This is a genomic window from Azospirillum sp. NS33 (assembly GCF_059703765.1).
In genome coordinates, this window is sequence record NZ_BAAKJB010000022.1 from 54113 (window position 1) to 109810 (window position 55698).

The window sequence follows — 55698 nt, forward strand, 5'->3', positions numbered from 1 at the left end:
GGTTCCACAGGGTGCCGGCGGTCGTCCGTGCGGAGGGCGTCGCGGTGGCGACCGCGGCCGGGCCGCCGGCCGTCGGGGCGCCCGCGTCCGGCGCGCGGCCGACCCGGGCCCCGAACCGGGTGAAGAACTCGCCGGCCAGCTTGCGCGCGGTGGAGTCGATCAGCCGCCCGCCGAGCTGCGCCAGCTTGCCGCCGACATCCGCCTTGACCGCGTAGCGCAGCACGGTGGCGGCGCCGCCGTCCGCCTCCTCCAGGGTGACCGCCGCGCTGCCCTTGGCGAAGCCGGCCGGCCCGCCCTTGCCCTCGCCGCGGATGGTGTAGCCGCGCGGCGGATCGCGGTCGGACAGGGTCACCGCGCCCTGGAACGTCGCCTTCACCGGGCCGACGGCGAGCTGGACGGTGGCCGTCATCGCGTCGTCGGCGGTCTTCTCCAGGCTGCGGCAGCCAGGGATGCAATCGCGCAGGATCTCCGGGTCGTTCAGCGCGGCGTACACCGCGTCGCGCGGTGCGGCGATCCGCTCGTCACCGGTCATCTCCATGGGGGGCTCCTCGGGTCGGGGGATCAGGCGGCGGCCGACGGGCACGCCGCCGCCCGGGCGTCCGTGCGGCGGCGGTCCTGGACGATCTCGGCCAGGATCGACAGGGCGATCTCGTCCGGGGTGATGGCGCCAAGGTCGAGTCCGGCCGGTGCCTTGACCCGGTCCAGCGCCTCCGCCGGAACGCCGTCCTCGGCCAGCCAGCCGCGCAGGGCGGCCCACTTGGCGCGGCTGGCGACGAAGGCGACGCGCCGCTCGCCGGCCTCCAGCGCCTCCTTCAGCCGCTCCTGGTCGCCGCGGCCCTGGGTGGCGACCACCACCCAGCGCTCGGCGTTGGCGGGCAGGGCGGCGAACCCGGTGGCGTGGCGCAGGCCGGCGGGCAGCGCCGCGGCCTCGGCCTGGTCGGCCACCACGGCCACCGCGAAGCCGGTGCGCCGGCCGAGGTCGGCCACCGCCAGCCCGACCGGCGACAGCCCGGCCACCACCAGCATCGGCCGTGGCAGCATGGGCTCCAGGAAGATGTCCAGTGTGCCCCCGGACGGGCAGTGGCTGCGGTGGTACTCGCGCCCGGGCTGCAGCAGCCCGCCCTGGCGGCGGGCCTCCTCGATCTCGTCGGACGGCACCACCGAGATCAGGCGGGCCTGGCCGTCGCCCAGGCACTGCGCGGCGGCGCGGCGCACCGCGCCCTGGGCGCAGCCGCCGCCGACCCAGCCGTGGATCGCCCCGTCGCCGGTGACCACCGCCTTGGCCCCGGCCTTGGCGGCGGTGGCGGCGACGGTGCGCACCACGGTGGCCACCACGAAGGGCGTGCCGGCGTCGGTCAGGGCGGCGATCCAGGCGTGGGGGTCGTGGGGCGCTGCGGCGGTGTGGCTTCCGCTCATGGCTCAGATCCTCGCGAGGTACGGTTCCAGCGCGCACAGGCTGTCCAGGGAATGGGCCGGTGCGAACAGGTCGACGTGGGGCAGGGCGGCCCGCATGCCGGCGGCGTCGGGCGTGTAGCCGCGCCGGCCGGCCATGGGGTTGAGCCAGGCGATGCGCCGGGTGCGGCGGCGCAGGGCGGCCATCTCCCGCCCCAGCCGCGCCGGGTCGCCGGTGTCGTAGCCGTCGGAGAACACGATCACCGCGGTGCGCCCGTCGACCACCCGGGCGGCGTGCTCCCGGTTGAAGGTGGCGAGGCAGTCGCCGATGCGCGTGCCGCCGGACCAGCCCCGGGCGATCAGCGCCAGCCGGTCCACGGCGCGTCCCGGGTCGCGGTCGGCGAGCGCCGGCGACACGTGGATCAGCCGGGTGTGGAAGACGAAGGCCTCGGCCCGGCGCAGGTGGCACAGCACGGCGTGCATGAAGCGCACGAAGAAGGCGGTGTAGGGCTCCATCGAGCCGGACACGTCGAGGATCAGCACCACCCCCAGGGGCTGCGGCCGGGGGCGGCGGAACAGCCGGTCGAGGGGCTCGCCGCCGCGGCCGATCGAGCGGCGGATGGTCGCCCGCAGGTCGAGGACGCGGCCCTCCCTGGCCTTGCGCATGCGGCGGGTCACGGTCGCGAGCATGCGCCGGGCCAGCCGCTCGGCCAGGGCGTGGGCGCGGGCCAGCTCCTCCGGGTCGCGCAGGGTGCGCAGGTCGCGCCGCTCCACCGAGTCCGCCTCCGCCGCCCCGCCGCGCCGGCCGCCTTCGGCCGGGGTTCCCGTGTCGCGCCCGCGCTCGACCCGGTCGGGCAGGCCGTTGGGGGCGCCGGCCGGCGCGGCCAGGTCCATGAGCGTGCGGGTGCCGCGGCTGGACGGCGGCGGCGCGCCCGCCACCCGGACGGCCTGGCGCACGCCGTGGCCCAGCCAGTGGGCGTCGAACAGGGCGTCGAAACGCTGCCACTCCGTGCGCCGCCCGCACAGCAGGTGGCGCAGCGCTTGGCGCAGCGGGGCCGGGCGCCCCAGGTCGAGGGCGGCCATGGCGCGCAGCGCGTCCGCCGCTTCCGCCGGGCCGACGGGGAAGCCGTTGCGGCGCAGCACGGCGAGGAAGCCGGCGAGACGGCGGCGCGGGGCGTCCATCGGTCTCACCCCGCCCGCGCGGCGATCTTGGCCGCCAGCTCCGGCGCCACGGCGGCGCGGTCCTCCCGGGTCTTCAGCAGGCAGAGCAGGGTGGCGTGCAGCGCCTCCGGCGCGGCGCGAAGATCGGCGATGCCGAGCCCCATCAGGGCGCCGGCCCAGTCCAGCGTCTCGGCCACGCCCGGCACCTTGCGCAGGTCCTCGCGGCGGATGCGGGCCACGAAGCGGGCGACGGCGTGGGCGAGCGCCCCGTCGATCCCGGGCAGGCGGGCCAGCAGGATCTGCGCCTCGCGCCCCTCGTCGGGGTAGTCGATCCAGTGGTAGAGGCAGCGCCGGCGCAAGGCGTCCGACAGCTCGCGCGTGCCGTTGGAGGTCAGCACCACCCGGGGCACGGTGCGCGCGGTGATGGTGCCCAGCTCCGGCACGGTGACCTGGAACTCCGACAGCACCTCCAGCAGAAAGGCCTCGAAGGCCTCGTCGGCGCGGTCCACCTCGTCGATCAGCAGCACCGCGGGAACCGGCGAGCGGATCGCCGCCAGCAGCGGCCGCTCCAGCAGGAAGGCCTCGGAGAAGACGTGGCGTTCCACCGCGTCGGCGTCGGCGCCGCGCCCCTCATGGGCGCGGATGGCGATGAGCTGGCGCTGGTAGTTCCATTCGTAGAGGGCGCCGGAGGCGTCCAGCCCCTCGTAGCACTGGAGGCGGATCAGCGGCGCCTGGTGGACCGCCGCCAGCGCCTTGGCGACCTCGGTCTTGCCGACCCCCGCCTCGCCCTCCAGCAGCAGGGGGCGGCTCAGGTGGTCCATCAGCGCCAGCGCCAGGGCCAGCGAGTCGTCGGCGATGTAGCCGGCGCCGCGCAGTCCCTGGGCGATGGCGTCGGTGGCGATGCTCATGGGGGGTCCGGGACGGGGCAGGGCGGTGCCGCTCCGGCCGCCCTCTCCCATCCCGGGAGAGGGCGCGCCGGGACTAGCCATGCAGCCCCGCCCGTTCCGCCGCGGCCCAGATCCGCCACGCGTCATGGGGCATCTGGATGTGGCCCAGCGCGAAGGGGGCGAAGGCGTCGTTCACCGCGTTGGAGAAGCAGGGCACGCTGCCGACGTTGGGGCTTTCGCCCACCCCCTTGGCGCCGATCGGGTGGTGGGGCGAGGGGGTGACGGTGAAGTCGGTCTCCCATTCCGGCGTCTCGACCGCGGTGGGGATGAAGAAGTCCAGGAAGCTGGCGTTCTTCACGTTGCCGGTCTCGTCGTAGGCGATCTCCTGGCCCATGGCGATGGCGTAGCCCTCGGTCAGGCCGCCGTGCACCTGGCCCTCGATGATCATCGGGTTGATCCGGGTGCCGCAGTCGTCCAGCGCGTAGAAGCGGCGCACGACGGCCACCCCGGTGTCGACGTCGATGTCCATCACGCAGACATAGGCGCCGAACGGATAGGTCATGTTGGGCGGGTCGTAGTAGCTGGTCGCCTCCAGCCCCGGCTCCAGGTTGGGTGGCGGCGCGTTGTAGGCGGCCCAGGCGATCTCCTTCATGGTCTTGAACGTCTCGGGCAGGCCCTTGACGCGGAAGCGGTCGACGTCCCACTCCAGGTCGTTGTCGTGGACCTCCAGCAGGTGGGCGGCGATCATCTGGGCCTTGGCGCGGATCTTGCGTGCCGCCACCGCCGTGGCCGCGCCGGCCACCGGTGTGGAGCGCGAGCCGTAGGTGCCGAGCCCGTAGGGGGCGGTGGAGGTGTCGCCCTCCTCGATGGCGATGAGGTCGGCGTCGATGCCCAACTCCGTGGCGATGATCTGGGCGTAGGTGGTCTCGTGGCCCTGGCCCTGGCTCTTGGTGCCCATGCGGGCGATCACCGACCCGGTGGGGTGGATGCGGATCTCGGCGCTGTCGAACATGCCGACGCCCAGGATGTCGCAGTTGCGGCTTGGCCCGGCCCCGACGATCTCGGTGAAGAACGACACGCCGATGCCCATCAGCGTGCGCGTCTCGCCGCGCCGGAAGGCCTCCAGCCGGACCGCCTGCTCGGCGCGCAGGGCGCCGTAGTCGACCGCCGCCACCGCCTTGGCCATGGCGGCGGGGTAGTTGCCGCTGTCGTACTCCCAGCCCAGCGCCGACCGGTAGGGAAACTGGTCCGGCTGGATGAAGTTCTTCAGGCGCAGCGCCACCGGGTCCATGCCGAGACGCCGGGCCAGGATGTCCATCGCCCGCTCGATCATGTACGCCGCTTCGGTGACGCGGAAGGAGCAGCGGTAGGCGACGCCGCCCGGCGCCTTGTTGGTGTAGACGCCGTCGACCGTCAGATGGGCGACGGGAATGTCGTAGCTGCCGGTGCAGATGTTGAAGAACCCGGCGGGGAACTTGGTGGGGTCGGCGCAGGCGTCGAAGGCGCCGTGATCGGCCAGCACGTGGGCGCGCAGGCCGAGCAGCCGGCCGTCCTCGGTCGCCGCCAGCTCGCAGGTCATGTGGTAGTCGCGGGCGAAGGAGGTGGTGGAGAGGTTCTCGATGCGGTCCTCCACCCATTTCACCGGCACCCCCAGCACGATCGAGGCGACGACGGCGCAGATGTAGCCGGGGTAGGCGCCGACCTTGTTGCCGAAGCCGCCGCCGATGTCGGGGGCGATGACCCGCACCTTGTGCTCGGGGATGCCGGACAGGATGGAGGCGACGGTGCGGATGACGTGGGGCGCCTGGAAGGTGCCCCACAGGGTCAGCTCGCCGCGGATCTTGTCCATCGAGGCGACAGCGGCGCAGGTCTCCAGCGGGCTCGGGTGGGTGCGGTGGTAGGAGATCAGCTCCTTCACCGTCACCGGTGCGGCGGCGAAGACGTCGTCGGTGCCGGCCCGGTCGCCGACGTCCCAGGTGAAGATGTGGTTGTGGTGGCGCCGCGCCCCATGCGCCCCCTCGGTCTTGCCGGCGAGGTCCTCGCGCAGCACCGGGGCGTCTTCGGCCATGGCCTGGAAGGGATCGACCAGGACCGGCAGGTCCTCGTACTCGACCTCCACCAGTTCGACCGCGTCGGCCGCGATGTAGCGGTCCTCGGCGATGACGAAGGCGACCTCCTGGTTCTGGTAGAGCACCTTCTCGTCGGCCAGCACCGCCTGGACGTCGCCGGCCAGGGTCGGCATGTAGTGGAGGCCGAGCGGCTTCAGGTCGGCCGCCGTCAGCACCGCCTTGACGCCGGGCAGGGCCAGCGCCGCCGTGGCGTCGATGGATCTGATGCGGGCGTGGGCGTAGGGGCTGCGCACGAAGTCGCCGTGCAGCATGCCCGGCAGCTTGACGTCGTCGACGTAGGTGCCCTTGCCCTGGATGAACCGGGCGTCCTCGGTGCGGCGCCGCGCGCAGCCGATGCCCTTCAGGTTGGCCTCGCGCTCCTCGCGCGGCACGGTCATGTCGTTCATTACTCTGCGGCCTCCAGTTGCTGGGCGGCGGTGAGGGCGTCGGCCGCCTGGCGGATCGCCTTGACGATGTTCTGGTAGCCGGTGCAGCGGCACAGGTTGCCGGCGATGCCCATGCGGATCTCGGCGTCCGTCGGGTCCGGGTTCTCCTGGAGCAGCCGGTACGCCCGGGTGATCATCCCCGGGGTGCAGAACCCGCATTGCAGGCCGTGGGCGTCGCGGAACGCGGTCTGCAGCGCGTGCAGCGTGCCGTCGGCCGCCGCCATGCCTTCGATGGTCAGCACCGCGCCACCGTCGGCCTGGACGGCGAACACGGTGCAGGCCTTCACCGAGCGGCCGTCGAGGTCGACGGTGCAGGCGCCGCAGTGGCCGGTGTCGCAGCCCACGTGCGGGCCGGTGAGGTTCAGGGTTTCGCGCAGCAGGTGGACGAGGAGGAGGCGGTCCTCGACCTCGGCGGTGACCGGCGTGCGGTTCACGGTCAGGGACACGGTGCGTCGGGCCATGGGGAACCTCTCAGGCGGCGCGGGCCAGCGCGGTGGCGATGGCGCGGCGGACGATGACGGCGCCGGCGGCGGTGCGGTAGGCGGCCGGACCCCGGCCGTCGCTGGCCGGCTGCATCACGGCGCCGGCGATCTCGGCGGCCCGTGCCGCCGCCGCGGCGTCGCCGCTGGTGCCCAGCAGGGCGTCCCCGGCGGCCGCGACGAAGAGCGGCGTGTCGCCGAGGTTGGTCAGCGCCACCGCGGCGCTGGCGATGGTGCCGCCGGGGCGCGTCAGCACCACCGCGGCCGCCGCCGTGGCGTAGTCGCCGACCTTGCGTTTCAGCTTTTCGTACGCCCAGCCGTGGCCGGCCGGCGGCACGGCGATGCGCACCTCGGTGACGATCTCGCCGGGGTGCAGCGCGGTCACGTAGGCGCCCTCGTAGAAGGTGCGGGCGGACAGGGTGCGGGTGCCGGCCGGCCCGGCCGCGGTGTAGGCCGCGTCCAGGCACTGCATCAGGGCGGGCAGGTCGTTGCCGGGGTCACCGTTGGCGACGTTGCCGCCGACGGTGCCGCAGGCGCGCACCTGGGGATCGGCGATCGTCCGCGCCGCCTCGGCCAGGATGGGGCAGGCGGAGCCCAGCAGATCGGAGGCGATCAGCTCCTGCTGGGTGACGGCGGCGCCGATCACCAGCGTGTCGCCGTCGCGCCGGATCGCCTTGAGGTCGGGGATGCGGGCGATGTCGACCAGCGCCGAGGGCTGGGCGAGGCGCAGCTTCATCATGGGGATCAGGCTGTGGCCGCCGGCCAGGACCCGCGCGTCCTCGCCCAGCGTGGCCAGCAGGGCCACCGCCTCGGCCACGCTGGACGGCCGGTGGTAGTCGTAGCGTCCGGGAATCACCTGTCGCCTCCTCCTCCTGGCGCCGACGTTGTTGGGTCGACGCATTGCTTGTTGCGCCGATCATCGCGCCGGAAGGGGGAGGCGGGGACGGCCGCTGCACGAACGGGCAGGCCGGCTGCACGAACGAACGAACGGCGCCCGGGGTGTACGTGTACGTCAGACGAGCCAGGCGGCGTTGAAGGCGCCGGGGGGACCCCCGGTGAGCTCGATGGTGCCGCCGCCGTGGGTCAGCGTCAGGCCCGGACATGGTCGGCGCCGTCGCTGGCCTCGATGCAGGTCGCGGGTGCCCGTGCCCGGCCAGAGCGGGCCGGGGCGGACCTCCACGTCGACCCCGCCCCGATCAACGTTGCGTTGCCACAATCGGATGCGCACGGATGTCTGCGCTGTCAGACGCCGAGCGCCTGCTGCACCGAGAGGATGCGGCCGCGACTGACCGGCACCTCGCGCGGCGGCGAACAGGAGAGGCGCACCAGACCGTGGCTTCCGTGCCGGCGGAAGCCGGCGACGGCCGCCTTGCTGACGATGTGGCTGCGGTGCACGCGCAGGAAGCGCGCGGGGTCGAGGCGACGCTCCAGGTCGGAGATGGACAGGCCGCAGAAATAGGTGTCGGTGCCGTCGTAGAGATGGGTGTAGTGGGCATCGGCCGTGACGTAGAGGATGTCGGCGGGCCGCAGCAGAACGGTGACGCCGTTGCGCAGGGCGGGAATCCGGTCGTCGCCGGCGGCGGCACCGGCCGGCGCGACCGAGCCCGGTTCCGAGTCGCCCGGCGCCGGGTCGCCCGGTGCCAGGCCCGAGGATGGGGGCATCGCCGCCCGGTCGGGGACCAGCGCCAGCAGGAAGGCGGAGGAGATGAGGAACGCCACCACGGCGACGACGATGGCCAGCGCCTCCGCGGGGAGAACCGGCGAGTCGGCGGGCGATGCCGCCGCCAGGGCGGCGTGGCCGGCCGGGCCGAAGGTCACCGCCCACATCGCCGTGTAGTGCATGCCCGAGATGGCCAGCGCCATCGCCACGGCGGCCAGCACCAGCGGCGGCTTGCGGCCGCGTCCGAACGCCAGCCACAGAGACAGGAAGGCGGCGGCGACCGCGATCGCCACCGACGCCGCGACGACGGCCGGGGCGTGCCGCATGGCGCCGTGGACGCTGATCGCCGCCATGCCGAGGTAGTGCATGGTGGCGATCCCCAGACCCATGGCCAGGGAGGCGAGCGCCAGCCGCCCCAGCCCGGCCGGACCGGAGGCGGCGAGCACCACCGACACGCCGACCGCCAGGATCGCCGCCAAGGCCGACACCAGGGTGAGCAGCAGGTCGTACTGGATCTCGACCGGCAGCCTGAGGGCCAGCATGCCGACGAAATGCATGGTCCAGATGCCGGTGCCGAGGACGAACGCCGCCGCCGCCAGCGTCAGCCGGCGCCGGAACCCCGTCTCCACGGCGATGCTGCGGGCGAGCACGAGGCTGACATAGGCCCCCTGGACCGCCAGCAAGACCGACAACAGGACGAGCGTCGGATCGTAGCGCCCGATCAGCCCGGTCTCCTCCCATGGCGCCGTTGTGCCGTGTCACCGGGACCCGGGAGTCCCGGCGGGAGCGGGGTGGCGCCAACAATCCCGCAGGCCAATCAATAAATGGCGCATTTGCCTGGGGGTGCCAAGGGCGATGTGCCGACCGCGGCGCGCGGAAGGGCAGCGACGTCCGGCGGCCGAAGCCGGACCGGCACAACGAAACAGGGCGGCCGAAGCCGCCCTGCGCGTCACCGGAGGCCCGGTGAACCGATGGTCGCGATCATGCTCGTGCGATCGTGCGCACCCAATCCGGCCCGGAACGGCCCGCGTTGCGGGCGTCCCTCGACCCATGGGCTGTGGCGCCGATCAGGCGAGCTCGACGCGCTCCGCCTCGGGGCCCTTCATGCCCTGGCGCACCGTGATGCGGACGCGCTCGCCGTCCGCCAGGCCGCTCAGGCCGGACCGCTCGATGGCCTTGACGTGCACGAACACGTCCTTGCCGCCGCTGTCCGGGGCGATGAAGCCGAAGCCCTTGGTGGCGTTGAACCACTTGACGGTGCCGTCGACGACCTCGCCGCTGGATTCCCCACCGCCGCCGCCGCCGCCGCCGCCGTAGCCGCCGCCGTCATCCCAGCCGCCGCGGCGCTGGCCGCCGAAGGAGCCGCCGCTGCGCGCGGGGCGCGGACGATCACCCGTGGCGGTCGAGGTGTCGACCGAATGGAGAGCGGCCACCTGCGGGCCCTTCGGACCGCGCGACAGGTCGCACACGACAGTCGTGCCCTCGGGGAGCGCATCATGGCCGGAGAACTGGACGGCGGACGCATGCAGGAACGCGTCGGCGGACCCGTCTTCCGGGGTGACGAAGCCAAACCCCTTGTCGGGGTTGTACCACTTCACCGTGGCCGTGATGTTGCGCTGGGTGATCTCGGGGGCAGAGGCGCGGAAACCGCCGCGCGGCGAGCGATCGTACATCGAAGATCCATGAAAGCACTGACGTCGCCGCCCCACACCGGAACGGCTATGCAGACGATGCATGTAAAACCGGCCGGAAGCAATCGCGAATTCTCCGTTAACCCCGATGATTCGTCCGCGGAGGGCGGCCGCGGCCGGCCGGCGGGGGCGGGAAGCGACGGGAATCAAGAACTTGCGGGGAATCGGGCCGACCTATGGAATTTTTGTGACCCGTTCCCCATATCAGGCGCGTATGATGGATGGCGAAGAGGTGGGGTGTCGGTGCGCGAGACAGCCGGGGTTCCGGACTGCGAGGCGTGCGGCGCCTGCTGCGCGTTCTCCTGGGAGTGGCCGGCGTTCATCGGCCCGTTCGACGGCGACGGCATTCCCCGGCACCTCGTCGAGGGCGGCCGCATGCGGTGTGACGGTGATCGCTGCTCCGCGTTGTCCGGTACCATCGGCGAGTCCGTGTGGTGCCGGGTCTACGACGAGCGACCCCTGGTGTGCCGCGAGTTCGCCGCTGGCAGCGAGGCCTGCCACGCGGTGCGCCGCCATTTCGATCTGGACCAAGTTTTCGATCTGGACCAAGTGACGAAACCGATAGAAGGAGGGTGACATAGCCAAGCTCTACGACAAGGACCCGGTTCGCGAGGGACCGCGTCTCAACCGCGAGATCACGGCCCGCACCGTGCGCCTGGTCGGCGCCGACGGGGAGATGGTGGGCATCGTGTCGCTGCGCGACGCCTTCGACGCCGCCGCGGACGCCGAACTCGACCTGGTCGAGGTGGCCCCCCAGGCGGAACCGCCTGTCTGCAAGATCCTCGACTATGGCAAGTTCAAGTTCGAGGAGCAGAAGAAGGCCAACGAGGCGCGCAAGCGGCAGAAGACCATCGACCTCAAGGAGGTCAAGATGCGCCCGAACATCGACGATCACGACTACGACGTGAAGATGCGGGCGGCGTCGCGATTCCTCGAAGAGGGCGACAAGGTCAAGGTGACCATGCGCTTCCGCGGACGCGAGATGGCGCACCAGGACCTCGGCATGAAGGTGCTGATGCGGGTGCGCGACGGCCTCGACGACAAGGCCAAGGTCGAGCAGATGCCCAAGCTCGAGGGTCGGCAGATGATCATGGTGCTGGGGCCGCGCTGACGCGCGCTCCGGCCGGGCCGTGGGGGCGCCGCGACGGCGCCCCCACGGGCATGGTCCGGCCCGGCCCTCTCTCGGGCCCGGCGGCCGGTGCCCCACCGGGGCTCGGCGGTCGGTGCCCCACCGGGGCTCGGCGGTCGGTGCCCCACCGGGGCTCGGCGGTCGGCGATTGGCGGTCGGTGGTTGGCTGCCGGCGTTTTGGCAGGTGACGGGTGCGGCGGTTACGCCGCGGCGCCGCAGCATTTCTTGTACTTCTTTCCGCTGCCGCAGGGGCAGGGGTCGTTGCGGCCGACCTTCGGCGCGCTGCGCGGGCGCTGTCCCATGACCCCGTCGACGTACCACCAGCGGCCGTCGCGCCGGGCGAAGCGGCCGGTTTCGTGGTGGACGCAGTCCTTGCCCTGCATGCGGAACCGGGCGACGAACTCGACCTCGCCCGCGTCGTCCGTCTCGCCACCCGCGCTGACGGAGCGGACCTCCAGCCCGGTCCATTCGCTGTCCGCCGCCCACTGCGCGATCTCCGCGCGGTTGAAATCGGCGCGGGTCTCCGGCAGCAGGGTCTCCTCGATGTAGTCGATGTTCCCGGTGGCGAAGGCCGCGTAGCGCGAGCGCATCAGCGCCTCCGCCGTGGGGGCCGGAGTGGCGCCCGCGAGATAGGGTCCGCAGCAGGCGTCGAGGGCGCGGCCGGACCCGCAGGGGCAGTCGGTCATGGATTCAACACACCTCCGTGATGGAAGCGCCTGCATAGCGCAAGCGCGGGTCCGGGGCAAACCCCCCGGGGCGGCGGCGCGTCGCGTTTGACGCCTCCGCCGGAAGCGGGTAGGCCTGCCGTCGACGAAGCGACCACACCGGTCACGACGACCACTTCGGACAAGGGGTCCCCATGAACGCCCGCGACCGGGTGCTGGACGTGCACGAGCGTCCGGCACCGGCGACCCTGTTGCTGCTCAGCGTGCAGCACCTCTTCGCCATGTTCGGCGCCACCGTGCTGGTGCCGCTGCTCACCGGACTCAACCCGGCGGTGGCGCTGGTGACCAGCGGCGTCGGCACGCTGCTCTATCTGGCGTGCACCGGCTTCACCGTGCCGGCCTATCTCGGCTCCTCCTTCGCCTTCATCGGACCGCTGGTGGCCGCCGCCGCGGTCGGCGGCCCCGGCGGCGCGCTGCTCGGCGCCTTCGTCGCCGGCCTGGTCTACCTGGCCGTGGCCGCGCTGATCCGGGTGTTCGGGGTGCGCTGGCTGCTCAACCTGCTGCCGCCGGTCGTGGTCGGCCCGGTCATCGTGGTGATCGGCCTGGGGCTGGCCGGGGTGGCGGTCAAGATGGCCACCGGCACCGCGGCGGGCGGCCCCTACAGCCTGGCCCAGTTCCTGGTGGCGCTGTTCACGCTGGGCGCCATCTTCTTCTATTCCCTGGTGCTGCGGGGCTTCTTCACGGTGGTGCCGATCCTGCTCGGCATCCTCACCGGCTACGCCGCCGCCGCCGCCGCCGGCATGGTCGATCTCACGCCGCTCCAGGCGGCGCCGCTGCTGCGGGTGCCGGACTTCGCCCTGGCGTTCTCCGGCATGACCGAGGGGGTGGCGCCGCTGGCGGTTATCGTGATCGTCGCCCCGGTGGCGCTGGTCACCATGGCGGAGCACATCGGCGACCAGATCGTGCTGAGCCGGGTGGTCGGCCGCAACTTCCTGGCGGCGCCCGGGCTGCACCGCACCCTGCTCGGCGACGGGCTGGCGACCAGCGTCGCCGCGCTGCTGGGCGGCCCGCCCAACACCACCTATGGCGAGAACATCGGCGTCATGGCCATCACCCGGGTGTTCAGCACCTGGGTCATCGCCGGCGCCGCGGTGTGCGCCATCGTGCTGGGCTTCGTCGGCACGCTGAGCGCGTTCCTGCAGACCATCCCGACCGCGGTCATGGGGGGCGTGTCCATCGCCCTGTTCGGGGTCATCGCGTCGTCGGGCATCCGCACCCTGATCGAGGGCAAGGTCGACCTGGGCAACAAGCGCAACCTGCTGATCGCCTCGACCATCCTGGTGATCGGCATCGGCGGGGCCGAACTGCGGTTCTCCGAGGGCTTCACCATCTCGTCGATGGCGCTGTCGGCGCTGATCGGCGTGGTCCTCAACGCCGTCCTGCCCGGCCGCGGCAGCGGCGGCGACGTGGAGACGGTGCTGGCCAGCCACGGCTGACGCCGCCCCGCCGCCCCGGCCCGGCCCGGCCTGCGCGGACCGGTTCAGTCGAACAGCAGGCCCTGGCCGCGCTCCTTCAGGGGCGTGGCCCCGGCCACCGAGGCGATGAGATCGCCTGCCCCGGCGAACCGCCGGTTGGTGCGCGCCATCAGGACGCCGCCGGTGCGGGCCGTCAGCGCGGTGCGGGCCGCCGCCGGATCGCCGGCCACGGGGTCGACGATCTCCGCCACCACCTCGCCGGCGCGGACCGCGTCGCCCGGCGCCTTGCGGAAGCTCACCACCCCGGCGACCGGCGCCACGATGCGGTCGAGCCCGCTCAACGGCGTGGGCGAGCACCGCGGCGCGGGGGCCGGCCCGGGGTCGCCGGCGACCACGCCGTGGCGCATCAGAACCCGCAGCAGCGCCTCGGCGTCGCGTTCGGCCAGCGTGTCGCCGACGTCGGCCTGGCCGCGCAACTCGACCGTCACCGCCAGACAGGCCGGCGGGACCGGGCCCTCGCCGCCCAGCCGTTCCGCCAGGGTCCACCAGGGGGCCGAGCACGCCTCGTCGAACGGCCCGCCGCCGGACTCGCGGGCCAGCAGCACCACCTCGGCGCCGAAATCGGCGGCGAGACCGGCGGCGGCCGGCCACAACGCCTCGCCGGTGTAGATGTGGGGCACCGCCTCCAGGTCGCAGTGCAGGTCGAGCACCAGGTCGGCGTCCAGCGCCAGGCCGAGCAGGGCGTGGCGCAACGCCGCCACCTCGCCGCTGCCGGACGCGTCGTCCGCGGCGGCGTGGGCCTCGGCCAGGGCGGCGCGGATCGCCGCGACGTTGGCCGCGGGGTCGCCGCCCAGCCGGCCGCGGACCGTCTCCTCCACCGCGTCGGCCAGGCTGGCGAAGCCGCGGTTGAAGTTGCCTTCGCCGTCGAGGGCGTAGCGGCCGACCGGCGATCCCGCCACCACCTGGGACAGCCCCACCGGGTTCGCCACCGGCACCACCACGACCTCGCCGCACAGCGTGCCCGCGGCGGCGGCGGCGTCGAGCCGGCGCATCAGGTGATGGGCGACCAGCATGCCGGGGATCTCGTCGGCGTGCAGCGCCGCCTGGATGTAGGCCTTGGGGCGTGCGCCGGGGGTGCCGAAGCGGTGCACCGCCAGCACCCGGCGGGTGCCCGGCCGGCTGCCCGCCAGCACGATCTCGTCGACCTTCCGTTCCATCGCCGCCCTCCCACCCGTCCTGTGTTGAATAGCGTGTGCGAAGGTCCGTTCCAAGCGATTGCGGCGCCTGCTACGCTGCGCGCCCGCCTTCGCCCGCCAGGAGACGCCGGTGCGCGCCATCGCCCTCGCCGCGGCGCTGCTCGTCTACGGCCTGTTCAGCGCGCCGGCGCCGGCGGCGCTCGGAGCGGCCGAGGCGACGGTGGCGCTGGGGCTGGCGCTCGCCGCCGGCTGGGCGCAGCCGTTGGCGGTGGCGACCGGCCACACCCTGAGGCGGCCCGCCTGCGCGCCGTGGGAGGCGGTGGCCGTGGTGGCCCTGGCGGCGCTGCTGTGGCCGCCGCTGCTGCGCGGCGCCGCACTGGGATGGGACCTGCGGCAGATGGCCCGCGACGTCGTGCCGTTGCTGTTCCTGTTCCTCCCCGCCGTGCTGGTGCCGCTGCTGCGGCCGCTGGCGGGGCGGGCCGTGGTGGTCCTGGCCGGCGGCCTGGCGGCGGCCGGACTCGCCTTCGCCGTCCGCTGGTGGCACGCGATGGACTGGGGATTCGGGGCGGTCGGCGTCCGCGCGATGCCGGAAGGGGCCGGCTATCTGCTCAACGCCCCGTCCGTTCTGTTCGCCGCGGTGGCGCTGCCGGCGGCGGCGCTGCACGGGCTGGCCCGGGGCGGCTGGTGCCGGATGGCCGCGGCGGCGGCGCTGTTCGTGGCCGGCGGCCTGTGCCTGGCGGCGCTGGCGGGCGCCGTGCACCGCATGGGGCTGGTGTCGGCGGGGGTGGCGCTGGCCGTGGTCGCGGTGTGGTGGGCGCGCCGCGATCCCCGCCTGGTGGCGGTGCTGCTGGTTGCCGCCGCGGCCACCCTGTGGGCCTTCGCCGACCTCGTCCAGGGCGCCGTCGCCCAGGCCGTCGCGAAGAGCCGCGCCGCAGGCGTCAACGCCCGCGGCGCCGAGGCGCTGGCCGCGCTGGCGACGGTCGCCGCCGATCCGGTGTCGCTGCTCGTCGGCGAGGGCTGGGGGGCCCGGCTGGCCAACCCGGCGGTGGGCGGCTGGCGGGTGCCCTACACCCACACCCTGGCGAGCTACATCCTCTTCAAGGCCGGGCTGGCCGGGGTGCTGGCGGCCTCGGCCTGGCTGGCCAGCCTCGCTCCGGCCGCGGTGCGGCTGGCGCGCCGCGACCCCGTGCTGGCCGCGGCCGTGCTGCCGCCGCTGGCCGCCGCCCTCGGCGTCCACACCTCGTTCAAATACCTCGATTGCGGCCTGCTGATCACGCTGATGGTCCTTGCCGCCGACCAGGACCCGCGAACCGGGCGTGCGCTATGACTGGCCATCGTGCGGCGGGTTGTGCATACTTTCGTGTGCTACCGCCAGTGCATGGGGCCGTTCCGTGCCGTCCACCCCGTCCATCCTGTTCATCAACCGCGTCTTCCCGCCCGACCGCGGAGCCACCGGCCGGTGTCTGGCCGATCTCGCCGGGCGCCTGGCGGCGGCCGGCTGGCGGGTCTGCGTGCTGGCCGATGGCTGCGGCCCCGCCGAGGCGCCGCCGGGCGTGACGGTGGTGCGCACCGGCTGGGGCGGCGCCGCGGCGCGGGGAATGGGCGGTTATGCCGCCGCCCTGGCCCGGCTGGTGGCGCGGGGGCTGACGCTGCCGCGCCACGACGTGATCGTCACCATGACCGATCCGCCGTTGCTCGCCCTCGCCGGGCCGCTGCTCGCGGTGCGCCACGGCGCGGCCGCGCTGCACTGGTGCCACGACCTGTTCCCCGCCCTGTTCCCGGCGCTCGGCGTGGCGCTGCCGGCGCCGGTGCTGGCGGCGGCCGCGGCGGCGGCGGCACGGGCGATGCGGCGCCACGACGCGGTCGTCGCCATCGGCCGCTGCATGGCGGCGCGGCTGGAGGGGATGGGGGTCGCGCCGGGGCGCGTGGCGGTGCTGCCGAACTGGGCCGATCCGCGCATCCATCCGCTGCCCCGGGCCGGCAACCCGGTGCGCGCCTCGCTCGGCCTCGGCGAGCGGTTCACGGTCGCCTACTGCGGCAACCTCGGCCTGGCCCATCCGCTGGGGTCCCTGCTCGACGCCGCGGGGCGGACGCCGGAGGTCGAGTTCCTGGTGGTCGGCGACGGGCGCGGCCGGCCCGCGCTGGACGCGGCGGCGCGTGGTCTCGCCAATCTGCGCCTCGTGCCGTTCCAGCCGGCGGCGCGGCTGGCCGAAACCCTGGCCGCCGCCGACCTCCATCTGGCGGCGATGGCGCCCGCCGCGTCGGGGTGCCTGGTCCCCTGCAAGGTGGCGGGGGTGCTCGCCGCGGCGCGGCCCTGCGTGTTCCTCGGGCCGCCCGACAGCGAGGCGGCATGGGCCGTCCGTGCCGCCGGGTGCGGCACCGTGCTGGACCCGGCGGACGGCGCCGGCTTGGCCGCGGCGGTGCGGCGCTACGCCGGCGACCCGGCGCTCACGGCACGGCACGGGGAGCGGGCGCGCGCCGCCGCCGCCGCCTGGGACGCCGACCGCGCCGCCGTGCGGTTCCAGGCGCTGGCGGCGGCGCGGCTCCGGCCCGGCCGGGGCGGGCCGGCCGCGGCGGGCGTCTCCGGCGGGGTGCGCCATGCCGGCGGAGCGGGGCATGGTTGACTGGGCCGAGAGCCTGCCGCGGCGCGCTGGCGCCGCCGCCGATGACGGCGCCGCCGCCGGGGCCCCGGCGTCCGAGATCCGGGCGCTGTTGGGCGCCCTGCTCGCGGGCTGGCGGCTCGTCGCGGCCACCACCCTGCTGGCCCTGGGGCTCGCCCTGGCGTGGCTGAACCTGACGGAGCCGCTGCACACCGCGACCATGGTGGTCGGTCCGACGGCGCGCACGGGCATCGCCGCCATGGGCGCCCGCGCGCCGGTGAGCGGCGTCGACGCCGCGGCCCTGGCCGAGCCCGGGGCGGGGGACGAGACCCTGTCCGATTTCGCGCGTTTTCTCGAGCTGCTGACGGCGCCGGCCGTCGCGGAGCGGTTGCTGGCCGACGCCGCCGTGGCGCAGCGGCTGTTCCCGGGGCGCTGGGATGCCGTCGCGGGCCGCTGGCGGGAGCCTCGCGGGGGCGCGGCCACGGCGCGGCGCTGGCTGCTGGCGCTGGCCGGCCGGCGCGACTGGATAATGCCCGACGGCGAGGTGGTGGCACGCCACCTGCGGCACCTGGTCACCGTCGAGCGCATCGGCGGCGGCCCGATGCGCCGCATCGCCCTGCGCATGGCCGACCGCGGGGTCGCCGTGGACCTGCTGCGCCGGCTCGTCGCCGCCGCGGACGGCCATCTCCGCGACGAGGCGGCGCGGCGCAGCGCCGCCCAGGTCGCCTATCTGGAGCGGCGCGGCGCCGCCATCTCCAACCGTGATCACCGCGCCGTGCTGAGCGACCTCAAGGCGGAGCAGGAGCGCATTCTCCTGCTGGTGGCGATCGATCTGCCCTACGCCGCCGACCCCGTGGCGCCGCCGAGCGCGCCGCGCCTGCCGGACTGGCCCGACCCGTTCCTGGTGCTGGCGGCCGCCCTGGTCGCCGGGCTGGCGGGCGGGGCCCTGGCGGTCAACCTGTCGGCGGCGTTCGCGGGCCGCCCGGCCGGCGGGTCGGCGCCATGACCGGGCTGGCGCCATGACCGGGCTGGCGCCATGACCGGCCTGGCGGACGTGATCCCGGTCAGCGTCGTCGTCATGACCCGCAACGAGGCGGTCAACCTGCCCGCCTGCCTGGCGCCCCTGCGGCCGTTCGCCCGGGTGTTCGTGGTCGATTCCGACAGCGGCGACGGCACGCCGGCGATCGCCGCGGCCTGGGGGGCGACGGTGGTGCCGTTCCGCTGGTCCGGGGGGCATCCCCGCAAGAAGCAGTGGTGCCTCGACCACCTGCCGTTCGCCACGGACTGGGTGCTGTTCGTCGACGCCGACGAACGGCTCACCGACGCCCTGGTGGCGGAGATCGCCGTGGCGATGGCGCGGGGGCCGGCCCATGCCGGCTATTTCGTGACGGGCCGGGCGGTGTTCCTCGGCCGTCGCCTGCGCCACGGCGCGGTCAACCGCAAGCTGGCCCTGATCGACCGGCGCCGCGCCGCCTTTCCCGCCGTCGACGACTTCGACGTGGCGACCATGTGGGAGGTGGAGGGCCACTACCAGCCCGAGGTCGCGGGGAGCGTCGGCCACCTGGCCGCCCCGCTCTGGCACGCCGACGACAAACCGCTGGCGGCATGGTTCGACCGTCACAACCGCTATTCCGACTGGGAGGCGGCGGTGCGTGCGGACGGTCGCATGGCGTCGCTGGTGGACCGCGAGCGCGGGGCGCGCCGGCGCTGGAAACGCCTGTTCGCCCGCTTGCCGCTGCGCCCGCTGGCGGTGTTCGTCCACGCCTATGTGCTGCGGCTGGGCTGGCTCGACGGCGCCCCAGGGCTGCACCACGCGGTGGCCCGAGCCTTCTACTATTGGCAGGTCGAGGTCAAGATGCGGGCGCTGCGCCGATGACGCCCGGCGGCCGGCGCAGCGCGGGGTGGGGGGCGCCGGGTGGGAGGGCCCCGGTGCGGTCAATCGGCCGCCAGGGCCGCCACGTCGGTGATCTCGCGGGTGTCCCCGCCCAGCGCCTTGACGAGGTCGAAGGTGCGCTTGCGCACGCCGGGATCGCCGATGCGGTAATAGGCGCGCACCAGTTCCAGCGTCTCGCGCCGGGCCATCGATTCGAACTCGTCGGTTTCCGTCTGCTCCGCCGCGGCTTCCTCGGCGGTCTCGCCGGGGGCCATGTCGTCAAAGAAAAAGCTGACCGGGACGTTCAGGACATGGGCCAGGTTGTAGAGCCGGCTGGCGCTGATCCGGTTCGAGCCGCGCTCGTACTTCTGGAGCTGCTGAAAGGTGATCCCGACCGCCTCTCCCAGCTTTTCCTGGCTCAGCCCCAGCAGCGTCCGGCGCAGCCGCAGCCGTGCCCCGACGTGGATGTCGATGGGGTTGGGTCCCTCGCCGCGGCGGGACAAGGTATGGGCAATCGCAGGTTTGGATTTGACTGCGTTCATGATCGGGCCTCGGGCGTTGGCGGACGAAGGAACAGGTCGTCCCGCGTGCATGGCTCACGTACAAATTTGATGCAACTTTTCGGCAGTATCAACGATTAGTTCCCCTGCCCCCCGGACCGCTTGCTAGAAACGCAACGAAGTTTCTGCAATCGCGCAGCGAAGTTTCAGATACACGCCCGCACACCGTCGCCGCAGGAGCACAGCCAGCCATTGCCCCGCCGTGATGCCGGCGCACGAAAGACGGCCGAGCCCAAGCACTTCGCGGCGGATCGCCGTCTGTTCGCGGCGGCCGACGGCGGGGCATCGCTGCGACAGCCCGCCGGATGCGAAAATGCACACGGGGAAGGGAAGCGTGACGACTCGGGAGGCCCCGTTCAGCACGCGCAGCGTGAAATCATAATCGGCGGCGATAGCCCACCGGGTGTCGTAGCGCAGATCGGCGACCGTGGCCCGGCGGTAGACCATCGCCTGGTGGTGGGTGAACATCCCGAGCGCGGCCCAGCCGTGGCGACGCGCGGGCTTGCGCCGCAGCCGTCCGTCGGCGCCGTGCTCCAGGGCGTCGCCGTAGAGCAGGTCGGCGTCGGGCGCCCCCTGCAGGGCCTCGGCCAGGCGCGCCAGGACCTGCGGGTCCGCCAGCGTGTCGCCGGCGTTGAGGAACAGCACCCAGCCGCCGCGGGCATGGGCCAGGCCCCGGTTCATGGCGTCGTAGGGGCCGCCGTCGGCGGCCGACCGCCACCAGGCGACGGCGGGGTTGGCGGCCAGCCATGCGGCGGTCCCATCGCCCGAGCCGCCGTCGGCCACCAGCCATTCGAAGCCGCGCCAGCTCTGGGCGTCCAGGGAGGCCGCGGTGGCGGCCAGCCCGGGCCGGTCGTCGCGGACCACGGTGACGACCGACAGCAGCGGGGTGCCGGTCACCGTCCCACCACCGCGATCGAGGCGGCGATCAGCGCCAGGTTGCCGAGCAGCGGCCCGACATCCCGGGCGAAGCCCAGCACCTCGAACGGTTCGGGATCGCGCGGGACCACCAGGGTCGACCCCGGCGGCACGGCGGTGACCTCGTGGTTCCACGACGACAGGGAGAGCGGTCGGGCCGTGCCGTTGGGGAGGATCAGGAACATGCGCCCCTCGTCGGCGTGGCGGGTGGTGCCGCCGGCCTCGCGCAGGTAGTCCTCCGGCGGCTTGCCCTCCGCGAACGCCACGGTGGCGGCGGCCAGCACCTCGCCGGTGACGGTGACGGTGAGGGGGCGCTTGGGAACGACGATGCGGTCGCCCGCCTCCAGCAGCGGGTCCCGGTCGGGATGGCGGCGCAGCACCGAGGGGTCGGCCTCGACGACGATCCGCCCGGGCGGGTCGAGGCCGCGGAGCTCCGCCGCGAAGCGCCGCGCCTGCGCCAGCGCCTCGCGCTCACCCGGCTCGCCGGCCTGCTCGGCGCGCAGGATCTCCGCCTCCAGCGTGCGGGCCTGGAGGGCCAGTTCCTCCCGCCGGCGCTGCCGCTCGCGCTCGCGCGTGAAGACGGCGCCTTCGGGATAGGCGTGCTCGGTCAGGCCGCCGGCGCGGGCAATCAGCGACGACAGCCGCTCGCCGCGGCCGACGTCGTAGGTGCCGGGGCGCTGCACCGCCCCCTCGATGGTGACGGCATGGGCCTCCAGAGCCGCCGGCTGCGGGTTGACGCGGACCGCGTCGCCGGGGCGCAACCGCACCGGCGCCGCCATTCCCCGACGCAGGTCGATCGTCCGCCGCACCACCGCACCGGCCTCCGCCACCGTCACCTCGACCGCCGCCGGATCGGCGGCGGGGGTAAGGCCGCCGGCGGCGGCCAGCAGGGTGTGCAGCGGCGCGCCGTCGGCCACCGGGTAGGTCCCGGGGCGCAGGACGGCCCCCCGCACCGCCACGCCGCGGGCCACCAGCATGGCCGCGAGGTCGGACGGCAGCGGCGCGCCGTCGACCTCCCAATCCCAGCCGCCGTCCCAGCCGACCGCCCTCCCCAACGCCGCGCCTCCGGACCCGTCCGCCGCCTCGGGTCCGTCCGCTCCCGCGTCCTCCCCGGCCGGGTCGACGGTCTGGCGCACGGCCGCCTCGGCGAACAGGCGGATGCGGTCGTCGGCGCGCAGGCGCCGGTCGGCCCCTCCGGCCACCACCTCCTGGGGCGAGAAGGGCAGGTAGGCCACCGCCAGGCTCGGCGGATCGAAGCGCTCGATCACCCCCAGCAGCGGGTAGACCCCCGGGCGCAGGGCGTCGCCCGACAGCAGCGCCCGCAGCGACCGGGCCTGCGCCAGGGGCACCGTCCCGGGGTCGCGGACGTGGCCGACCAGCTCGACCATCGGGGCCCCGTGGTCGACGATGGCGCCGCCGCGGCGCACCGACACCGGCCCCGGGCCCGCGCCGCCGGCGGCGGCGCCCAGGGCATCGGCCGCCGGGCGCCCGGCGGCGGGATAGAATCCCGGCCGCCGCACCCCGGTGCGCACCAGCACGGCATGGTCCAGGGCGAACAGCAGCAGGTCCGGCACGGCGTCGAACACGGCGGGGCAGGGCGCCGGCGTGCCGGTCAGGCGCGTCGCGGCCCGTGCGGCCGGGCCGCGGGCCCGCCGTCCGGCCGGGTCGGCGGCGAGGGCGCGGCCCAGCACCACCAGCCCGGCGCACGCCCCGGCCGACGGCGGGTGGCCGCGCAGCAGGGACAGCACGGCCTCCGACGTCAGGAAGTCCACCTCGCGGGCGCCCAGCACGACCAGCGCGTCGCCGTCGACCAGCGGCGGGTCGGCGCGCCCCGCGAGCACCGCGCCGAGGTCCACCGGCCGCAGCGTGCGCGCCCCCGTGCCCGGCTCGGTGGTGGCCAGCGCCGCGAACGGCCGGTAGGCCTCCGGCCCGAGATCGGCCGCGGCCACCAGGGCGCCGAGGGTCGGGGCGTCGGCCAGCGCGCGGGGACCGGGGCGCAGCACGTGGCCGTCCAGGCGCACGACGCCGACGCGGTTCTCGCGGCGGGGCGTCAGCATCAGCAGGTCGCCCGGGCCGAACAGCGGCGCGTCGGCCTCCTCCGGGGTCAGCTCCCGTGCCGATTCCGTGCCATCCTCGCCGATCGACAGGCGCAGCGCCCGGTGCGCGGCGGATTGCCGCAGCGGGGTTCCGGCGAGCGACGCCAGGTCGTCGAGCGACAGGCGCGGGCGAACCGGCGACAGCTCGAACACGGTCGGGCGCGCCACCGCCCCGGCCACCGCCACCGTGGGGCCGAGCGGCGGCACCACCAGGCGGTCGCCGTCCTCCAGCCGGTCGCCGCCGGCCCCGCCCCCGGCCAGGAAGAGGTCGTAGAGGTCGACGTCGCGGCCACCGCCCCCCGGACGCACCAGGCGGATGCGGCGCAGCGAGCCGTCGCGCCGCACCCCGCCGGCGACGATCAGGGCGTCGACCACGCGGGCGAACGCCCCCATCTCATGCAGCCCCGGCCGGGCCACCGCTCCGACGACCAGCACGCCGATCCGCCGCATCTCGGTCATGGAGACGTAGAGCTCGGCGTCGGTCATGACCCGCGCCGCCGCCGCCCGCAGCTCGGCGCGCACCTCGCCCAGGGTCCGGCCGACCGCGGTCACCGGGGGCAACGGATCGACCAGGATCTGGCCCTGGCCGTCGACGACGTAGCTGCCCGAGGACGCCACGTCGCCGCGCACCGTCACCGTCAGGGTGTCGCCGGGTCCGATGCGGTAGTCGCTCAGCACCGCCCCCAGCACGGCGCGGTCGCGGGCCGACGGCGCCTCGTCGAAGAAGTCGTAGCCGAACTGGCGCAGGGGCATGCCGGCGCGCGCCGCGAACGCGGCCTCCACGGGGGAGCTCTCCGGCGTGGGCGGCCCGGCCGCCAGCGCCGGCGACAGGGCCAGAAGCGCCACCAGGGCGACGCGGATGGCGCTGCGGAAGGCAATCATGGGGCGTCTCGTGGCGATCCGATGCGCGGCATGGGGACGTTGTCCGTCGCGACCCCATACATTCGCGTGCATCGGGCGGCGGTGCAACCCCAGCGGCAATCCGGACGGGGCCGATTTTCCGGCGCGCGACCGCAGGATTGCGGCTATGATCGCCGCCTTTGGACGGAGCGGGAGGAATTCCCCCATGGCGCGCATCATCGTGATCGACGACGATCCGCCGACCTTGACCCTGGCCCGCGCGCTGCTGGAGCGCATGGGGCACACGGTTGACGCCGCCTCCAGCGGCGGCGAAGGGGTTGCCCGCTATCTGGAGTGCGGGGCCGACCTGGTGCTGACCGACATCTTCATGCCGGACCAGGACGGGCTGGAGACGCTGCGGCGGCTGAAGAGCCTTGCGCCGACGCTGCCGGTGGTGTGCATGTCGGCCGGGCCGAGCCGCCTGGCCGGAACGGGCTCGGTGCGCGACGCCGTGCTGCGCTTCGCGCGGGAGGCCGGTGCCGTCGCGGCCCTGACCAAGCCGCTGGAGACCCTGGCGGTGCAGCGGGCGATCGACGCCGCGCTGGCGCTGCCGGCCGGTGCCGCGCCATGATCGTGGTGCACAGCGACGCCCACCGGGCCCAGGCGGGACGGGCGGAGCTCAACGACGGCCAGCTCGTCCCCTGCTACGAGACGCCGCGCCGTGCCGAGATCGTCCTCGCCCGCCTCCGGACCCTCGGCATCGGACCGGTGGTGGAGCCGGACGGCCACGGCGACGGGCCGCTGGCCCGCGTCCACGAGGCCGGCTATCTCGCCTTCCTCCGTGGCGCATGGGACGAGTGGGTGGCGGAGCACGGGGACATCGACGCGCTTCCGCTGAACTGGGTGGCGCCGGGCATGCACCGCCGGGTCGTCCCCACCTCGATCGACGGGCGACTCGGCTACTACTCCTTCGACGCGGGGACCCCGATCACCGCCGGCACCTGGCGCGCCGCCACCGCGGCGGCCGACTGCGCGGTGACCGCCGGGCAGCGGGTGGCGTCGGGCGACCGTGCCGCCTTCGCCCTGGTCCGGCCGCCCGGCCACCACGCCGGCCGGGCCTTCTACGGCGGCTACTGCTTCCTGAACAACGCGGCGATCGCTGCCCAGGCGCTGCGCGACGGCGGCGCCGCCCGCGTCGCCGTGCTCGACGTCGACTACCATCACGGCAACGGCACCCAGGAGATCTTCTGGGACCGCGGCGACGTCCTGTTCGTGTCGCTGCACGCCGACCCGCGCCAGGAGTTTCCGTACTTCTGCGGCCACGCCGACGAGGTCGGCGAGGGGGCCGGACTCGGCGCCACCGTGAATCTCCCCCTGCCATGGGGGACGGATTGGGACGGTTATGCCATGGCGCTCGACGCCGCCGCGGCCAGGATCGCCGCCTTCGCCCCCGACGTCCTGGTGGTGTCGCTGGGCGCCGACACCTACGGCGGTGACCCGATCTCGCGGTTCCGGTTGCGGTCGGAGGATTTCCTGCGGCTCGGCGCCGCGCTCGCCGCCATGGGGCGGCCGACCCTGTTCGTGATGGAGGGCGGCTACGCCGTCGACGCGCTCGGCGTCAACGTCGCCAACGTCCTGGTCGGGTTCGAGGAGCGCTGACGGATTCGTGAACGCCGCCGCCGCCGCGGCGCGTTGCCGCGGCGGGCGGCCGCTGCTACCGTTGCACCCTCCATGAGGCCGGCCACGGGAGGAAACGAGCGGTGATCGGCGCGGTGTCGGCCGGCATCCCCTTGCGGCCCTACCCCCTGCCTTCGGACCAGCCGCAGGCCGGCGCCCGGGCAGCGTCGCCGGACACGGCCGGCGCCGCCTCCGCCGGGTCGGCCCTGCAGCGCTCCCCCGACGAGCAGGAGCAGATCCGCAAGCTCCAGCGCACCGACGCCGAGGTGCGCCAGCACGAGGCCGCGCACCAGGCCGCCGGCGGGCCCCACGCCGGCGGTGCCTCCTTCACCTTCCAGAAGGGACCCGACGGCCGCAACTACGCCGTCGCCGGCGAGGTGCCCATCGACCTCAGCCGGGAGCAGGAGCCGGACGCCACCATCGCCAAGATGGAGGTGGTGAAACGGGCCGCCCTGGCCCCCGCCGATCCCTCGCCCCAGGACCTGCGCGTCGCCCAGCAGGCCGACGCGATCAAGGCGCAGGCCCAGGCGGAGCGGCGTTCCGACCAGGCCGAGGCCACCGGGTCCCCGGGCACCGAGGGGTCGGGTGCGGCAGGCACCGACGGGCCGGCGGGCGCCGGCTCCGCCGGTTCCGCTCCGCCGGCCCTGGCGGCGCGCGGCGCCGCGGCCTACGGTGCCGCGGCCACCGTCGCCGCGGCGCGCCCGCCCGTGCTGGCCCTCAGCGCCTGACCGGCCGCCGCCGCGGTCAGCGCAGGCTCGGCGTCGACCCGTCCAGGGTGAGCAGCGGCCCGTAGAGATCGGGGCGGCGGTCGCGGAACACGCCCCAGCTCGCCCGCTGCGCGGCCAGGGCGTCGAGGTCGAAGGTGGCCGTCAGAACCGCCTCTCCCTCGCGCCCGGCCTGGGCCACCAGCTCACCATGCGGGCCGGCGATGAAGGAAGACCCGTAGAAGGTGATACCGCAGCTCTCGGCCTCCTCGCGACCCGTGCGGTTCGAGGCCACCAGCGGCATCAGGTTGGCCCCGGCGTGGCCCTGCATGACCCGGGTCCAGTGCCCCTGGCTGTCCAGCCCGGTGTCCTGGGGCTCCGAGCCGATGGCGGTCGGGTACAGCAGCAGCTCCGCCCCCTTGAGCGCCATGATGCGGGCGGTCTCGGGGAACCACTGGTCCCAGCACACGGCGGCGCCGATGGCGGCATAGCGGGTGCGGTAGACCTGGAACCCGGTGTCGCCGCCGTTGAAGTAGAACTTCTCCTGGTAGCCCGGCCCGTCGGGGATGTGCGACTTGCGGTAGACGCCGAGCACCGCCCCGTCGGCGTCGACGATCGCCAGGGAATTGTAGTAGGCGGTGTTGGCCCGTTCGAAGAAGCTGACGGGGAGGACGACCGCGAGCTCCTTCGCCAGCCGGCTCATCCGGGCGATCACCGGGTGGTCTTCCACCGGCTGCGCCAGCGCGAAGAGGTCCTGCTTCTGGTCCTTGCAGAAATAGGGGGTCTCGAACAGCTCCTGCGGCAGGATGATCTGGGCGCCTTGGGCCGCGGCGGCGCGCACCAGCGCTTCGATCCGGTCGACGTTCGCCGGGCGGTCCCAGGTGCAGAAGGTCTGCGTGGCGGCAACGGTGACGGTCCTCATGGAAACGGCTCCTCAGGGCGATGGGGACGGCACGCCGTCCTGTTTGGCGCGTTTGCGCGGGCGGTGCAATGGCGCCGACCGCCCGGCGGCCGCCGCCCCGGCCCCGACCCCCGCCACCGGCGGCGGCGACCGCACAGTGAAAGATCGGCGAATCGGGTCGTGTTGAAATGCTGTCGCGAGGCCGGCCCCGTCGGATGCTCCGCATACTCCTATATGGCTTGCCGATTTCTGCAGATCAGCCGGACGCGCGTGTCATCGTGTCGGTGCTATTCTCAATCAGGAACACGTGATTTTGTGTGAATTGTTGAAAATCCGGAACCGCACAAACATATCATTGCATGCAGTGACCGGGTGTCTGCGATTTTCTTTTGCGTCTTCGGGTTGCTTAACTAGTATAAACCAAGACAGAGGGGCATAAGCTCCGCCGCCGCCCCGTCCGGGGGACCACACGCTGCTGCGCCCGGGGCGCCGGCAGCGGCGTCGGCGCATTCAAGGGATGGGGAGGGTGTCGACTTGACACCGAACGATGAGATTCAGGCGCCGGCCGACGCTGACGGCAACCTGTCCTACACCGTGCGCGAGGCGCACCGCTCGTTCGCCCGCGTGTTGCAGGCCCGGGTCGGCGGCCATGAGGTGAGCATGGCCCAGTGGTTCTTCCTGCGCGTGCTGTGGGAGCAGGACGGCCTCACGCAGCGCGAACTCAGCCACCGCGTCGGGATGATGGAGCCGACGACGGTTGCCGCCGTGAACATGATGGAGAAGCGTGGACTGGTCCGCCGGTGCCGCAACGAAGCCGACCGCCGCAAGGTCAACATCCGGCTCACGGGCAAGGGGTGGGCGCTGCGCGATCACCTCGCCGCCGCCGGCGACGAGGTGAACGCCCAGGCGGTCGAGGGGATCGCCGCCGCCGACGTCAACCGGGCGATCGCTGTGCTGCGGCGGGTCGTCGCCAACCTCGGCCCCCCCGGGGCGGCTGCCGAGGAGGACGGGGCGCCCGGTCTCGGTCCGATCGACGCGATGGACACCTGATCACGCCAGCCGCGCCCGCATGCGCAGCACCAGGGCCAGGAAGAACGGTGCGCCGATCAGGGCGGTGGCCACGCCGAGCTTCAGCTCCGCACCGGGGCCGGGCAGGCGCACCGCCACGTCGGCGGCCAGGGTCAGGGCGGCGCCGCCGAGCGCGCTGGGCAGCAGCAGCCGGCGCGGCTGCCAGCCCACCAGCGGGCGCAGCAGATGCGGCACGATCAGCCCGACGAAGCCGATGGTGCCGCTGACCGCGACCGCCGCCCCCACCGCCAGCGCGGTGCCGGCGATCACGCACAGCCGGGCCCGGCGCAGGTCGACGCCCATGGAGCGCGCCGTCAGCTCGCCTAGCGTCAGGGCGTCGAGCGCCCGCCCGGAGGACGCCATCAGCACCCAGCCCGCCATCATGAAGGGCAGCGCCAGCGCCACGTGCACCAGGCTGCGGTCGCTCAGCGAGCCCAGCAGCCAGAACACGATCTCGGCGAGCGCAAAGGGGTTGGGGGACAGGTTCAGGGCCAGCGAGGTCAGCGCCCCGGCGAGACTCGACAAGGCGATTCCGGCCAGCACCAGGGTCAGCACGCCGGCCGTCCGCCCGGCCAGCCCGTACAACAGGGCGACCGCGGCCAGCGCGCCGGCGATGCCACCGATGGGCAGGGCCAGCGGCACGGTCTGGGCCAGGCCGCTGTAGAAGGCGACCACCGCCCCCAGGGCGGCGAACGGCGAGACGCCGATCACCCCGGGCTCGGCCAGCGGGTTGCGCAGCAGCCCCTGGAGCGCCGCCCCGGCCAGCCCCAGGGTCGCGCCGATGGCCAGCCCGAGGATGGCCCGCGGCAGCCGGATTTCGGCGACGATGACGGCCGCCGTGGTGTCGGCCCCGGCCATGAGGTCGGCCAGCGCCGTGCCGAGGGTCACCGCACTCGGCCCCACCGTCAGGGACAGGACGAAGAAGAGGCCGGCGAGCGCCGCCAGCAGCGGGTTGAGCAGCCGCGACGTCATGGCGCGGCCGCCTGGCGCAGCAGGCGGACCGCCTCGGCCGTGAAGGGGCCGCCGCACGCCATCAGCGATGACGGAAGGTCGACCCGCCGCCCGATGGCGCCCGACCGCAGCAGCGCGGGGTGCAGCAGCAGGGCCTGGCGCATCGACGGCCGGTCGGGCACCGCCGCGTCGGCGATCAGCAGGTCGGGCCGGCCGGCGACCACCCGTTCCAGGGTGAGGTAACCGTACCCGGCGAGGCCGTCGCGCGCGGCCAGGTTGTCGAGGCCGGCGGCGTCCAGCACGGCGTCGGGGAGTGTGCCGGCCCCGGCGGTGAAGCCACCGGCCTGCCACGTCACGGCGAGTGGCCGTGGCCCCGCCGGCCGCCCCGCCGCGGCCTGCGCCAGCGTGCGGTCCATGTCCGCCAGCAGCGCCTCGCCCGTCGCCTCGCTGCCCAGGGCCGCGGCGACATGGCGCACCTGGTCGCGGATCGCGCCGAAGCTGCGGGGAATGTCGATCTGCAGCACGGGAATGCCCTTGGCGCGCAGCAGCGCCACGGCGGGCTTGGCGGTGTAGCGGCCGGCGACCACCAGGTCGGGGCGGAGCGGCAGCACCTCCTCTGCGGTGCCGGCGGTCCTGGCGATGCCGGCGACCCGGTCGGCGACATAGGACAACGACGCCTGGTCGGCCAGGTCGGACAGGGCGGCGATCCGGTCGCGGCCGGCCAGCAGGACGACGAGCTGGTCGGCGCACAGGTTGAGGGAGACGATGCGGTGGGGCCGCACCACGCCGGGAGGCGCCGCCTTCGCGGCCACCCCGGCGGCCACCTCGGCGGCGGCGGCCCCGGCGGCCGGCAGCACCCCCGCGCACAGCAGGGTGATGGCGACGACGGCGGCGTGCGCCATGGGCAAGGGACCTCTCGCGGCGGACCGACGCTCCCGCCCCCGCGGGGGAAGCCGTACGCGTGGCCGCGCAGACTAGGGGAGCGGCGCGGCGCTGGCAAGCGCCGGGCGATCGGCGTTATGCTCGCCGGGAACAATCACGCATTTGAATTGGGGGTATCCGCGATGCGCATCGGCCTGACCGGCAGCGCGGGCGTCGGCAAGACGACCCTGGCGCTGACGATGGGGGGAGCGCTCGACGTGCCCGTCCTCAACGAGCGGATGCGCGACCGCATCCGGGCCGGACTGAGCCTGCACGCGCTGACCCGGGAGGAGCACCGCGCGCTGCTGCGCGCCGACGCGGACGACCTTGCGGACCGGGCGGAGGCCGCGGTGGACGGCTTCGTCGCGGACCGCACGCCCCTGGATTTCCTGGCGTTCTGGCTGTGCAACGGCTACGCTGCCGACGACCCCGCGGGAACCGGGCAGCTGGCGCAGCGGGCCGCCGCGGTGGTCGCCGGGTGGGACATCGTCGCGGTGTTGCCCTGGGGCGTTCTGCCGCTTCTCGACGATGGCGTGCGCTTCGTCAACCCCTGGCACCAGCTGCACGCCCAGACCGTGATCGAGGGCCTGTGCCGGCGCTGGGTTCCGGCCGACCGCCTGGTCTTCGTGCCGGCCGAGCTGGACCAGCCCGAGACGCGCTGCGCCTGGATCCTGCGGGAGGCCGGGCGGCGGGCACGCCCGCACCGGTAGCCCGCGGCGGCGGGGCCCGGCACGGTCAGTCGTCGTTGTCGGGGGCCGCGGGAAGGCTGGCGCCCGTGAGGTTGGCGCCGGTGAAACGGGCGTCGCGGATGTTGGCGTCGGTCAGCACCGCACCGCTGAGGTCGGCGCCGGTGAAGTCCGCCCCGGCGAGGTTGGCGCCGCGCAGGTTGGCACGGACCAGCGACGCGCCGACGAACCGGCAATTGGTCAGGTTCGCCGCCCACAGCCGCCCGGTCGGCTTGCCGTCCGGCCCCTTGATGTCGACCCAGCCGATCCCGGCCCCGTCGAGCCGCGCCCCGCTGAGATCGCCGCCGCGCAGGCTGATCCCGTCGAGGATGGCGCCGGTGAGATCGGCTTCGCGCAGGTCGGCCTCGGCCAGTTCGCACATGATCAGCAGGCTGTCGCGCATCTTCGCGCCGCCGAGCTGGATGCGCTTCATCGAGGCGCCGCTGAGATTGACCCCGTGCAGGTCGATGTGGGCCATGTCCGCGCCGTTCAGTTCGGCCCGCGCGCCCATGGCGCCGTTGGAGTTGATCCAGGTGTAGTGGTTGTGCAGCGCCTGCTGGATCTGCACCGAGAAGTTCTCGGCCGACCGGGCGAGGTTGGCCCCCGTGGTGTCGGCGCCGGCGAGGTCGACCCCCTCGAGCTTGGCGCCGTGCAGATCCGCGTTGCGCAGGTTGGCCCCGGCCAGCACCGCGCCGGTCAGGTTGCAGTCGCGCAGCACCGCACCCTGGAGGTTGACACCGGACAGGTTGGTGTTGCGCAGGTCGGCCCCGGTCAGGTTGCAGTTCTTCATCGCCGCGCGCATCAGCGTGGCGCCGGTCATCAGCGCGCCCTGGCAATCGGCGCCGTTCATGGACACGTCGGTGAGGTCGGCCCCGGCCATGTTCGCGTTGGTCATGGAGGCGTCGTCGAGATCGCTGCCCGAGAGGTCGGAGCGCACGAAGTCCAGGCCGCCCTTGCCCCCGCTGCCCTGGCTGCCGCCGCCCTGGCTGCCGCCGTAGAGCAGGGCCCCGCCGCGCAGGTCGGCCTCCTTGAGGATGGCCCGCTTCAGCTTGGCGCCGCGCATGTGGGCGCCGCGCAGGTCGGCGCGATAGAGGGTGCAGCCGGACAGGTCCGCCTTGGTGAGGTGGGCGGCGAACAGGTCGGCGTGGCTGAGATCGGCGTTGGTGAAATCGCAGTGCGCCAGCTTCGCCCCCGACAGCTTGCCAGAGGTCAGGTTGACGCCGGAGAAGTTGGCCCCCTCCAGGTCGCACATCGTCAGGTTGGCACGGCTGCCGCCGGACTTGTTCTTCAACCATCGCTCATGCTTTTCCAGCACGGCGACCAGTTCATGAGGAGTCATCGAGGGCGCCCGGTGTTGGCGCCGCCCGGTGGCGTGGGCGACGCAATTCTTCCAACCATGGGGTAGTTTCCTAAAGAATTCTGTTCTAATCGTTAAGGACCCTGCCGCGCGGGGCCGCCCGATCGGCCCCGGTGGGCCGGGACGCGGGCCGGGGAACCGAACGGGGATGCGCCATGAGCGGTGGACACACGGTGACGGCGTTCGACGCCGAGATGAAGCGACTGCACGGTGCCGTGGAGCGGATGGGCCGGTTGGCGGAGGGCAACCTCGCCCTGGCGCTGCGGGCCCTGGCCGCCGGTGACGCCGAGGCCGCGGGCGCGGTGGTGCGCAGCGATGCCGAGGTCGACCGGATCGAGGCGGAGGTCGAGGCGCAGGCGGTCCGCCTGCTGGCCCTGCGCCAGCCCATGGCGCGCGACCTGCGGGAGATCGTCGCCGCCTTCAAGGTGTCGTCCAACATCGAGCGCATCGGCGACTTCGCCGCCTCGGTGGCCAAACGCACGGTGACGCTGAGCGACCTGCCGAGAGCAGCGCCGGTGGCGTCGCTGACGTTGATGGGGGAGACGGTGCTGGCGATGGTGCACGACGTGGTGAGCGCGTACGTCGAGCAGGACGCGGTGCGCGCCAAGGCGGTGCGGGAGCGCGACGCCCGGGTCGACCACGCGTACACCGCCCTGTTCCGCGAGTTCCTGACCTACATGATGGAATCGCCGCAGCAGATCACCGGCTGCACCCACCTGCTGTTCGTGGCCAAATCGCTGGAGCGCATCGGCGACCACGCCACCAACGTGGCCGAGACCATCTGCTTCCTCGTCGAGGGGCACCTGCCGGCGGAGGAGCGGACGAAGGACGACGCCACCTGTTCGATCCTGCCGGAGCCGGGCGCCGCCGGCGCCTGACCCGGGGGAACCCCGCCGCCCCGGCACGGTTGTCCCCGCCGCTACACCACGAACGGGGTGCGGTGCGATGATCACGCACGTGTTGGAATCCGACCATGCCGCCGGCCGGCGGGCGCTCGGCGTCGCCGGCAACGCCGAGCAGACCGCCTGGGACACCCGGGCCACGGAGATGGCCACGCTGGCCGTCGTGTGGCGGCGCCATGGCGCGCTCGTCGAGGAGGCCGTGCTGCCCGCGCTGGGCGCCGTCGGCCTCGCCGGCGAGGCCCCGTTGCCCGATGTCCGGGCGCTGCAGACCCAGGTCCTGGCGCTGGCCGAGGGCCTCGCCGGGCGCGCCGCGGACAGCGGGCGCGACGGCCGCTGGCTGGCCGATTTCGAGCGGCTGAAGGGGCTGTTCGACGCCCAGTGCGGCTACGAGAGCGGCGGCCTGGTGTCGCTGATCGCCGAGCGCCTGCCGGCCGACGCGACCGCGGCGCTCAGCCGCCGGGCCCGCGCCCTGGCCGGTGCGGCTCAGCTTCCCCGGTAGGTCGAGTAGCTGTAGGGGCTGACCAGCAGCGGGACGTGGACGTGGTCCTGGCGGTCGGCGATGGCGAAGCGCACCGGCACGTGGTCGAGGAACGGCGGCTCGGCGAGCGCGACGCCCAGGCGCCGGAAGTAGTCGCCGACCAGGAAGACGATCTGGTAGGTCCCGGCCAGCAGCTCCTCCCCTTCCAGGAGGGGGGCCGCGGTGCGGCCGTCGGCGTTGGTTTCGGCCTGCTTCAGCAGGCGGAAGGCGCCGTCGGCGGCGAGGGTCTGGAGCTCGACGATCATGCCGTCGGCGGGGCGTCCGTGGGCGGTGTCCAGGACGTGGGTGGTCAGGCGTCCCATGGGGCGTCTCCGGTCGCGGTCGGGCGAGGCTCAAAGTATGTGCACTGCAGCGACGGAGGCAAGGGTCGTGCTTGCCGGTCGCCGTTTCCTTCCCCCATGATGATGGTCGGGAATGCCGGCGGGAGGGAGCATGGCGGGCACGGTGCGCTTCGTGATGGGCGGTCGGGTGGTCGAGGCCAGCGGCGTGGCGCCGACGACCACGGTTCTGGACTGGCTGCGATCGACCGCGCGGCGCGGCACCAAGGAGGGGTGCGCCGAGGGCGATTGCGGCGCCTGCACCGTGGTGATCGGCGAGCGCGCGCCGGCCGGCGCGGGCGGACGGCCGTTGCGCTACCGTGCCGTCAACGCCTGCATCCTGTTCCTGCCGATGATCGACGGCAAGCTGCTGATGACGGTGGAGGACCTGGCCCCCGGCGGTGGCGACCTCCACCCGGTGCAGCGCGCGCTGGTCGCGGCCAATGCGTCGCAGTGCGGCTTCTGCACGCCCGGCTTCGCGATGGCCCTGTTCGACCTCTTCCGGGCGGCCGACGCCGCCGGCGGACCGCCGGACGATGCCGCCATCCACGACGCGCTGGCCGGCAATCTCTGCCGCTGCACCGGCTACCGGCCGATCCTCGACGCGGCGCGGCGGATGCATGGGGACCCCGATCCCGCGGCGGCGGAGCGGTTCGACCGCGCCGAGGCCGGCGCGGCGGCGCTCCTGGAGACCCTGGAGCGCCGGGAGGCCCTGGCGCTCGACGGGCCCGCCGGGGTGTTCCTGGCGCCCCGCTCGCTGCCGGATCTGGCGTCGGCGGTGGCCGCCCACCCCGGGGCGACCCTGGTCGCCGGCGCCACCGACGTGGGCCTCTGGGTGACCAAGCAGCGCCGCCACCTGCCGGTGGTGATCCACCTCGGCGCGGTGGCGGAGCTGCGCACCGTGGTCGAGGGGGACGGGCACCTGGACGTCGGCGCGGCGGTGTCCTACGCCGCGTTGCTGCCGGCCCTGGACCGCCACGTCCCGGCCTTCGCCGCGCTGGTGCGCCGGCTCGGCGCGGCCCAGGTGCGCAATGCCGGCACGCTGGGCGGCAACGTCGCCAACGGCTCGCCCATCGGTGACAGCATGCCGGCGCTGCTGGCGCTTGGGGCGGAGGTCGTTCTGAACGCCGGTGGGGCGCGGCGCACCGTGCCGCTGGACGCCTTCTATCTCGGCTACCGCCGGACGGCGCTGCAGCCGGGCGAGTTCCTGGAGCGCATCCGCATCCCCGTGCCGGGCGGCGGGGAGCGCTTTGCGGTGTGGAAGGTGTCGAAGCGGCGCGATCAGGACATCGCGGCGGTGTGCGCGGCGTTCACGCTGGCGGTGGACGACGCCGGCACGGTCATCCGCTTCCGGGCCGGCTACGGCGGCATGGCGGCGACGCCGGCCCGGGCCCTGCGGGCCGAGGCCGCGGTGGTCGGCCAGCCCTGGACCGCGGCCACCGTGGCGCGTGCGGTGGCGGCGCTGGCGGCGGACTTCGCGCCGATCGACGACGCCCGCGCCAGCGCCGCCTACCGCCGCACCGTGGCCGGCAACCTGTTGCGCCGCTTCCACCGCGTCACCGCGGGCGAGGACGCCCATGCCTTGGAGAACGCCGATGGCTGACGGAGCCGACACCGCCGTACGCCCGATCCGCGGCGACGTGCACACGGCGCTGGCCCATGACAGCGCGCGCAAGCACGTGACCGGGACCGCCGCCTACGTCGATGACCTGCCGGAGCTGCCGGGCACCCTGCACGCGGCGCTGTGCCTGTCCGACCGGGCCCACGCCCGCATCCGCGCCCTCGACCTGGAGCCGGCGCGCCGCGCGCCCGGCGTGCATGCGGTGATGACCCACGGCGATGTGCCCGGCAACCCCGACGTCGGCGCGGTCGAGCCGGGCGACCCCATCCTCGCCCCCGACCGCGTCACCTACGCCGGCCAGGCGGTGGTCGCGGTGGCGGCCGAGACGCTGGCGGCGGCCCGCGCCGCCGCCGCGCTGGTGGCGGTGGACTACGACGACCTGCCGCCCCGGCTGGGGATCGCCGAGGCGCTGGCGGCCGGCAGCTTCGTCTCGCCCAGCCTGACCATGCGGCGCGGCGACGCCGCCGCCGCCCTGGCCGCCGCGCCGCGCCGGCTGTCGGGCGACCTCGACATCGGCGGCCAGGATCATTTCTACCTGGAGACCCACATCGCCTACGCCATCCCCGGGGAGGACGGGGAAATGCGCATCCACGCCTCGACCCAGTACCCGTCGGAGGTGCAGCACATCGTCGCGCGCACCCTGGGGCGGCCGATGAACGCGGTGACGGTGGAATGCCGGCGCATGGGCGGCGCGTTCGGCGGCAAGGAGTCCCAGGCGGCCCATGTGGCGGCGCTGGCGGCGGTGCTGGCGGTGCGGACGGGCCGCCCGGTCAAGCTGCGCCTCGACCGCGACACCGACATGGTGATGACGGGCAAGCGCCACGATTTCCTGGCCCGCTACACCGTGGGCTTCGACGGCGACGGGCGCATCCTGGCGCTCCACATGGAGCTGGCGGCGCGCTGCGGCATCTCGCTGGACCTGTCCAACGGGGTCGTCGACCGCGCCATGTTCCACGCCGACAACGCCTACTTCATCCCGGACATCACCGTGGTCGGCCACCGCTGCCGCACCAACACCGTCTCCAACACCGCCTTCCGCGGCTTCGGCGGCCCCCAGGGGATGGCCGCCATCGAGCACGTGGTCGACGAGGTGGCGCGGGCGGTCGGCCGCGACCCGCTGGACGTGCGCCGCCTCAACCTCTACGGCGGCCCGGGACGCACCACCACCCATTACGGCATGACCGTGGCGGACGCCGACATCGTGGCCGAGCTGATGGACGAGCTGGAACGCACGGCCGACTACCGGGCGCGCCGCGCCGCGATCGACGCCCACAACGCCGCCAGCCCGGTGCTCAAGCGCGGCCTGGCGCTGACGCCGGTGAAGTTCGGCATCTCGTTCACCGCCCACCACCTGAACCAGGCCTCGGCGCTGGTCCACGTCTACGCCGACGGCTCGGTCGAGGTGAACCACGGCGGCACCGAGATGGGGCAGGGCATCCACACCAAGATCGCCCAGATCGTCGCCCACGAGTTCCAGGTCGACGCGGACGTCCTGCGGGTCACCGCCAGTGTCACCGACAAGGTGCCCAACGCCCCGCCCTCGGCGGCGTCGACCGGGACCGACCTCAACGGCCAGGCGGCGCGCATGGCCGCCCGCACGGTGAAGAACCGGCTCGTCGCCTTCCTGGCGGAGCACTGCAAGGTCGCCCCGGACACGGTCGTGTTCCGGGACAACCGCGTGGTCGCCGGCAACCACGCCTTCACCTTCGCCGAACTGGCCGGGCTGGCCTTTCTCAACCGGGTGCACCTTTCCGCGACCGGCCACTACAAGACGCCGACGATCTGGTGGGACCGCGCGGCGGGGCGGGGCCACCCCTTCTACTACTTCGCCTATGGCGCGGCGGTGAGCGAGGCCCTGGTCGACACCGAGACCGGCGAGTACCGCTTCACCCGCACCGACCTGCTGCACGATTGCTCCGGCTCCATCAATCCGGCCATCGACCTCGGCCAGGTGGAGGGCGCCTTCGTCCAGGGGCTGGGCTGGCTGACCTGCGAGGAGCTGTGGTGGGACGCCCAGGGGCGCCTGAAGACCCACGCCCCCAGCACCTACAAGATCCCCACCAGCCGTGACCTGCCCGTCGATTTCCGGGTGCGTCTGTTCGACGCCCGCCCGAACCGCGCCGACACCATCCACCGCTCCAAGGCGGTGGGCGAACCGCCGCTGATGCTGGCGCTGTCGGCTTGGCTGGCGCTGAAGGACGCGGTGGCCGCGGTGGGCGGCCACCGCCGCCCGGTGCGCCTCGACGCACCGGCCACGCCGGAGCGGGTTCTGATGGCGTGCGAGGCGCTGCGCGCGGGCGGGTAGGTAGGGCGCGCCGTCAGGCGGCGCGGACGGTGGCGATGAACGTCGTCACCTCGGCGCGCAGGGTTTCGGCCTCGCGCGACAGGCCCTCGGCGGCGCCCAGCACCTGGGTGGCGGCGGCGCCGGTTTCGGCGGCGGCCTGGTTGACTCCGGCGATGGTGCCGGTGACCGCCTCGGTGCCGCGGGCGGCCTGGGCGACGTTGAGGGCGATCTCCCGGGTCGCCGCGCCCTGCTCCTCGATGGCCGAGGCGATGGCGGTGGCGATCTCGTTCATCCGGGTGATGGTCCGGCCGATGCCGTCGATGGCGGTGCTCGCCCCCTCCGTGGCGCCCTGGATCTCCTTGACCTTGATCTGGATCTCCTCGGTGGCGCGGGCGGTCTGGGTGGCCAGCGCCTTGACCTCCTGGGCGACCACGGCGAAGCCCTTGCCGGCCTCGCCGGCGCGCGCCGCCTCGATGGTGGCGTTGAGCGCCAGCAGGTTGGTCTGGCCGGCGATGCCGGTGATCAGGTCGACCACCTCGCCGATCTGCTGGGCGGCGATGACCAGGCCGCGCATGGTGGCGGTGGTGCGGCCGGCCTCGCCGACCGCCTCGCCGGCGATCTCCACCGAGACGGTGACCTGCTGGCCGATCTCGCCGATGGTGGCCGACAGCTCCTCGGTGGCGGTGGCGACGGTCTGGACGTTGGCCGAGGCGCCGTGGGCGGCGTTGGCCACGGCGGCGGCCTGCTGGCTGGTCTGGGTGGCGGTGGCCGAGAGGGCGGAGGCCGAGGCCTGCATCTCGGTGGAGGCCGAGGCGACGGTCTCCACCACCCCCTGCACGCTGGCCTGGAAGCTGTCGGCCAGCCGGTTCATGGCCTCCCGGCGGTCGGCCGCCGCCCTGACCTCGGCGGCCCTGGCCTCCTCCTCCATCTCGCGGGTGCGGATCATCGAGGCACGGAAGACCTGGACGGCCTCGGCCATCGCGCCGATCTCGTCCTTGCGGCCCAGCGCCGGGATCGCCGAGGCGGTGTCGCCCGACGCCAGGCGGCGCATGGCGTCGGTCATGGCGGCCACGGGAACCGCGATCGACCGGGCGATCAGCCACGCCAGCAGCGCACCGAGGGCGAGGGCGCCGAGGGACAGGGCCAGCGTCGTGGTCTCGGCGCCGGCGGCGTCACGCTCGGCCCTGGCGGCCACCGTCGACTGGGCGGCGGCGGCCTCGGCGCGGATCGCCGAGGTGGCCGCGCTCAGCTCGCCGCCCAGGGTGGACAGCGGGCCGTCGACGATCGCCGTCAGATCGGCGATGACCCCGGCGAGGTCGCCAAACCCGGCGGCGTAGGCGGGCAGCCGGTCGGCGACCCGGGCGAGCCGCTCCGCTTGCCCGTCGGCCAGAGCCATGGCGCGCAGGCGCTCGACCCCCTCGCGGACCGATGCGATGATCTGGCCGACCTCGTCGCGGTCCGCCGCGGCGTGGCCGGCGACAAACCGCGCGGCAACCGTGCGGGCGAGCAGAAACTGGGCGTTGAGCCGGGCCGCGGGGATCACGGTGTCCACGGAGCGCAGGGCCATCTCGGCGTCGCTGACCTCGGTGAGCAGGCCGCGGATCTCGGTGCCCAGGCCGTTGACGACCTCGGCCATCAGCCGGTTCTGGCGAGCGCGCAGGGCGACCAGCTGGCCGAACGCGGCGGCGTATTGCTTCTCCAGGGCGACCACACGCTCGGACGCCGTCCGCTCCGACGCCGACGCCGCCTTGATGTCGGCGCTGATCCGCTCGAGTTCGCTGGCGGCGGCGCGGAACTCCGTCACGGCGTTCTCGGCGCCCGACGCGTGGAAGCGGTTCGCCGCCAGCCGGGCCCGCAGCAGGGTGGTGTCCGCCTGGGCGCTGAGAAGGGCGATGTCGGACTGCGCGGTGTAGTCGGCCAGATTGGCCTCGCCGGCGCGGACCGACAGCCACGCCGCGGCGCTCAGCCCGACCAGCAGGAGAAGCACGGCGCCGAACCCGATGAAGATCCGTGTCGGCACCCGAAGATTGGCGAAGAGGCTGGATTCGCGAGGAGGCGTGGTGGTCGTCATGGTCCGGTCGTCCTGTCGGTGAGGGATGCCGAGCTGCCACGCGGTGGCTGCAGGCACCCTCCCAGCATTCCCGTGTCGATTTAAAGTCGAGTAAAAAGAGATCCGTTCGTGAGCGGTGAGTTCAATACTTGAATACCGGACCCGGAATTTTGGATGAATTCAAAAATCGTCAATTTCATACATCGGGCGACAACACGTATCAGGCAAGGGAGCCATCCGGATGATGTGGTCCGGAGCGCGTCGCGGGTGGTGGGTTGCGGCGGGCCGGGCGCGGCCGGCGGTGCCAGGACGCGCCGCACCGGCCGGCGCCGTCCCGTCACCGCGTCCCGTCACCGTGTCGGACAGGCGGTTCCACGGGCCGGCGCATCGTGCTGGCGTTTCCGCCCCGTGGAAGGGGCGTCAGCCCGCCGTGGCTTCGGCCACCGCGGCGCGGCCGATCGTCTCGGCCTGGGCCGGGCGCAGCAGCAGGGCGTAGCGGCGGATCAACCAGACGACCCGCTCGAACACGGCGGTCTGGCTGAACAGCGCCTGGCGCACCGCGAGGGAGGGCGGCGTGTCGGTGCGCAGCAGGCTGGTCCGGGTGCGCTCCATCAGCTCGGAACGGTCGGACGCCAGCGCAACCAGCATCTCGACGTCGCCGGGGTCCGGGTCCGCGGCGGTGTCGGCCACCGTCGACAGCAGGGCGTGGAGGCTTTCGACGAGGTTGCGGGTGAGCGGGTGCGCCGGGCCGGCGTCGGCCGGCGCGGCGACGATTCCCGACACCAGCTCGTGGACGCTGTCGTTGAGGGACACCAGAACCTCCTGGCGGGCCTGCAGGCGCATGCCGCGTTCCAGGGCGTCGCGACCCATGGAACCGTCCAGAAGCTCGGTCTGGAAGGCGTCGATGGCCCGGGCCAGGGTCGAGGTGGCCTCGTGCAGGTCGCGGAACGGAACGGGCTCGTCGGTGTCCGGCGCCTCGCGCACCGCGTCCAGATAGTCGGGGAGGTGCCGGGCGAGCCGGGCCTGTTCCTTGTCCACCAGGGCCAGAGCCGATTCCGCGTCGACCAGCGCCTGATCGTAGAGGTACTGGGGCCGCGCCAGAACCTCGCCCCTGGAGGGCGGGGACAGACGCGCCAGCAGGCGTGCCACCGGGCCGTGGAGCGGCAGCATCAGCACGGCCGGCAGGATCTGGCACGCCAGGAACACCCAGGCGACGCGCATGGTCAGCCCGTCCGCGGAGTCGCCGACGAGCTGGTGCAGCAACGGCACGGCCCACGCCGATTCCGACAGGAACAGGGGGGCCAGGATGGCGACCGCCAGCGCTTTGAACAGCGCCTGGAAGATCCCGAGCTGGCGCGGCGTGCCCGCGAGGTTGCCGGCCATCAGGAGCGTGCTGAGGCCGGACCCGAGGTTGGCCCCGAGCACCACCATGATGGTTTCCGGCTCGCCGATCAGCCCGGCTCCGGCCATCGTCACCGCCAGCACCGACACCGTCGCCGAGGATTGGGCGACCATCGTCACCGCCAGCCCCAGCAGCATCAGCAGGGCGTCGGAGGCGGCGGCGAAGCGCATCGCCGCCTCGACCCAGGGCAGCGCGCGCAGGGGCTCGGCCGCCTCCTTCAGCAGCGAGAGGCCGAGGAACAGCGTGCCGAGGCCGAGCAGCGCGCCCACCACGTGGCGGTAGCGCGTCGACTTGTCGAGGTCGAGGTAGTAGCAGACGCCGGTGACGCCGAGCAGGTAGAGCACGGCCAGCCGCAGGTCGAGCACCGCCAGCAGCACCAGCGCCGAGGTGCCGAGGTTGGACCAGCCCACCAGGGCCAGCGCCTGGCGCACGGTCAGGGCGCCCGCGGTGACGAGATTGATGACGATGAAGGTGGCGGCGTTGGTGCTCTGGGTCAGCATGCCCAGCAGCGTGCCGGCGCCGGCGGCCAGGAGCGGGTTGCCGGTGGCCCGGCCCAGCACCAGGCGGAACCGCCGCCCGGCCATGTGCTGGAGGTTCCGGCCGATCAGCTTCACGCCGGTGAAGAACAGGCCGAGGCCACCAAACAGCGTGGCAAGGATCTCCACCCGCTCTCCCCCCGTCAGCCGGCCCGGAAACTGGTGCGCACGAGGATCGCCCCGACCAGGACGATGCCCACCAGCATGCTGGCGATGGCGACCGTGCGCAGCGTCTCGTACCGCTCGGCGCGCGCCGTGTCCACCGCCGTTCGGACATCCCGGGCGCGCGTGCGCACCGCCTCGGCCAGCGCATCGATGGCGTCGTCCAGCGGACGGTCGATCCCCCGCACCGCGTCGTCGACCGTGGCGACGCTGGCCGGGTCCGCGCGGTCGAACATCGCCAGCGCCGTGCGGTAGCGCTCGCCCAGCGCGGCGTGGCTGGACCGCGTCCCGGCCACCGCCCCGGCGTCGAGCCCGAGGTCCCCGGCCATGCCGGCCAGGGCCTCGAGCCGGTCGTGGGCGCGCCGCTCCTGCGCCTCGAATCCCGTGAAATGGCGGTCGTAGTCGGCCGGATGGTGGCCGCGCAGCAGCACGTTCTTCCACTCCTGCACCTGCACCTTGAAGGCGACCTGCGCTTCGCGCGCGGTGTCGAGGGCGTGGGTCAGGCGGGACAGCGTCTCCTGGTCGCGGGCGTCGGCGTCGCCGGCGTAGTGGATCGCGAACAGGCCGATCAGCGCGTTGAGGACCAGCACGGCGATCAGCGACCCGGCGAGGGCGACGATCGAGCCGCGGCGCCGGCCGCCGCCGGTGTAGGCCGGTGTCCGTGTCCCTGGCGCCATCGCTGCCTCCCCTTGACCCGTGCCGGCCGTCCGGAGCGCGGTGTGGCACGGGCCCGGGTGTAGCGCGGGCAACCGGGGCTTGTCCACCACCGCCGATCCCGCTTGAAGCGGCCGGCCGATTGTGGTTTGCCGGTGTCTCCAGCGCATCGGGGGGGGGACAGCGGCGTTGATCGGCGTTTTCGATTCCGGCCATGGCGGCCTGACGGTGCTTCGGGCCCTGGTCGACGCGGCGCCGGGGCGGCCGTTCGTGTACCTGGGCGACCACGCCGCGGCGCCCTACGGCGCGCGCAGCGAGGACGAGGTGTTCGCGCTGACGGTGCGCGGCGTGGAGCGCCTGTTCGACCACGGCTGCCGGCTGGTGGTCCTCGCCTGCAACACCGCGTCGGCGGTGGCGTTGCGGCGCCTGCAGCGCACCTGGCTGCCGGGGCGCGCCCCCGGCCGCAACGTGCTGGGCGTTCTGGTGCCGGTGGTCGAGGCGATCACCCGCGTCCCCTGGATGGTCGAGGAGCCGCCCGGCGACCGCCTCCCCGAACCCCGCACCGTCGGTGTCTTCGCCACGCCGCGCACGGTGGCCAGCGGCGCCTACCCCCGGGAGATCGCCAAGCGCGCCCCGGACGTGACGGTGATCCAGCAGCCCTGCCCGGATCTGGTGCCGCTCATCGAACGGGGGGCGTCCGCCGCCACCGTCGGGCCCGTCGTGAGCGGCCACGTCGCCGCCCTGCGGGCGGCCGCGGGCGGCCGTCCGCTCGACACGGTGGTGCTGGGCTGCACCCACTATCCCCTGGTCGTCGACCTGTTCGTCCAGGCCCTGCCGCCGGGAACCGAGGTGCTGTGCCAGCCCAGCCTGGTGGCCCGCTCGCTCGACAAGTACCTGGAGCGCCATCCGGAGTTCGCGCCTGACCCGGCCGCGGCGCCGCCGGTCCGCTTCCTCACCACCGGCGACACCGCACGGGTGACCGAGCTGGCCGGCCGCTTCTTCGCCAGCCCGACCCGCTTCGAGGCTGCGGGCGCCTGACCGGCCCGGCCCGCGCCGGAGACGGCGCGGCCACCGCCCGCGCAGCGGCCTGCGCGGGCATCTCGGGAACCTCCGCCTTGGCTGTCGTGTTCATCGGCCAGGATCAACGCGAGGTGGAGGCCGCAATGCGATTGCTGGTGCTCGTCACGACGCTCATGACGGGGGTGCTGGCCGGCCTGTCCACGACGGTGGCGCACGCGCAGGCTCCCCAGGGGCAGGGGCAGGGGCAGGGGCAGGAGCAGGGGGCCGCTCCGCAAGGGGTGTGCGCCGACGGCCTGGCCCGCCTCGACCAGGAGGCCGACGCGCTGGATGGCGGCGCGGCCCCGCAGCCCGGGCTGACCCGGGACGAGATGGCCGAGCTGGACAATCTGCGCACCACCGCCCGGCGCCTGGCGGACGCCGCGGACGGTGCGGGGTGCGCGCGGGTCGTGCGGCGGGGCGTCGGCCTGGTCGGCGCCATCCACACCCCGCGGGTGGTCTCGGCCGACGGCCTCAAGGAACTGGCGCTTCAGGGGTCCGAGGGCGACGAGGTCGGCACCATCCGCGAGGTGGTGATCGACCCGCGCAGCGGGCGGGTCGCCTATGCGGTGGTCGAGCTGGGCGGGTTCCTCGGTCTCGGCGAACGCTACTTCCCCGTTCCCTGGGCGGTGTTCGAAACCGGAGCGCGGGGCGACGGGCTGGTGTTGACCGTGCCGCGCGACCGCCTGGTCACCGCGCCCCAGTTCACCCGCGACCAGCGTCCGGACATGACCGACCGGCGCTGGGCGCTGGCCCTGCACACCTATTACGGGGTCGAGCCCTACTGGCTGGAGGGCGGGGCGGCGCTGGCCGGCCAGGTGGAGCGGGCCGGCCGCAGCAGCGAGGCGGTGGCGCGCCTGGAACGCGAGGTGCAGCGGCTGTCGCAGGGGGTCGACGGGCTGTCCCGCCGGATCGAGGAGGCGCTGCCCGCCGACACCCCGGAGGCGGTCGTGCCGCCCCCGCCCGGGGATCCGGTGCCCGGCGCGCCCGCCACCCAGTGAGACGGCCCCCCCGTCCCACGGCCCCAGTCCGACGGCCCCCCAAGTGGGACGGCCGCAACGAGACCCAGGAACCCTTGAGGAGACGACGATGGCGCAGGACTCCGACGATCGCGACTTCGACCGGATGATCAATGTCGGTCACACCGAACGCCTGCTGTCGCTGGTGGGTGGCAGCGTGCTGGCGGTGCTCGGGGTGCGCCGGCCCACCGTGTCGGGGGCGGCCATGGCGCTGGCCGGCGGCGCGCTGGTGGCGCGCGGGCTGACCGGGTACTGCCCGGTCTACGGCGTGGCCGGGATGTGGCGGGACGTCCGCGCCAGGGCCATCCCCAACGCCGACGTCGACCCCGGCCGCGATCCCTACTCGCGCAACCCCGGCGACATCTATCGGCCGGCCGACACCAAGGAGCGGGTCGACGAGGCGTCCGAGGAGTCCTTCCCCGCCAGCGACCCGCCGTCGTTCGCGCCCGGCGCCACCTGACCCGGCCGTCGCCATTGCGGGGGGGCCGAACTGTATTGTCCCAGTAACCGGGCAGGGTATATCCCTGCCCGGTGTTTTGTTTCATCCGTCGTCGCGCATCTTGTTCAAGGCGATGCTAATATGATGTTTTTGTTGCCTGTGTCCCTCGTTGCGCCTGACCTTCGCCTGGTTTATGGTGCGGTGCACAACCGGCGACGCCCTGCCGGCGGCCGTGGAACGGACTCGATTGAGGGGACAAGAGGACATGTCGTTGATTTCGTTGAAGGGCAAGCGCGGACTGATCGTCGGCATCGCCAACCAGAGCAGCATCGCCTACGGCTGCGCCAAGGCGTTCAGGGAGATGGGCGCGGACGATCTGGCCATCACCTATCTCAACGCCAAGGCCGAGCCGCATGTCCGCCCGGTGGCGGAGTCCCTGGGCGCCGGCATCGTCATGCCCCTCGACGTCCGCGTCGATGGCGAGATGGAGACGGTGTTCGCCGAGATCACCAAGCGCTGGGGCCGCCTCGACTTCGTTCTGCACTCCATTGCCTTCGCCCCGCGTGACGATCTGCACAACCGGGTCACCGATTGCTCGCGCGACGGCTTCGCCATGGCGATGGACGTGTCGTGCCATTCGTTCATCCGCATGGCCCGCCTGTCGGAGCCGCTGATGACCGACGGCGGCTGCCTGCAGACCGTGAGCTTCTACGGCGCCGACAAGGTGGTCGAGCACTACAACCTGATGGGGCCGGTCAAGGCGGCGCTGGAAAGCGTCACACGCTACCTCGCCTATGAGCTGGGGCCGAAGGGCATCCGCGTGCACACGCTGTCGCCGGGCCCGCTGGCGACCCGCGCCGCCTCGGGCATCGACCACTTCGACGAGCTGATGGCCAAGGCGGCGGACCGCGCGCCCCAGCACCGGCTGGTCACGGTCGACGACGTCGGCGCCTACTCCGCCTATCTCGCCAGCGACGCCGCCAAGGCGGTCACCGGCTCGCTGGTCTACGTCGACGCCGGCTACAACATCATGGGCTGAGACGGCATCATGGGCTGAGGGCGGCGCCGGGCGGCGCCCCCCTTCGCCGACGTCTGACGGGGCCCCCCGTCAGACGTCGGTGACGGAGTCCAGCGACCAGCCGCCCCGGTCGAGGAAGCGGCGTTCCAGCTCCGCCGTCGGCAGGGGCCGCGCGAAGTGGAACCCCTGGGCCTCGTCGCAGGCGTGGAGGCGCAGGAAGGCGAGCTGGTCGGGGGTCTCGATGCCCTCCGCCACCACCCGCAGGCCGAGCTGGCGGCCCATCGCGATGATCGTCGCGGCGATCGCCGCGTCGTCGTCGTTGGCGGCGACCTCGTCGATGAAGGAGCGGTCGACCTTCAAGGCGGTGATCGGCAGCCGCCGCAGGTAGGCCAGCGACGAGTAGCCCGTGCCAAAATCGTCCACCGCCAGCCCGACGCCCAGGCCGCGCAGGGCGTGCAGGGTTTCGACGATGGTGTCGATGTTGTCCATCATCGTCGTTTCCGTCAGCTCCAGCTCCAGCAGCCGGGGATCGACGCCGCTCGCCTCGAGGTGGGCGCGCAGGGTCTCGGGGCTGAGGCCGCCGCCGGCGAGCTGGCGGACCGAAACGTTGACGGAGACGGGCAGGGGCGGGATGCCGCGCGCCTGCCAGTCGGCGATCTGGGCCAGGGCGGTCCGGATCACCCAATCGCCGAGCGCGCCGATCATCCCCATCTCCTCCACCACCGGGATGAACAGCGCCGGCGACAGGTAGCCCTGACCCGGGCGGTTCCAGCGGATCAGCGCCTCCAGGCCGATCACGCGCAGCGACGCGACGTCGACCTTGGGCTGGTAGAACAGCTCGAAACGGTTGTACTCCAGCGCCTCGCGCAGCCCGTTCTCCAGGGCGAGGCGGGCCGACACCTCCTCGTTCATCTCCGGCCGGAAGAACCGATAGGTGTTGCCGCCGCCGGTCTTGGCCGAATGCATGGCGGTGTCGGCGTGGCGCAGCAGGGCCGGCACGTCCGCGCCCTCGTCGTCGCTGGTGGCGATGCCGACGGAGGCGGTGACGAACAGCGTCCGGTCGTTCACCGTGATCGGCTGGGCGAGGGCCTGCAGCACCGCCTTGGCGACGCGCCCGGCGTCCTGGGCGTCGGCGAGGTCCTCGGCGATCACCAGGAACTCGTCGCCGCCCAGGCGCCCCACCGTGTCGGTGCTCCGCACCGCGTCCGACAGCGCGCCGGCGACCGCCTTCAGCAACTGGTCGGCGGCGTCGTGGCCGAGGCTGTCGTTGACCAGCTTGAAGCGGTCGAGGTCGACCACCAGGGCGGCGAGCCGGCTGTTCTTGCGCCGTGCCAGGGCGATGGCGTGGGCCAGGCGGTCGTGCAGCAGCGTGCGGTTGGGAAGCCCGGTCAGCGGGTCGTGGGTCGCCATGTACATGAGCTGCTCTTCGAAGCGCTTGCGCTCCGTCACGTCGGCCATGGTGCCGGTGAAGCGCAGCGCCACGCCGGCGTCGTCGCGCACGCACCGGCCCTTGGCCTCGATCCACACCCAGGCGCCGTCCTTGCGGCGCATGCGGTAGACCGGGGAGTAGTCGGGCACCTCGCCGCGCAGGTAGCGTTCCGCCAGGGCGCTGGTCCAGGCCCGGTCGTCGGGGTGGACCAGCGCCTCCCATGTGCTGCCCAGCTTCATCGCCAGGTCGTCGGGATCGTAGCCCAGCATGGTGACGAACTCCGGCGACCACCACATCGCGCCGCTGCGCAGGTCGACGTCCCACACGCCTGAGCGCGTGGCGGTCACCGCGAGCTTGAGGCGCTGCTCGCTGTCGCGCAGCGCCTGCTCGGCGTGCTTGCGCTCGGCGATGTCCTGGACCACGCAGATGTAGCTCATGCGCTCGGCCAGCCGCATCTGGCTGACCGAGAAGGCGATCGGCACCGTGCTGCCGTCCCGGCGGCGGCCGGTCAGCTCCTGGCGCACCACCTCGTGGCGGTCGGCGGGGCGGTCGAGGCAGCGGGCGAGGGCCACCAGGAAGCGGCGCAACTCCCCGTCGGCCAGGCAGCGGTCGAACGACAGGCCGGCGATCGCGTCCGCATCGTAGCCGAACAGCTCCAGGGCGGCGCGGTTCATGGTCTCCACGCGATGCTGCGGATCGAGGGTGACGATGCCGTCGGCGATGTTCTCCATGATGCCGCTGAGGCGGGCCTCGCGCTCGCGCAGCCGTGCCTCGGTGCGGCGGTGCTGCTCCAGCGAGCCGCCCAGGCGGACCAGCAGGGCGTTGATGGCGCGGCCCAGCAGGCCGATCTCGTCGTCGCGGTGACGGGTCGGGATGGCGAGAAGCCCGTCCGAAGGGCGCGCCGGATCGACCCGGGCCAGGGCTCCGGACACGCGCAGGAAAGGCTTCGTGACGGACATATGGAAACTCACCACCAACACGGCCGCCAGACCGGCGGTCCACAGCAGCCCGGCGATCAGCAGGCGCGCCGATCGTTCGAAGAAGTCGGCCGCCACGAGCGCCCCGTCGACCGCCACCTCCAGCCAGCCGACCGGGCCGTCGTAGCGGTCGACGGCCAGCGGCAGGGAGTAGGTCCGGTCGGCCGGCAGCAGGCGCCGCGCCAGCCAGCCGAGGCTGCCGTCGACCGCGGGGCGCTCGCGGCTGGCCAGCGTGCGGCCGGAGTCGTCGCGCACCGAGGCGCGGACGATCGGGCTGTAGGCGAACAGCCCGTCGAGCATGCGCGCGGCCAGCGCGTCGTCCAGGGCGTAGGCGGCCTCCGCCGCGGTGCCGCGCACGGTGCGCAGGACCTGGCCGACGACGGCGTCGGTGGTGCGGCCGAGCTGGACGAGGTCGATGACGATCTGTCCGGCCGCCAGCAGCATGCCCAGCAGGACGGTCACCAGCACGGTGTTGCGCGCCTGCTTGTAGGACAGGCGCTTGCGCAGGGGCAGCCGTGGCGCCGCGGCGACACGCCCGGCCTCGCCTCCGGAGCGGTCGTCGACCGCGCGGTGGCCGGGGGCGATGTCCGTCGGGATCGACGTCATGGGCGCTGTCCGTCCGTGCGAGAGGCGGCCGGCGCAACCGGAGATCGCCGCACTGGTTTTCGGGATGGATCATATTTGAGGAGAACAAAGCTTTGATTACATACAGATGACGTTTCCGGGACGGCCCGGGCCGCGGACCGCCGGGCCGGGTTGGCTTGCGCCGGGGCCGTGATCGCCTATAAGGGGGCGGTCCGCGTCGTCCTCGCCCAAGACGGAGCACTCTGCCTTGCGAATCCCCGATCTCACCGACCTCGCCGGCGCCGGCACCCGCCTGTTCGACCAGCTCGGCGACGCCGCCGGGCGGATGCTCGAGGGGGAGGTGCGCCTGGGGGTCACCGGGCTGCGGCGCTCCGGGAAGACGGTGTTCGTCACCGCCCTGGTGGACAACCTGCTCAAGGCCGGGCGGCTGCCGTTCCTCGACGTCATGGCCACCGGCCGCTACCAGGCGGCCCGCCTCAAGCCGCAGCCCGACGCCGACGTCCCGCGCTTCGACTACGAGCGCCACCTCGCGGCCCTGACCGGCCCCGATCCGGGCTGGCCGCAGGCGACCCGCGGCATCAGCCAGCTTCGGCTGGCGGTCCGCTACCGGCCGGGCTCGGCGCTGCGGCGGACGGTGCATCCGGTGTCGACCCTGAACCTGGTGATCGTGGACTATCCCGGGGAATGGCTGCTCGACCTGCCGCTGATGCGCCTGAGCTTCGCCGAGTGGAGCCGCATGACCTTGGAGATGGCGCGCCACCCGCCGCGCGCGCCGCTGGCGGCCGACTGGCTGGCCTGGACCGGGGACGTCGATCCCGCGGCCAGCGCCGAGGAGGAGGAGGCCCGCCGCGGTGCGGCGCTCTACACCGCCTATCTCCACGCCTGCCGCCGCATCGAGCCCGGGCTGAGCCTGATCCAGCCGGGCCGCTTCGTCGAGCCGGGCGACATGAAGGATGCGCCGCTGCTGACCTTCTGCCCGCTGCCCGGCGACCGGCGGGGGCGCCACTCCCTGTGGGCGCTGATGGAGGAGCGCTACGAGGCCTACAAGACCTCGGTGGTGCGCCGGTTCTTCACGGAGCATTTCGCCCGGCTGGACCGCCAGGTCGTGCTGATCGACGTGCTGGGGGCGCTGAACGCCGGCCCGGTCGGCCTGGCCGACATGAAACGGGCCCTGGAAACCAGCCTGGAGCCGTTCCGCCATGGCAGCGCCGGCTGGTTCGACTGGCTGCTCGGCAACCGGATCGACCGCGTGCTGTTCTGCGCCACCAAGGCCGACCACATCGCCGCCAGCCAGCACGGCAACCTGAAGGCGCTGCTCGACGGCTTCGTCGGCGACGCGCGGGCGCAGATCCGGTTCGAGGGGGCGGCGGTGGAGACCATGGCGATCGCGTCCATGAAATGCACCGACTCCGTGGTGGCCGAACACGAGGGACGGCAGCTGCGCTGCGTGCGCGGCGTTCCCGTGGGGCGCGACCGTCCGACTGTGCTGTTCCCGGGGGAGATCCCCCAGGGGCACGAGGTGTTCCCGCCGGGGCGTGAGCGCCCCTACACCTTCCTCAGCTTCGCGCCGCCGGTGGGGGCGGGGGCGGACGGCCGTGGCCTTCCCCATGTCCGTCTGGACCAAGCCCTGCAGTTCCTCCTGGGGGATCATCTGGCATGAGCGAACGCACCCCGGAGCGGGACTGGATCGCGCCCATGGAGCTGGACCCGGACGGGTCCGCCGCCGCGGCGCCGCCGCGCCACGAGCCGGAGCCCGCCGAACTGCCGGCCGGCGCCGTCACCGACGAGGAGCGGCCGGCCGCGCTGCCGGTTCCGGCCCCGCCGCCGCGCAGCCGGATCGGCCGCTGGCTGGCGGCGGCGCTGGGCACCATCGTCGCCGTGGCCCTCGGCTTCGACACGGCCGACCTGCTCGACCGGTCGTTCGCCGTGAGCCTGGCGCTGGGCAGCGCGGTGGCGGCCGCGGTCGGGGTGGCGCTGGTTGCCGTCGCCGCCATGGTCGTGAAGGAGCTGCGGAGCCTCAAGCGGCTGCGCCGCATCGAGGCGCTGCGCGGCGAGGCCGACCGCCTGGAGGGGGCGGCGGGGCACGGCGAGGGCGACCGCTTCGCCGGGGCCCTGGCCGGCCTCTATCGCGGCCGGCCCGATCTGGAGCCGGTGCTGGAGCGGCTGAAGGACGCCGTCACCGACGCCCACGACGACGGCGAGGTGGTGCGGCTGATCGACCGCGAGGTGCTGGCCGGCCTCGACCGCGCGGCTTACCAGCTCACGCTGCGCGCGGCGCGCGACACCGCGGTGGCGACGGCCCTGTCGCCGGCCGCCGCGCTCGACCTTGCGATCGTCCTGTGGCGCAACCTCAAGCTCGTGCGCCAGATCGCCAGCCTCTACGGCGTGCGCCCCGGCTATCTCGGCTCGCTGCGCCTGCTGCGCCGGATGCTCGGCAACCTCGCGGTGGCCGGGGTGGCCGAGAGCGCCCACCACATCACCGTGGAGGCCCTGGGCGGCTCGCTGGCCGCCGCCATCTCCACGCGGGTGGGACAGGGGGTCATCAACGGCCTGCTGACGGCGCGGGTCGGCATCACCGCCATGCACACCTGCCGCCCCGTCGCCTTCGGTCCGCACAACCGCCCCAGCCTCGGGCGCATCCGGACGGAGCTGCTGTCGCTGCCCAAGCAGGTGCTGTAGCCGGCGCTGCGACGGGACGGGCCGCGCCGCGGCAGGACGACGCAGCCCCCTGGTATCCACACCCGGAAATCGGGAAATGTGATACAGTGCTGGTCGAAGGGATCCTCCCTTCCGACGCTTCCGGCGCCGCTCCTCACCCAAGGAGGGATGCCATGGCCGAGACGTTGGACCCCACGATGCCGGCGACGACCGGCACCGATCGCGCGGTGTCCAGCCCCCGCCGCTCCGCCGATCCGATCGCGGAGATGCGGGAGCGGATGGACCGCATGTTCGACGGCCTGTTCTTCGATGGCGGTTTCGGGCGCTTCGCGCCCTTCGGGCGGCTGCATGCCGCAGCGCCGCCGGTGGTGGTGCCGCAGGTCGACATCGCCGAGACCGACGACGCCGTGACGATCACGGCCGATCTGCCGGGCCTGGAGGAGAAGGACGTGTCGTTGACGGTGCTCGACGGCGTGCTGACGCTGACGGGCGAGAAGAGGGTCGAGACGGAGGAAACGGGCGACAAGAAGAGCTACCATCTGGTCGAACGCCGCTACGGTGCCTTCACCCGGTCGTTCCGCCTGCCCGAGACGGTGGACCCGGAGACGGTGGCCGCGACGCTCGACAAGGGCGTGCTGACCATCACCCTGCCCAAGACGGCGGAGGAGCGCCGGCGGGGCCGCGCCATTCCCATCGGCGGTGGTCCCGCCGGCGGCGCGGCGCCCGACCCCGGAACGGCGCACTGACGGCGCACCGGGGTGAGGGCCCGCCGGCAACGGGCCCGCCGGTGAACGGCACGCCGACGGCGGCCATCGGTCGGTCGCCTGTGGTTTCGCCCCTCCCCCGCTGGCCGGGGGAGGGGCGCGTTGTGTGCGGGGAGCGGCCGGCTGCCGCTCAGGCGTTCATGCCCGGGTGCTTGTACTGCAGGGGCTGGTCGCTGGGCTGCCCGCCCTTTTCGGGGAGCTTGGGCTGGGGCATCGCGTAGAAGCGCGGCTTGTCCTTGTCCCAGCTCTTCTCGAAGGGAAGGGTCATGGCCAGGCCGGACTGGGCCTTCTCCGCCTCGCGCATGGCCTTCTGGAGCTCCTTCGCCAGTTCCTGGTCCCAGGGCAGCTTGTAGTAGCGGGGCTCGCTCTCGCCGTCGAGCTGCAGCCACAGATAGACCCCTTCGTTCTCGCGGATCTGGGCGCCCAGCACCAGGGCCTTCTCGGCCCCGGCCTGGTACCACTCCAGCCGGACCGGCTTGGGCTTGCTGAGCAGGTCGGCCATGCCGGCGTAGGCGACGGGCATGAAGCCGATTGAGACGGCGACCGCGGCGACCTTGACCAGGGCCTTGCGCGGCGACCACACGGCGATGGTGGCGAGCGTGCCGGCCAGGGCCACCGCCACCACCTGGAGTTCGAGGAGCTGCGACATCATTTGGCCTTCCAACTGCGCAACGCCACCGGCAGGCTGTGCACGCTCTTGTTGTCGAGGGCGCCGGTATCCGACAGCTTGAAACGATAGACGGTGGTTTCCTGGCCTTCGCGGGCCAGGTCGATGGTGGTCGAGAGGATCTGCCGCGTCACGTCGCCGGTCGGCGACTTCACGCTGGTCACCACGGTGACCGGAATCGGCGTGATCATCGACTTGTTGCGGTAGAGGTGCAGGTTCACCGCGTATTCGCCCGGCGGGATGCCGCGGGTGTACGACACCTCGTAGTTCAGCTTGGTCGGGTCGGCGTTGAGGCCGAGGTCGTCGCGCAGCAGGTTGAAGATCACTCCCGATTTGTTGGAGTACCCGACCGGCACGTCGCCCGGCGCGCGCACCCACAGGTCGATGTCGGCGTCCATCTCGTCGGGCCAGCGGGCCTCGACCATGACGTTGCCCGGCGCGTTGGCTTCGGCGTCGGCCGACTGTTTCGCCTCGGGGTGGATGTGCGGCAGCAGCAGGATCACCACGGCGACGAAGCCGCACAGCGCCAGCGTGATGACATCGCGGAAGACGGTGCTGCTGTCGTCCTCGTCAAACTGGTCAAGGGACTGCATGGCGCTCACCCAGGGCGACGATTTCGGTGATCAGGTTGACGGTGGCGCTGGACAGCATGTTGGCGTTGATGTTGAGCCAGATGTTCAGGACGCCGCCGACCAGGGTGGTGTAGAGCGCGACGGCCATCCCCTCGATCAGGCGTGAGACCATCGGGGCGATGGCGTTGACGTCGCCGGCGGACTGCGGATCGACGCCGGACAGCGCCATGATGAAGCCGATCACGGTGCCGATCAGGCCCAGCACCACCAGACTCGAGGAGGCATGGCGCACCGCGCTCACCCGGGAGGCCAGCTTCAGCTTCAGGGAGGACGCGGCGATCGCGCGGGCTCCGGAGTCCCGGCCGCGCACCTCCGCGAGGTACCGCGCGGCGCGCGACGGCACAGCGGGGCTGAATTCCTTGGTCAGGTTGATCTCGCGGCTGATCCGCCAGATCCGCTGGCCCGCCATCCCGAGGCCGCCCAGGAAGACGACGAGGATGAGCAGGCACAGGCGGGTGCTGTCGGCCGCGACGATGGGGTCGATCAGGCCTTCCGACCACGCCGCCGCCAGCAGCACGACGCCGGTGCCGTTGACCACCGCGAAGCGCAGCAGCAGCAGGTAGCGCTGCGCGGCGAGGGAGAGGACCCCCGCCGCGTCGCGTGGCCGGCTGCGCAGCACGGTGGGCACGGTTCCACGGTGGGGGGCGAGGGCGTCGGCGGCAACGTCGGTCATGGACGACACTCCAGCTTGTGAGGTGAGGCGCAATGCTCAAGCCGGAGTGTCGCAAAGGCCGTGCCAGACGCGGGCATCGTCGATCGGCGCCTCCCGGCACCGGGAGGCGGTTCCGCCGCTCAGGCGCGCGATCCGGGCGCTCCGCGCCGCGGGGCGGCGGGCGGCGCGCCCGTGGCCGGCACCCGGCCCTGGCCCAAGGGCAGGGTGCCGGACAGTCCGAACGTCATATGAAAATCAGCAATATGCCCAGGATTCGGGCGGAAAAGCATCCCGCTCCACGCGTGCCCAGCCGTTAGGCGATTGCTGCGCTGCACAAAATTGACTGTTGCGCAAAGAATGTGCAGAATGCGTTTCGAACGGGCAAAGGCGCCCCTCTCCCTACCGGGCGGCGACCCGGGCCTCCTCGGGAGGCGGGGTGAAGACGGCGCGGGTGATCGCCTGTTCGATCTGTTCGCGTGTAAACGGTTTCGGGATCACCGGACCGAGATGCTCCACCCCCCGCTTGGCCAGCTCGTCGGGAAACGCCGTCACGAAGATCACGGGGAGGAACCGGCGGCGACGCAATTCCCGGGCCACTTCGACGCCGTTGTCCCCTTCCGCCAGGCGGATGTCCATCAGGGCAAGGGTCGGCGTGTGCTCGGCCGCCAGGGCCAGCGCCTCGTCCATGGTGGCGGCGGTGCCGCACACGATGTGGCCCATCGACCGGACCGTCTCGGCGTGGTCGAAGGCGATGATGGCGTCGTCCTCGACGATCAGGATCACCGCGGTCAAGTGAGCACGGACCACCTCGCGGGCGCGCGACAGGCGCTCCACCGCGTCGCCGGCGGCAAGGTCCAGTACCGCCGCGGCGTCGGCGACCGCCAGATCCTCGAGGTTCACCAGCAGGTAGAGCCGGCGGTCGCCTTCGGGAAGCGACCGCAGGGCCGTCTCCACCGGATGGCTGGCATCCCCGGCCGGCCCCCCATCGGTGTCGTGAAGCGCGTTCAGCCGCCGGTAGAGCGTGCCGCGCACCGCCATGGGGTCGCTCACGGCCCCGTCCTCGTCCTGGTCGAGAAACCACTCCAAGGCGCGCGTCACCAGGACATCGCCGGCCGCCGGGCCGCCCGCGAGCGCGCAGGCGTATCGGCGCAGATACGGCAGATGAGCCATCAGGTGCCGGGTGCGTTCCTCCATATCCTTCACCGTCTCCGTCGCAGTGCGGTGCCGTGGCGCCGCGTCCGTCATCACAGGTCCGAATCAATGTCGGGTCTTCCCCTCCGGAATGGAACGGGGATATGGCGTTAATTGGGGCCCTTCCCGAGGGAGTGCGACCGGCTATGTCGGCATAGGCAGGCCGGGCTAGTCCGGTTGGATAGAGCCGGCGGCCGCGGGTCCCGCGGGACCACCGGCGCGGGCAGCCGGCACCGGCGGCCCGGCTGCCGGGGAACAATCCCGCCGGGCCGGCGTTCTGGAGGGCAATGGTGTGATTCCTCCCTGAACCGCCAGTCACTCGGGCGGGGGAGCGCGGGACGGCCGGGTTTCCGGCCCGACCGGCAACGCTCCCCCGCCGCTCTCTCCCCCCTGTTCCCCGTTCCCCGCGATGCCGCCGCCGGTCCAGCCGGGCGAGCGTCCATGGCCCCGCTCGGGCGGTCCCGCCGGGAGTCTCCGGTCGGCATGGCCGGCATCCGCCGACATCCGCCATCCGACGGGCGCGGCGGGGGCTGGCCGGAATGCGGGATCGGCCTACCTCGAAAACCACCACCACCGCGACCGGCCCAACGCGACCTTGCATCCGGCCAGAGCGATGTTTAATGAGACGGGTCGGTGCGCCGGCTTGGCCGGCCACGACCGCAAGGCGC

The 55698-nt window shown here is 73.5% G+C and carries 51 protein-coding genes (2 of these 51 only partly in view); 24 read left to right on the forward strand and 27 right to left on the reverse strand.

The features are described from left to right. The 9 genes from AC6H2I_RS19270 to AC6H2I_RS19310 all read right to left on the reverse strand — a co-directional run. Positions 1 to 538: the 5' portion of an SRPBCC family protein gene (locus tag AC6H2I_RS19270; RefSeq protein WP_497502311.1), read on the reverse strand. The gene continues 71 nt to the left of window position 1, outside the view; 538 of the gene's 609 nt are visible here — the first part of the coding sequence; the start codon lies at positions 536 to 538; its stop codon lies off the left edge, out of view. Positions 539 to 561: 23 nt separating this feature from the next. Further along, positions 562 to 1416: an XdhC family protein gene (locus AC6H2I_RS19275; protein WP_497502312.1), complete on the reverse strand. Its 855-nt coding sequence runs from the start codon at positions 1414 to 1416 to the stop codon at positions 562 to 564. Between the two features lie 3 nt (positions 1417 to 1419). Further along, positions 1420 to 2574 (reverse strand): vWA domain-containing protein, encoded by a 1155-nt coding sequence (locus tag AC6H2I_RS19280; RefSeq protein ID WP_497502313.1) that lies wholly within the window; start codon positions 2572 to 2574, stop codon positions 1420 to 1422. A 5-nt stretch (positions 2575 to 2579) separates the two neighbouring features. Then, complete coding sequence (locus tag AC6H2I_RS19285; RefSeq protein WP_497502314.1) at positions 2580 to 3461, reverse strand: AAA family ATPase; 882 nt, start codon at positions 3459 to 3461, stop codon at positions 2580 to 2582. Between the two features lie 73 nt (positions 3462 to 3534). After that, positions 3535 to 5955 (reverse strand): aerobic carbon-monoxide dehydrogenase large subunit, encoded by a 2421-nt coding sequence (locus tag AC6H2I_RS19290; RefSeq protein WP_497502315.1) that lies wholly within the window; start codon positions 5953 to 5955, stop codon positions 3535 to 3537. Beyond that, the gene (locus AC6H2I_RS19295) at positions 5955 to 6455 is read right to left on the reverse strand and encodes a (2Fe-2S)-binding protein (RefSeq protein ID WP_497502316.1); all 501 of its coding nucleotides are present in this window, start codon (positions 6453 to 6455) and stop codon (positions 5955 to 5957) included. Before AC6H2I_RS19295 ends, AC6H2I_RS19290 begins: the two co-directional genes overlap by 1 nt. A gap of 10 nt (positions 6456 to 6465) precedes the next feature. Beyond that, entirely contained in the window at positions 6466 to 7329 is an 864-nt protein-coding gene (locus AC6H2I_RS19300; protein WP_497502317.1) for an FAD binding domain-containing protein, read from the reverse strand. A 386-nt stretch (positions 7330 to 7715) separates the two neighbouring features. Then, positions 7716 to 8825, reverse strand: a complete 1110-nt coding sequence (locus tag AC6H2I_RS19305; RefSeq protein WP_497502318.1) for an MHYT domain-containing protein — start codon at positions 8823 to 8825, stop codon at positions 7716 to 7718. Positions 8826 to 9200: 375 nt separating this feature from the next. After that, positions 9201 to 9806, reverse strand: coding sequence for a cold-shock protein (locus AC6H2I_RS19310; protein ID WP_497502319.1), 606 nt, complete (start codon positions 9804 to 9806; stop codon positions 9201 to 9203). Positions 9807 to 10067: 261 nt separating this feature from the next. Here AC6H2I_RS19310 and AC6H2I_RS19315 point away from each other — a divergent pair, with 261 nt between their 5' ends. Next, a complete protein-coding gene (locus AC6H2I_RS19315; RefSeq protein ID WP_497502320.1) occupies positions 10068 to 10400 on the forward strand; it encodes a YkgJ family cysteine cluster protein in 333 nt (110 codons plus the stop codon). A gap of 1 nt (position 10401) precedes the next feature. After that, the gene (gene infC / locus AC6H2I_RS19320) at positions 10402 to 10935 is read left to right on the forward strand and encodes a translation initiation factor IF-3 (protein ID WP_497502371.1); all 534 of its coding nucleotides are present in this window, start codon (positions 10402 to 10404) and stop codon (positions 10933 to 10935) included. Positions 10936 to 11153: 218 nt separating this feature from the next. Here the strand turns inward: infC and AC6H2I_RS19325 are convergent, their stop codons facing one another. Beyond that, entirely contained in the window at positions 11154 to 11639 is a 486-nt protein-coding gene (locus tag AC6H2I_RS19325; protein ID WP_497502321.1) for a YchJ family protein, read from the reverse strand. 173 nt (positions 11640 to 11812) lie between these two features. On the opposite strand from AC6H2I_RS19325, the gene AC6H2I_RS19330 reads away from it, so the two are divergent. Continuing rightward, a complete protein-coding gene (locus AC6H2I_RS19330) occupies positions 11813 to 13114 on the forward strand; it encodes a solute carrier family 23 protein (RefSeq protein WP_497502322.1) in 1302 nt (433 codons plus the stop codon). A 44-nt stretch (positions 13115 to 13158) separates the two neighbouring features. Here AC6H2I_RS19330 and AC6H2I_RS19335 read toward each other — a convergent pair whose 3' ends face one another. Beyond that, positions 13159 to 14310: a M14 family metallopeptidase gene (locus AC6H2I_RS19335; RefSeq protein ID WP_497502323.1), complete on the reverse strand. Its 1152-nt coding sequence runs from the start codon at positions 14308 to 14310 to the stop codon at positions 13159 to 13161. Positions 14311 to 14368: 58 nt separating this feature from the next. Between AC6H2I_RS19335 and AC6H2I_RS19340 the strand changes: the two genes are divergently transcribed. From AC6H2I_RS19340 to AC6H2I_RS19355, 4 genes are all read left to right on the forward strand, one after another. Continuing rightward, complete coding sequence (locus AC6H2I_RS19340; protein WP_497502324.1) at positions 14369 to 15616, forward strand: hypothetical protein; 1248 nt, start codon at positions 14369 to 14371, stop codon at positions 15614 to 15616. Positions 15617 to 15680: 64 nt separating this feature from the next. After that, positions 15681 to 16913 (forward strand): glycosyltransferase, encoded by a 1233-nt coding sequence (locus tag AC6H2I_RS19345; RefSeq protein WP_497502325.1) that lies wholly within the window; start codon positions 15681 to 15683, stop codon positions 16911 to 16913. Next, a complete protein-coding gene (locus AC6H2I_RS19350) occupies positions 16906 to 17895 on the forward strand; it encodes a hypothetical protein (RefSeq protein WP_497502326.1) in 990 nt (329 codons plus the stop codon). The genes AC6H2I_RS19345 and AC6H2I_RS19350 overlap by 8 nt, the downstream gene beginning before the upstream one ends. A 30-nt stretch (positions 17896 to 17925) precedes the next feature. Further along, positions 17926 to 18765 (forward strand): glycosyltransferase family 2 protein, encoded by an 840-nt coding sequence (locus AC6H2I_RS19355; RefSeq protein ID WP_497502327.1) that lies wholly within the window; start codon positions 17926 to 17928, stop codon positions 18763 to 18765. Positions 18766 to 18824: 59 nt separating this feature from the next. On the opposite strand, the gene AC6H2I_RS19360 is transcribed toward AC6H2I_RS19355, so the two are convergent. The 3 genes from AC6H2I_RS19360 to AC6H2I_RS19370 all read right to left on the reverse strand — a co-directional run bounded on the left by AC6H2I_RS19360 (position 18825) and on the right by AC6H2I_RS19370 (position 23215). After that, complete coding sequence (locus tag AC6H2I_RS19360; RefSeq protein ID WP_497502328.1) at positions 18825 to 19304, reverse strand: helix-turn-helix domain-containing protein; 480 nt, start codon at positions 19302 to 19304, stop codon at positions 18825 to 18827. Positions 19305 to 19427: 123 nt separating this feature from the next. Beyond that, a complete protein-coding gene (locus tag AC6H2I_RS19365) occupies positions 19428 to 20219 on the reverse strand; it encodes a glycosyltransferase family 2 protein (RefSeq protein ID WP_497502329.1) in 792 nt (263 codons plus the stop codon). Further along, entirely contained in the window at positions 20216 to 23215 is a 3000-nt protein-coding gene (locus AC6H2I_RS19370) for an SLBB domain-containing protein (protein WP_497502330.1), read from the reverse strand. Before AC6H2I_RS19370 ends, AC6H2I_RS19365 begins: the two co-directional genes overlap by 4 nt. A 184-nt stretch (positions 23216 to 23399) precedes the next feature. Here AC6H2I_RS19370 and AC6H2I_RS19375 point away from each other — a divergent pair, with 184 nt between their 5' ends. The 3 genes from AC6H2I_RS19375 to AC6H2I_RS19385 all read left to right on the forward strand — a co-directional run bounded on the left by AC6H2I_RS19375 (position 23400) and on the right by AC6H2I_RS19385 (position 25578). Beyond that, positions 23400 to 23804, forward strand: a complete 405-nt coding sequence (locus tag AC6H2I_RS19375; RefSeq protein ID WP_497502331.1) for a response regulator — start codon at positions 23400 to 23402, stop codon at positions 23802 to 23804. Beyond that, positions 23801 to 24832 (forward strand): histone deacetylase family protein, encoded by a 1032-nt coding sequence (locus AC6H2I_RS19380; RefSeq protein ID WP_497502332.1) that lies wholly within the window; start codon positions 23801 to 23803, stop codon positions 24830 to 24832. The genes AC6H2I_RS19375 and AC6H2I_RS19380 overlap by 4 nt, the downstream gene beginning before the upstream one ends. A gap of 101 nt (positions 24833 to 24933) precedes the next feature. Beyond that, positions 24934 to 25578: a putative metalloprotease CJM1_0395 family protein gene (locus tag AC6H2I_RS19385; RefSeq protein ID WP_497502333.1), complete on the forward strand. Its 645-nt coding sequence runs from the start codon at positions 24934 to 24936 to the stop codon at positions 25576 to 25578. 16 nt (positions 25579 to 25594) lie between these two features. Here AC6H2I_RS19385 and aguB read toward each other — a convergent pair whose 3' ends face one another. Next, a complete protein-coding gene (aguB, locus tag AC6H2I_RS19390) occupies positions 25595 to 26476 on the reverse strand; it encodes an N-carbamoylputrescine amidase (protein ID WP_497502334.1) in 882 nt (293 codons plus the stop codon). Positions 26477 to 26989: 513 nt separating this feature from the next. Here aguB and AC6H2I_RS19395 point away from each other — a divergent pair. Continuing rightward, positions 26990 to 27505 (forward strand): MarR family winged helix-turn-helix transcriptional regulator, encoded by a 516-nt coding sequence (locus AC6H2I_RS19395; RefSeq protein ID WP_497502335.1) that lies wholly within the window; start codon positions 26990 to 26992, stop codon positions 27503 to 27505. Here AC6H2I_RS19395 and AC6H2I_RS19400 read toward each other — a convergent pair whose 3' ends face one another. Next, positions 27506 to 28495 (reverse strand): FecCD family ABC transporter permease, encoded by a 990-nt coding sequence (locus AC6H2I_RS19400; protein ID WP_497502336.1) that lies wholly within the window; start codon positions 28493 to 28495, stop codon positions 27506 to 27508. After that, positions 28492 to 29376, reverse strand: coding sequence for an ABC transporter substrate-binding protein (locus tag AC6H2I_RS19405; protein WP_497502337.1), 885 nt, complete (start codon positions 29374 to 29376; stop codon positions 28492 to 28494). The genes AC6H2I_RS19400 and AC6H2I_RS19405 overlap by 4 nt, the downstream gene beginning before the upstream one ends. A gap of 162 nt (positions 29377 to 29538) precedes the next feature. Here AC6H2I_RS19405 and AC6H2I_RS19410 point away from each other — a divergent pair, with 162 nt between their 5' ends. Further along, complete coding sequence (locus AC6H2I_RS19410) at positions 29539 to 30105, forward strand: hypothetical protein (RefSeq protein WP_497502338.1); 567 nt, start codon at positions 29539 to 29541, stop codon at positions 30103 to 30105. A gap of 25 nt (positions 30106 to 30130) precedes the next feature. Here AC6H2I_RS19410 and AC6H2I_RS19415 read toward each other — a convergent pair whose 3' ends face one another. After that, entirely contained in the window at positions 30131 to 31459 is a 1329-nt protein-coding gene (locus tag AC6H2I_RS19415; RefSeq protein WP_497502339.1) for a pentapeptide repeat-containing protein, read from the reverse strand. Positions 31460 to 31632: 173 nt separating this feature from the next. Here AC6H2I_RS19415 and phoU point away from each other — a divergent pair, with 173 nt between their 5' ends. Continuing rightward, complete coding sequence (gene phoU, locus AC6H2I_RS19420) at positions 31633 to 32355, forward strand: phosphate signaling complex protein PhoU (RefSeq protein WP_497502341.1); 723 nt, start codon at positions 31633 to 31635, stop codon at positions 32353 to 32355. A gap of 67 nt (positions 32356 to 32422) precedes the next feature. Next, a complete protein-coding gene (locus tag AC6H2I_RS19425; RefSeq protein ID WP_497502342.1) occupies positions 32423 to 32878 on the forward strand; it encodes a hypothetical protein in 456 nt (151 codons plus the stop codon). Here AC6H2I_RS19425 and uraH read toward each other — a convergent pair. Further along, a complete protein-coding gene (uraH, locus tag AC6H2I_RS19430) occupies positions 32863 to 33219 on the reverse strand; it encodes a hydroxyisourate hydrolase (protein ID WP_497502343.1) in 357 nt (118 codons plus the stop codon). The two genes, AC6H2I_RS19425 and uraH, sit on opposite strands and share 16 nt — an antisense overlap. A gap of 130 nt (positions 33220 to 33349) precedes the next feature. Here uraH and xdhA point away from each other — a divergent pair, with 130 nt between their 5' ends. After that, entirely contained in the window at positions 33350 to 34837 is a 1488-nt protein-coding gene (xdhA, locus tag AC6H2I_RS19435) for a xanthine dehydrogenase small subunit (RefSeq protein WP_497502344.1), read from the forward strand. After that, positions 34830 to 37160 (forward strand): xanthine dehydrogenase molybdopterin binding subunit, encoded by a 2331-nt coding sequence (gene xdhB, locus AC6H2I_RS19440; protein WP_497502345.1) that lies wholly within the window; start codon positions 34830 to 34832, stop codon positions 37158 to 37160. The genes xdhA and xdhB overlap by 8 nt, the downstream gene beginning before the upstream one ends. A 13-nt stretch (positions 37161 to 37173) precedes the next feature. Here xdhB and AC6H2I_RS19445 read toward each other — a convergent pair whose 3' ends face one another. The 3 genes from AC6H2I_RS19445 to AC6H2I_RS19455 all read right to left on the reverse strand — a co-directional run bounded on the left by AC6H2I_RS19445 (position 37174) and on the right by AC6H2I_RS19455 (position 41966). After that, complete coding sequence (locus AC6H2I_RS19445) at positions 37174 to 39210, reverse strand: methyl-accepting chemotaxis protein (protein WP_497502346.1); 2037 nt, start codon at positions 39208 to 39210, stop codon at positions 37174 to 37176. Positions 39211 to 39609: 399 nt separating this feature from the next. Continuing rightward, entirely contained in the window at positions 39610 to 41256 is a 1647-nt protein-coding gene (locus AC6H2I_RS19450; RefSeq protein ID WP_497502347.1) for a Na/Pi cotransporter family protein, read from the reverse strand. Between the two features lie 14 nt (positions 41257 to 41270). Further along, on the reverse strand, positions 41271 to 41966 hold the full coding sequence (locus AC6H2I_RS19455) for a hypothetical protein (protein ID WP_497502348.1): 696 nt from the start codon (positions 41964 to 41966) through the stop codon (positions 41271 to 41273). Between the two features lie 166 nt (positions 41967 to 42132). On the opposite strand from AC6H2I_RS19455, the gene murI reads away from it, so the two are divergent. The 4 genes from murI to fabI all read left to right on the forward strand — a co-directional run bounded on the left by murI (position 42133) and on the right by fabI (position 45496). After that, the gene (murI, locus tag AC6H2I_RS19460) at positions 42133 to 42981 is read left to right on the forward strand and encodes a glutamate racemase (RefSeq protein WP_497502349.1); all 849 of its coding nucleotides are present in this window, start codon (positions 42133 to 42135) and stop codon (positions 42979 to 42981) included. Between the two features lie 86 nt (positions 42982 to 43067). Continuing rightward, positions 43068 to 44000 (forward strand): PRC-barrel domain-containing protein, encoded by a 933-nt coding sequence (locus tag AC6H2I_RS19465; protein WP_497502372.1) that lies wholly within the window; start codon positions 43068 to 43070, stop codon positions 43998 to 44000. An 88-nt stretch (positions 44001 to 44088) separates the two neighbouring features. Next, positions 44089 to 44478 carry a YgaP family membrane protein gene (locus tag AC6H2I_RS19470; RefSeq protein ID WP_497502350.1) on the forward strand — a complete coding sequence of 130 codons (390 nt, stop codon included), beginning with the start codon at positions 44089 to 44091 and terminating at the stop codon, positions 44476 to 44478. Between the two features lie 244 nt (positions 44479 to 44722). Then, positions 44723 to 45496 carry an enoyl-ACP reductase FabI gene (gene fabI, locus AC6H2I_RS19475; protein ID WP_497502351.1) on the forward strand — a complete coding sequence of 258 codons (774 nt, stop codon included), beginning with the start codon at positions 44723 to 44725 and terminating at the stop codon, positions 45494 to 45496. Positions 45497 to 45565: 69 nt separating this feature from the next. On the opposite strand, the gene AC6H2I_RS19480 is transcribed toward fabI, so the two are convergent. Then, a complete protein-coding gene (locus AC6H2I_RS19480) occupies positions 45566 to 48487 on the reverse strand; it encodes an EAL domain-containing protein (RefSeq protein WP_497502352.1) in 2922 nt (973 codons plus the stop codon). Positions 48488 to 48713: 226 nt separating this feature from the next. Here AC6H2I_RS19480 and AC6H2I_RS19485 point away from each other — a divergent pair, with 226 nt between their 5' ends. The 3 genes from AC6H2I_RS19485 to AC6H2I_RS19495 all read left to right on the forward strand — a co-directional run bounded on the left by AC6H2I_RS19485 (position 48714) and on the right by AC6H2I_RS19495 (position 51870). After that, the gene (locus AC6H2I_RS19485) at positions 48714 to 50126 is read left to right on the forward strand and encodes a YcjX family GTP-binding protein (protein ID WP_497502353.1); all 1413 of its coding nucleotides are present in this window, start codon (positions 48714 to 48716) and stop codon (positions 50124 to 50126) included. Next, the gene (locus AC6H2I_RS19490) at positions 50123 to 51145 is read left to right on the forward strand and encodes a YcjF family protein (RefSeq protein ID WP_497502354.1); all 1023 of its coding nucleotides are present in this window, start codon (positions 50123 to 50125) and stop codon (positions 51143 to 51145) included. Before AC6H2I_RS19485 ends, AC6H2I_RS19490 begins: the two co-directional genes overlap by 4 nt. 152 nt (positions 51146 to 51297) lie before the next feature. Next, a complete protein-coding gene (locus AC6H2I_RS19495; RefSeq protein ID WP_497502355.1) occupies positions 51298 to 51870 on the forward strand; it encodes an Hsp20/alpha crystallin family protein in 573 nt (190 codons plus the stop codon). A gap of 148 nt (positions 51871 to 52018) precedes the next feature. Here the strand turns inward: AC6H2I_RS19495 and AC6H2I_RS19500 are convergent, their stop codons facing one another. From AC6H2I_RS19500 to AC6H2I_RS19515, 4 genes are all read right to left on the reverse strand, one after another. Next, the gene (locus tag AC6H2I_RS19500) at positions 52019 to 52540 is read right to left on the reverse strand and encodes a hypothetical protein (protein WP_497502356.1); all 522 of its coding nucleotides are present in this window, start codon (positions 52538 to 52540) and stop codon (positions 52019 to 52021) included. Beyond that, positions 52537 to 53148, reverse strand: coding sequence for a DUF2135 domain-containing protein (locus AC6H2I_RS19505; RefSeq protein ID WP_497502357.1), 612 nt, complete (start codon positions 53146 to 53148; stop codon positions 52537 to 52539). Before AC6H2I_RS19505 ends, AC6H2I_RS19500 begins: the two co-directional genes overlap by 4 nt. Then, entirely contained in the window at positions 53135 to 53860 is a 726-nt protein-coding gene (locus AC6H2I_RS19510) for a MotA/TolQ/ExbB proton channel family protein (RefSeq protein ID WP_497502358.1), read from the reverse strand. The genes AC6H2I_RS19505 and AC6H2I_RS19510 overlap by 14 nt, the downstream gene beginning before the upstream one ends. Positions 53861 to 54238: 378 nt before the next feature. Beyond that, the gene (locus tag AC6H2I_RS19515) at positions 54239 to 55033 is read right to left on the reverse strand and encodes a PhyR family response regulator anti-anti-sigma factor (protein WP_497502359.1); all 795 of its coding nucleotides are present in this window, start codon (positions 55031 to 55033) and stop codon (positions 54239 to 54241) included. A gap of 406 nt (positions 55034 to 55439) precedes the next feature. Between AC6H2I_RS19515 and AC6H2I_RS19520 the strand changes: the two genes are divergently transcribed. Beyond that, positions 55440 to 55698, forward strand: the beginning of a protein-coding gene (locus AC6H2I_RS19520; RefSeq protein ID WP_497502360.1) for a hypothetical protein. The gene runs 554 nt beyond the window's last position; the window shows 259 of its 813 coding nt (coding positions 1-259); its start codon is at positions 55440 to 55442; its stop codon lies off the right edge, out of view.

What these genes read in the sequence shown, in the direction of transcription:
- AC6H2I_RS19275 (WP_497502312.1), bottom strand. Translation starts at nt 1,416, where the DNA reads ATGAGCGGAAGCCACACCGCCGCAGCGCCCCACGACCCCCACGCCTGG.
- AC6H2I_RS19280 (WP_497502313.1), bottom strand. Translation starts at nt 2,574, where the DNA reads ATGGACGCCCCGCGCCGCCGTCTCGCCGGCTTCCTCGCCGTGCTGCGC.
- AC6H2I_RS19285 (WP_497502314.1), bottom strand. Translation starts at nt 3,461, where the DNA reads ATGAGCATCGCCACCGACGCCATCGCCCAGGGACTGCGCGGCGCCGGC.
- AC6H2I_RS19290 (WP_497502315.1), bottom strand. Translation starts at nt 5,955, where the DNA reads ATGAACGACATGACCGTGCCGCGCGAGGAGCGCGAGGCCAACCTGAAG.
- AC6H2I_RS19295 (WP_497502316.1), bottom strand. Translation starts at nt 6,455, where the DNA reads ATGGCCCGACGCACCGTGTCCCTGACCGTGAACCGCACGCCGGTCACC.
- AC6H2I_RS19310 (WP_497502319.1), bottom strand. Translation starts at nt 9,806, where the DNA reads ATGTACGATCGCTCGCCGCGCGGCGGTTTCCGCGCCTCTGCCCCCGAG.
- AC6H2I_RS19325 (WP_497502321.1), bottom strand. Translation starts at nt 11,639, where the DNA reads ATGACCGACTGCCCCTGCGGGTCCGGCCGCGCCCTCGACGCCTGCTGC.
- AC6H2I_RS19330 (WP_497502322.1), top strand. Translation starts at nt 11,813, where the DNA reads ATGAACGCCCGCGACCGGGTGCTGGACGTGCACGAGCGTCCGGCACCG.
- AC6H2I_RS19335 (WP_497502323.1), bottom strand. Translation starts at nt 14,310, where the DNA reads ATGGAACGGAAGGTCGACGAGATCGTGCTGGCGGGCAGCCGGCCGGGC.
- AC6H2I_RS19350 (WP_497502326.1), top strand. Translation starts at nt 16,906, where the DNA reads ATGGTTGACTGGGCCGAGAGCCTGCCGCGGCGCGCTGGCGCCGCCGCC.
- AC6H2I_RS19355 (WP_497502327.1), top strand. Translation starts at nt 17,926, where the DNA reads ATGACCGGCCTGGCGGACGTGATCCCGGTCAGCGTCGTCGTCATGACC.
- AC6H2I_RS19360 (WP_497502328.1), bottom strand. Translation starts at nt 19,304, where the DNA reads ATGAACGCAGTCAAATCCAAACCTGCGATTGCCCATACCTTGTCCCGC.
- AC6H2I_RS19370 (WP_497502330.1), bottom strand. Translation starts at nt 23,215, where the DNA reads ATGATTGCCTTCCGCAGCGCCATCCGCGTCGCCCTGGTGGCGCTTCTG.
- AC6H2I_RS19375 (WP_497502331.1), top strand. Translation starts at nt 23,400, where the DNA reads ATGGCGCGCATCATCGTGATCGACGACGATCCGCCGACCTTGACCCTG.
- AC6H2I_RS19380 (WP_497502332.1), top strand. Translation starts at nt 23,801, where the DNA reads ATGATCGTGGTGCACAGCGACGCCCACCGGGCCCAGGCGGGACGGGCG.
- aguB (WP_497502334.1), bottom strand. Translation starts at nt 26,476, where the DNA reads ATGAGGACCGTCACCGTTGCCGCCACGCAGACCTTCTGCACCTGGGAC.
- AC6H2I_RS19400 (WP_497502336.1), bottom strand. Translation starts at nt 28,495, where the DNA reads ATGACGTCGCGGCTGCTCAACCCGCTGCTGGCGGCGCTCGCCGGCCTC.
- AC6H2I_RS19405 (WP_497502337.1), bottom strand. Translation starts at nt 29,376, where the DNA reads ATGGCGCACGCCGCCGTCGTCGCCATCACCCTGCTGTGCGCGGGGGTG.
- AC6H2I_RS19410 (WP_497502338.1), top strand. Translation starts at nt 29,539, where the DNA reads ATGCGCATCGGCCTGACCGGCAGCGCGGGCGTCGGCAAGACGACCCTG.
- AC6H2I_RS19415 (WP_497502339.1), bottom strand. Translation starts at nt 31,459, where the DNA reads ATGACTCCTCATGAACTGGTCGCCGTGCTGGAAAAGCATGAGCGATGG.
- phoU (WP_497502341.1), top strand. Translation starts at nt 31,633, where the DNA reads ATGAGCGGTGGACACACGGTGACGGCGTTCGACGCCGAGATGAAGCGA.
- AC6H2I_RS19425 (WP_497502342.1), top strand. Translation starts at nt 32,423, where the DNA reads ATGATCACGCACGTGTTGGAATCCGACCATGCCGCCGGCCGGCGGGCG.
- uraH (WP_497502343.1), bottom strand. Translation starts at nt 33,219, where the DNA reads ATGGGACGCCTGACCACCCACGTCCTGGACACCGCCCACGGACGCCCC.
- xdhA (WP_497502344.1), top strand. Translation starts at nt 33,350, where the DNA reads ATGGCGGGCACGGTGCGCTTCGTGATGGGCGGTCGGGTGGTCGAGGCC.
- xdhB (WP_497502345.1), top strand. Translation starts at nt 34,830, where the DNA reads ATGGCTGACGGAGCCGACACCGCCGTACGCCCGATCCGCGGCGACGTG.
- AC6H2I_RS19445 (WP_497502346.1), bottom strand. Translation starts at nt 39,210, where the DNA reads ATGACGACCACCACGCCTCCTCGCGAATCCAGCCTCTTCGCCAATCTT.
- AC6H2I_RS19455 (WP_497502348.1), bottom strand. Translation starts at nt 41,966, where the DNA reads ATGGCGCCAGGGACACGGACACCGGCCTACACCGGCGGCGGCCGGCGC.
- AC6H2I_RS19470 (WP_497502350.1), top strand. Translation starts at nt 44,089, where the DNA reads ATGGCGCAGGACTCCGACGATCGCGACTTCGACCGGATGATCAATGTC.
- fabI (WP_497502351.1), top strand. Translation starts at nt 44,723, where the DNA reads ATGTCGTTGATTTCGTTGAAGGGCAAGCGCGGACTGATCGTCGGCATC.
- AC6H2I_RS19480 (WP_497502352.1), bottom strand. Translation starts at nt 48,487, where the DNA reads ATGACGTCGATCCCGACGGACATCGCCCCCGGCCACCGCGCGGTCGAC.
- AC6H2I_RS19490 (WP_497502354.1), top strand. Translation starts at nt 50,123, where the DNA reads ATGAGCGAACGCACCCCGGAGCGGGACTGGATCGCGCCCATGGAGCTG.
- AC6H2I_RS19495 (WP_497502355.1), top strand. Translation starts at nt 51,298, where the DNA reads ATGGCCGAGACGTTGGACCCCACGATGCCGGCGACGACCGGCACCGAT.
- AC6H2I_RS19500 (WP_497502356.1), bottom strand. Translation starts at nt 52,540, where the DNA reads ATGATGTCGCAGCTCCTCGAACTCCAGGTGGTGGCGGTGGCCCTGGCC.
- AC6H2I_RS19505 (WP_497502357.1), bottom strand. Translation starts at nt 53,148, where the DNA reads ATGCAGTCCCTTGACCAGTTTGACGAGGACGACAGCAGCACCGTCTTC.
- AC6H2I_RS19510 (WP_497502358.1), bottom strand. Translation starts at nt 53,860, where the DNA reads ATGACCGACGTTGCCGCCGACGCCCTCGCCCCCCACCGTGGAACCGTG.
- AC6H2I_RS19515 (WP_497502359.1), bottom strand. Translation starts at nt 55,033, where the DNA reads ATGGAGGAACGCACCCGGCACCTGATGGCTCATCTGCCGTATCTGCGC.